The sequence below is a fragment of the Polaromonas sp. genome (assembly GCF_049790275.1).
Classification (GTDB): domain Bacteria; phylum Pseudomonadota; class Gammaproteobacteria; order Burkholderiales; family Burkholderiaceae_C; genus Polaromonas.
Genome location: NZ_JBAQYR010000117.1, coordinates 169556 through 226110, shown reverse-complemented (window position 1 = coordinate 226110; position 56555 = coordinate 169556). Strand labels below are relative to the sequence as shown.

The window sequence follows — 56555 nt, the reverse complement described above, 5'->3', positions numbered from 1 at the left end:
AGCGCGTCCGGCCAGCCCGGCGAAGGCCAGCGCAATGCCTGCCACGATGAGCTTGCTGCGCCAGACCGGCGTCTTGCTGGCCAGCAGGGGGCTGGAGGTGTAACGGACGCTCCTACTCACGGACGCCTCCTTCCGCAATTGCCGGATTTTTATAGCTCACATACTGCGTGATGGCCGGTGTGGCCGAACGCATCTGCAGCCGCTCCTTGGAGAGTTGTTCGACCCGCAGCGGCGTGGCTTGCGCGCGTTTTTCGACCTGCAGACGCTCCTTGTCGGATTCGAGCTGGCGGCTCAACGCGGCCGATTTTTCGAGCTCGACGTACAGGCGGCGCGACTCGTACTGGGTACGCACCAGGTACAACGCGCTGAACAGCACCGCCAGAAGGAGCACCAGGTTCAGGCGCGTCATGCCGCCGCTCCCGGGTAGCGTTGCGTCGACGCCTGGACGGGCACCTCTGTGCGTTCCGCCACCCGCATGACGGCGCTGCGCGAACGGGGATTAGCCGCCACTTCTTCGGCGCCGGGTTTGACACGCTCCAGTGCCTTGAGCCGCATGGCTTTGGGCGCAGCAAAGGGCGCACGGCGGTCGAACACCTCGCGCGAATGCTCGGCGATGAACTGCTTGACGATGCGGTCTTCCAGCGAATGGAAACTGATCACCACCAGACGTCCTCCAGGTTGCAGCACCTTCAATGAAGCCTCTAGCGCCTGTTGCAGCTCTTCAAGCTCGGCGTTGATGAAAATCCGAAAAGCCTGAAATGTGCGCGTTGCAGGGTCCTTGCCCGGCTCGCGGGTTTTGACCGCGCCAGCCACGACTTCGGCCAGTTCAGCGGTGGTTCCAATAGGGCCCCGCTCCTGTCGGCGACGATCAATCGCCTTTGCAATCTGCCCAGCAAACCGTTCTTCGCCATATTCACGAATGACCTCCGCGATGGTTTCCGTTTCTGCATCGGCCAGCCACTCGGCCACGCTCTGGCCGCGCGTGGTGTCCATGCGCATGTCCAGCGGTCCGTCGCCGCGGAAGGAAAAACCACGCGCCGGGTTGTCGATCTGCGGCGAGCTGATGCCCAGGTCCATCAGGATGCCCGCCGCGCTGCCGGACGACAATTCGCCGAGGTGGCTGAAGCCCTGGTGGTGGATGACAAAACGCGGATCGGCCATGCCCTGTGCTTCGGCAACGGCTTCCGGATCCTTGTCGAAGGCGGTGAGCCGGCCTGAGCCGGACAGACGGGAAAGAATCAGGCGCGAATGGCCGCCGCGCCCAAAGGTCGCGTCGATGTAATGCCCGTCCGGATTGACCTGAAGCGCTGCAACTGCTTCGTTCAACAAGACGGTGCGATGTGTCCATGTGTCTTGCACCGCCGTCTTTCAGAATGAAAAGTCTCTGAAGACATCGGGCATGTCGCCCTTCATCTGCTCCGCCTCCTGGGCCGCATAAGTCGCTGCATCCCACAGTTCGAAATAACTGCCCATGCCAAGCAGCACCGTGTCCCGGCTGATGCCTGCCGCCGCGCGCAGCTCGGGCGAAACCAGGACGCGACCGGTGGCATCCATGTCCACATCCATCGCGTTGCCCAGGAAAATCCGCTTCCACCACTGTGCCTGCATCGGCAGCGAGGCGATGCGTTCCCGGAATTTTTCCCACTCATTGCGCGGGAATATCATGAGGCAGCCGTGTGGGTGTTTGGTGATGGTGAGCTGGCTGGACGCGGTGGCGCTGAGCACGTCACGATGCCGGGTCGGCACGGAGAGCCGACCCTTGGTATCGAGAGCTAGAGAAGACGCGCCTTGGAACACCGTTAAAAACCTTTGGAAAACACTTTTCACCACTAAATTGCACTTTTTCCCACTTTATCAGGAAAGTTTTGCCATGCAAGGGCTTTGCTACAAATTTTTTCAATGAAATCAAGCACTTAGAAACGTATTTCAAAGCAGTGAACATTTAAATATCGTTCTAAATTAAGCACTTAGAACACTTAATGAAAGTGTTATCTCAAGCCGCGCCACTCAAGCACGCGTGTGCAGGCCCGTGATCACCCAAGCGGGGAAGAAAATTCTGGAATTTCTAGGAGCGAGGACAACAACGCGCCTTCATCGTGGAAAAGCGTGTCCGGACCAAGGCGTGGAAGTGCGTGCAGCGTGGCTGGAATTACCCCTGCCGGGAGAGGAAGTCAGGACAACGCTTGCTGGAAAAAACCAGCAAAGCGGACTCAGTCGATGCGTGTGAGCACCCGGGCGTGCTCGGTGATGCCGATCACGTTGAAGAAAGCGGCCACCAGGCGGTTGACATCGGTGAACTGCACGGCACGGTTTTCCGCTTCCCTGGCAGAAACCCAGTTGAGCAGGGTTCCCGCAGCGGAAAAGTCAACGCGAATCAGTTTTGAACATGAGATGACCATGATGTCTGCACCCATGAGCTTGGCTTCGAGCCTGTCAAGCACAGCGATGGCATCGCCTTCAATCTGGCCGGCCAGTTCAACCGCGTACAACTGGCTCATCTGCGAATTGCCGCCCATTTCGGTATCACCGTCCATCGTGGAACTGAGGCTGGAGGTCACCGAATCGCGGTAGACATCGCCGATGATGGCCTGCCCGGCCACAGCAGCGCCCTGCGAGCCCAGGGGCTTGTAGTCGCAGCGGGCGTTATCCCAGGCAGGCGGCGACACCTCATAGGTCACGCAAAAATCGAGGGCCGTCAGCTCAAATTCATCCGGCTGATGGGTCACCCGCAAGGCCTCCATGCGCAGTTGCCACCACCCTTGGGAGGTCTCGCGCACGCCCGAGGGTGTGGCTTCCTGCAGGACCTTCTGCAATTGGGAATCTCCTGCGAAACGCAGCTGTACCGGCTGCGTAGCCCAGCCGCTGAATACCTTGCACAGCGGCTCAACAGCGTTGTCATCAATCGTCTTCAGGTTCTTCCAGTCCAGGCGCCAGGGCATGGGCGAGCGGGCCAATGCCGCACTCAACGCAGCAACCGTCTGTATGCCCAGTGTTGACGGGCAGGTCCAGTCAACCGCTGGCCCATTGCCCGAAGCGGCCGTAGCGGCAGCGGCAGCGGCGGGAGCCGACAGCTGCCGCACCATGTCCGGCAGGGAAAACCATTGCGGCGCCGAGCGGTCAAAGCAACCGACGAACTCGATGGCCAGGTTTTCGAACTTGTCCTGCTGACCGGTGGCGCGGTACAGGTCAAACAGTGCCAGCCAGGTGTCTGCATGTTTGGCCCTGCCGCCCTGGGGACCCAGCGTTTCGCGCAGGCCGGCTTCCGCACCCGCATCGTCGCCATTGGCAAACCGGATGGACGCCTCCTCAAGTTCGGGATCATGTGCCACCTCGGAGGCATCCACTACCGAAAACTTGGACGCCGAAAAACCCGAACCTTCACCGTCCCGGGACAAGGCCGAAATGCCTCCGCTAGCTGCTGCAGCCGGCTTGGGCGGCGGGGCCGGCGGCCTGGCAGCCAGTTCTGGCTGCGGCGGAGCAGGAGCCTTCGCGGGCGCCACCGGAGCGGCTGCCCCGGTCCTGCCGGCTGCAGTCAGCGGAACAGGAGAGGTGGGCGCGTAGCCGGCAGGCAATGCATTGTCCAGCAGGGGCGCGTGGGCGCTGAGGTTGGCAGGGCCGGCTGCCATCGATGTGGAAAAAGACGAAGGATCGGCAGCGCCGGCGGTCGGGCTTCCATGCTTGGTCTTCCACCACTGCATGGACATCTGGGCTTCGATCTCGTCGATTTTCTTCAGCGTGACGGCACGGTCATCCGGCTTGGACGGCATGCTGCTCTGGAAAAATGAGGGCCGGGCACCAGGATCCTGGCCGGTCAAAGCTTCCCGCTTGCGCATTTTCCTCAGCATGTCGAACTCGCGCTTGCGCACAAAATCGTTGCGTCGCTTGCGCTCTATCATCTCCTTGAGCATCTGCTTGCTCAGGGCTTCCTCCCGGTCCGAATCCTTGCTGTCAAGATCAGACCAGTTCGTCGCAGGGTTGCGAACGAACTTCACGACTTTTGACAACAAGCCCGGGGTGGTGTCTTCTTTGGCCATCAGCGAAGGTTCAGGAGGAAGTAGGCAGGAAAAAGATCAGTCACCAAACATTTTCTGCTTGAGTTCGCGGCGCTGCTGCGCCTCCAGCGACAGGTTGGCAGTGGGCCGTGCGATCAGCCGCCCCACCCCGATCGCTTCGCCGGTTTCATCGCAGTATCCATAGTCGCCAGAGTCAATGCGGGCAATGGACTGCTCGATTTTCTTGAGCAGCTTGCGCTCCCGGTCGCGGGTCCGCAGCTCGAGGGCGTGTTCTTCCTCGATGGTCGCCCGGTCGGCGGGGTCCGGCACTACCACGGTGTCTTCCCGCAGATGTTCGGTGGTTTCACCGGCACTGTTATGGATATCCTGCTTGAGCAACGAGAGCTTGTGCCGGAAAAATGCCAGCTGCTTTTCGTTCATGTACTCCGAATCAGGCATAGCCTTGACTTCTTCGTCCGTCAACTCTTCACCCGGCTTGGTTTTCCAGTTGTTGGCGAGCTTGGGGTCTTTTTTGGCCGCCACATGCGGTGGCGGTGCGATCACGCGTTCGGCAATGGTCGAATAGCTGGCTTTGGCTGCGTCGGGGGAATGGGTCGGAATCATGGGCGCGGGCGGCGGCGCGAAAGAAGAGTTCCGCAAGGAAGCGCGGCGTCCCGGCTTCAGGGCCGGCGTCTGCAGCGGTGCAGGCGCCGCTGCAATGCTTGCTGGGCTTGGCGTGGTTTTGGCGGCCGCGCTGGCGGCCGTTTTGGTGATCGTTTTGATAACTTTTTCTTCAGGTTTGGCGGTGGCCTTGCCCTTCACTGACGGCTGGGCCGGCTTGGTGGCAGGTTTGGCGGCCTTGACCGCGGGTTTAGCAGGAGGGGATTTTTTGGCAGGCGGTGCAGGCTTGCCGGCTTTTTTGACCGGTTTGGCCGCTGGCTTGCTTTTTACGGCAGGCGCGGACTTTTTCGCTGCGGGCGGGGCTTTCTTGGCAGGCACGGGTTTGGTCTTGGCACTCACTTTGGCTTTTGTTTTTATCACAGGCTTGGCCGCCACCTTGGCTTTTGCCTTGGAAGCCGGCAGGGTCGGCTTCTTGACAGCAGTTCTGGAAGCTGCAGGCTTGCTGGGCTTGGCCACCACTTTGGACGTGGTTTTGGCTTTACCGGCTACCGCCGTTTTTCCAGCGGCCTTGACCGCCGCCTTGGGCTTTTTCGCTTGAGCTTTCACACTGGGTCTCCTCGTGGAGGCAGCTTCAGGATGGTCCTCATGCTGGCTCCGGGCCGGACTGACTTTTGTCACCCCAACCTTGTCTTTTACCTGATTGTCTGTTTTGTCTGCCGCTGCGCCTGCAGTTTGAAGGCCAGTACTTACCCTGACTTTTTCTGCCTGCCTTTTCTCCGGGGATGACCGGGTAGCGGAGTCGGCGCGCGATTGTAGCGGCTCACCGGCATGCTGTGATGCCCGCAAGCCTGAACGTTGGAGAATGGAGACAATCATGGGGCCCTCCCGCCTTCAAAAGGCAATGTGTGGACAGCCTACCTCAAACCAGACACTGCTCCAGGCCCTGGAGGAAAATATCTTTGGGTAAATCGATGCCGATGAAGACCATCTTGCTGGTTTTCTGCTCATCAGCCCCCCAGGCCGGCCCCAGGTCACTGCCCATCAGCTGGTGCACGCCCTGGAAAATGACTTTGCGCTCGGTGCCCTGCATGTTCAGCACGCCCTTGTAGCGCAGCATGCGCGGGCCGTAGATATTGACGATGGCGCCCAGGAAATCCTCCAGCCTGGCCGGATCAAAAGCGCGATCGGAGCGGAACACAAAACTCTTGACGTCGTCATCGTGATGGTGGTGATGGCCGTGCCCGTCGCCATGGGCATGGGACGGATGGTCGCAATGTTCGCCGTGCTCATGGTCATGGTCATGGTGCTCATGCTCGTCGGCCTTGAGGAAGTCCGGATCGATGTCGAGCTTGGCATTGAGGTTGAAGCCGCGCAGGTCGAACACGTCGGCAATCGCCACTTCGCCGAAATGCACCGCTTTCTGCGGTGCACGCGGATTCATGTGTTTGAGGCGATGCATCAGCGCCTGGACTTCGTCCTCGGCCACCAGGTCGGCCTTGCTGATGAAGATCTGGTCGGCAAAACCGACCTGGCGGCGCGCCTCCTGGCGATCGTTGAGCTGGGTCGCCGCATGTTTGGCATCGACCAGCGTCAGGATGGAGTCCAGCAGGTACTGCTCGGCGATTTCCTCGTCCATGAAGAAGGTCTGCGCCACCGGGCCGGGGTCGGCCAAGCCGGTGGTTTCGATCACCACCCGTTCAAAGTCGAGCAGGCCCTTGCGTTTTTTGACCGCCAGCAGCTGCAGGGTCTCGCGCAGGTCTTCGCGGATGGAGCAGCAGATGCAGCCGTTGTTCATCTGGATGATGTTTTCCTGCGTGTCATTGACGAGGATTTCGTTGTCGATGTTTTCCTCGCCGAACTCGTTTTCAATCACGGCGATCTTCTGGCCGTGCGCTTCGGTCAGGATCCGCTTCAGAAGCGTGGTTTTGCCCGAACCCAGGAAACCGGTCAGGATGGTCACGGGAATCAAACTCATGGTGTGTGCCTAAAACAATACGTGGAAAGCGGGATCGGTGGACCCGTGAAGATGGGGAGTTTAGCGTTCAAGTCAAGGCCCTGTTACCCGGTAGGGGTCCCCCGGAAGGCTTACCGGCCACTTTACAGACGCTGTCAAGCCTTTCGACTTCAACAGCCGCCTTTTGCTACATGATTAATAGCTGCTCACGCCCGACTGGTAAGGGCTGGAACCATTTTTCATTCAACATCCTATTTTTTGAGCAGCACCAGGCCCTTGAGGTATTCCCCTTCGGGAAAACTCACGGTCATCGGGTGGTCGGGCGCTCCGCCCAGGCGTTCCGTGATGAAGGCATCCACACCGGCATCTGTGCCCGCCGATGCAACGATTTTGTGAAACAGGTCGGCGCTGATGCCGCCGGAACAGGAATAGGTGAAGAGCACCCCGCCCGGAGCCAGGATGGACAGCGCAATGCGATTGATGTCCTTGTAAGCGCGCGCCGCACGTTCTGCATGGGCAACAGTGGGCGCAAACTTGGGCGGGTCCAGCACGATGGCATCGAAAGTGCGGCCTTCCTTGTGGAACTTGCGCAGCGACGCATTGACGTCGGCGTCCAGCATGGTGGTGCGGCCGGCATCAAAGCCGTTCAGCGCCACATTGGCTTTGGCTTTTTCAATCGCCGGACCGGACGAGTCGATCGAGGTGACATGGGCCGCGCCGCCAGCCAGCGCCGCCACGGTGAAACCGCCGGTGTAGCAATAACAGTTGAGCACGTTCTGGAACTGCAGGCGGCGCGCATGGTCGGCAAACTTGCGGCGGCTGTCGCGCTGGTCCAGGTAGAAGCCGGTCTTGTGGCCGGTCGCGATGTCCAGGCCCAGCTGCCAGCCGTGTTCGGTGATGACGAGGTCGGTGGCGCCGCCACCGGCCAGCCAGCCGGTCGCTTCCGGCAAACCCTCCAGCGAACGCACGCTGGCGTCCGATCGTTCGTACAGCCGGGTCAGCCCGGTCTCGGCCAGCAGGGCATCGACAATCACGCTTTTCCAGCGTTCGACACCGCAGCTGGAGAACTGTGCCACCAGGGTGTCAGCGTACCGGTCCACCACCAGGCCGGGCAAGCCGTCGGACTCGCCGTGCACCAGGCGCATCCCGTCACTTTGTATGTCAAAACGGCTTCTGGCCTTTATGGCCTGTGCGATGCGCGCTATGAAAAAGGAAGTATCGATGCGCTCGGTCTCGACAAAGCTCCAGACACGGGCACGGATCTTCGAACTCGGGCTGAACGCCGCCCAGCCAAGAAACTGGCCGTCGTGGCCTTCGACCCTAACGGTTTCTCCTGCGTCGGCACCACCGCGGGCAATCGCTCCGTCAAACACCCAGGGGTGACGCCGCAGTAGCGAACGCTCCTTGCCTTCTCTCAAGCGTATTGATTTCATGCCGCTATTGTCGCGGCTGGCAACCCCTGTCGAGCAGCCGGTGGAATTTGCGACAATAAGTTGATGACTTTTAGCTACTTTTCGGCGCGTGTTGCCAGCAACAGGGCAAGGGTTCAATCGCCCGCGCGCATGTTGCGGGCCTTCGGGCTGGCCCTGCTGCTCGGTCTTGCCGGCCTTTCAGCCGGGGCTCGCACGGTGCTGGACCTGGATGCGGAAAAACAGCCCGTCGCCTTGGCGGACTGGGGCGACTACTGGATTGATGAACAACTCAAGCTGGAAGCAGCGCAAGTTGCAAATCAGGGCGGGCTGGCATGGAACAGCACCCCGGAACGCGGCATTTATCCCCTGAAGCCCGGACAAGCCCTGTGGATCCGTTTTACCGTGCCGCCGGCACCCGACTCGGAACGCTGGCTGCTCGAAATACCTTATCCCGCCCTGGACCGGGCGTCGCTGTACAGCCTGGACAGCGCCGGGCAATGGATTGAGCAGCGTGCCGGTGACCTGGCTCCGGTTGACAAATGGCCGGTACCGCACCGCCATCCCCTGCTGGTGGTCAACTTCAACGCAGAAAACCCGACGCACTACCTGTTGCGCATCGAAAACGCCCAGGGATTCAGCGCCCCCATCCGTTTTGTCAGCTCCGGCCATGTGCTGCGCAGCGAGCAGCAGGTGTCCCTGTTCCTGGGTGTTTATTTCGGCTTGGCGCTGCTGGGCTGCGCCGTCGGCCTGGCCGGGGCTTTCTGGCTGCGGGACCGGGCATATCTTTATTACGCGGCGTGCTCCGCGTTGATCGGCCTGACACAGGCGGCCATCACCGGTGTGGGGGGCCTGCATTTATGGCCCGATTCACCGGACTGGACGGACCGCTCGCTGGTTGTGCTGGGAACCTGGATGCTGGTGTCGCTGATGCTGCTCAATGCTGCCATGGTGTCCCTGGTGCAGCGCTCCCGCATGCTCAACGCCCTGGTGTGGACCGCCGCACTGGCCGGCGCGGCACTGTCGGTGGCGCTTGGCGTGACCGACAGCGCGATCCGCATTTCCCTGATCCTGCCTTATCTGCTGCTGGCGCCGCTGCTGATGCTGCTGGTCAACCTCTGGGCCTGGCGCCGCGGCGACCGCTTTGGCGGCTGGCTGCTGCTCAGCGCAACCCCGTTTGCCCTGAGCCTGGCGCTGGCGATTGCGCGCTACCTGCAATGGGTGCCCCTGAGTTTTGCCACCGAACAGGGCGTGCTGGCCAGCATGGCTCTGCAGATGCCGGCCATGCTGGCCGTGCTCGTCCTGCGCAGCCAGCAGCGCCGGGAGAACATGCGCCGGATCCAGGGACTGGACCGGGTGGACCCGTCCACCGGCCTGATCAACGAGTCGGTGTTCGCCGAACGCCTGATGCGCATGATCGCGCGCTCGGAACGCTTCAGGCACCAGGGTGCCGTGCTGATGATCGACCTGGTCAACACCGAGCAGATACAGCGTGATTTTGGCCGGCGGGCAGCCGAGGAGCTGCCGCTGCGCCTGGCGGCGCGGCTGCTCTCCACGGCGCGCGAGATCGACAGCGCGGCACGCCTGACCGAACAGCGTTTTGGCATGCTGGTGGAAGGCCCGGTGTCCCCGGAAGAAGCCGCCACCCTGGGGCCGCGCATCGTCGCGCGTTGCCTGATGCCTTACAAAGGGCTGCCGGAGGACTGTGTCGCCCAGGTCCGTGTTGCCTATGCGCTGGTGCCGCGCCAGGGCCCCACCGCCGAGATCGTGTTGGCGCGGCTGGCCCAGCGCCTGACCGGCATACCGCCCGAAAGCAAACGCGCGGTGTTCATGATCCCTGACTACAAGTAGAGCCCCCACGCTTGTCGCTTCGCGTACTGCGCTACCCCCCGAGGGGGCGCTGCGCCTGCGGGCCGGCAGAGCCGGACCCGCGGCCCCTGCTTGAAAAGAGGTGTCTCGCGATCAGCTTAGGGCTTGGTTTTTCCTGCCGGTTTGACGCCAGCCAGGCTGGCGCGCGGATGCGCGGCGTCGTAGACCTTGGCCAGGTGCTGGAAATCAAGGCGCGTGTACACCTGCGTGGTCGTGATATTGGCGTGGCCCAGCAGTTCCTGCACTGCGCGCAGGTCCCCGCTGGATTGCAGCACGTGGCTGGCAAATGAATGCCGCAGCATGTGCGGATGCACCGGCGTGGCCAGGCCGGCCTGCAGGGAGCGCTGCTTCAGGCGCACCCGGATGTGCTGCGGCGTCAAACGCGTGCCGCGCTGGTTGATGAACAGCGCCGCGTCCTCTTTGGCCCAGGCGCTGCGCAGGGCCAGCCAGTCCCGCAGGGCCTCGAGCGCCTTGCCGCCCACCGGCACGCTGCGCCGCTTCGAACCCTTGCCGAGCACATGCGCCTCGGCGGCCTGCAGGTCGATCCAGCCGCGCGCCTGGCTGCCGGCCACAGCGTCCAGCCCGGTCAACTCGCCGATACGCAGGCCGCAGCCGTACAGTAGTTCGGTGATGCAGCGGTCTCTAGCCTCGAGCACCGGACTCGCTGCACCATCACCCGCCGTACCATCGCTGCGCCAGGCGGCCAGTTGCACCGCCTCGTCCACACTCAGGGCCTTGGGCAGGGGCTTGGCGGCTTTGGGCGCGCGCAGGTCCTGCACCGGGTTGCTGGCCACCAGGCCCTCGCGGCCCAGCCAGGTGTAAAAGCCGCGCCAGCCGGAAAGGATGAGCGCAATGCCGCGGCCGCTGCGGCCGCCGCTATGCATCTGGGCCACCCAGCGCCGCATATGGAGGTTCTGCGCCCCCGTCAATGCCACGCCGGTCTGCCGGCAGTTGGCCTGCAGCTTCTGCAAGTCCAGCGCATACAGCTCGACCGTGCGCTGCGCCAGGCGTTTTTCAACGCGCACGTGCTCGAGGTAGCGCTCGACCAGCGGATCGGCCTCGGGCACCGCTGCTGCACCATCGGTACTTGCGGGCAGCTCGGGCTTGGCCATGGCTCAGGTGGGGCTCAGCTCAGGAAGTCGAGGGCCGCAGGCGCGACAGCGCCGCGCCGGCAAGTTCGCCGATGCGTTCAAGGAAATCCGTGCCCATGCCGCTCTGGAAGCGTTCGGGGTCCGGCGAGGCCAGCACCAGCATGCCGAAAGCCTGGGGCGACTTGCCGGGGCGCAGCGGAATCAGCGCCACCGACAGCGCCTGGGCCGGGTCGGGCAGCCAGCTGACCGCTTCAAAGCCGGAATTGACGCCGCAGTACGGCGCGGTCAGCGAGGATGCAAAAGCCTGCGTGTCTTCGCTGACGCCGGTGGAAAAGTTTTCGTCCGAAAAAATGCCGTTCACATGCCAGACCTTGATGGCCGCCTGCGGAATCGAAAACTGCGTCTGGATCTCGCGCACGATGGTGTCCGGCAGGTCACGCGCATGGGCCGTCAGCAACAGGTTGAGCGTGCAGCGCTGCAGCTTGTCGGCAATACCCACGTTCTCCTGGCCGTGACGGATCATCTCGACCACCCGCGACTCCAGCGCCTTGATCTTGTCGCGCAGCATGCCGGCCTGCCGCTCCTGCAGGCTCACCGCGCGGCTGCCGTGGCCGCTGGACAGCTGGACCGTGGCCAGCAACTCCGCGTGGCGCTCGAAAAAGTCCGGCGTGTTGGCCAGGAAGTTGGCAATGTCGTCTTCGGTGATCGGGTTCTGGATGGAGTGTTCGCTTGGATTCATGTTCTTGGTTTTTCCGTTAAGTCGACAAAATCTGCAGATTCAAAGATGGTCGGGGACTTCAATCGAGGCTTCAAACACCGTGGTGGCCGGCCCGGTCATCAGCACCGGGGAAACCGTGGCGTCCAACCCGCCCTGCCACTCGATGGTCAGCGTGCCACCATGGGTCAACACGTCCACGCGTGCATCCAGCAGGCCCAAGCGTATGCCAGCGACCACCGCGGCGCAAGCCCCGCTGCCGCAGGCCAGGGTTTCGCCGGCGCCGCGCTCGTACACGCGCAGGGCGATCCGGCTGCGCGAGACCACCTGCATGAAGCCGGCATTGACACGCCGCGGGAAACGCGCGTGGTTCTCGATCAGAGGGCCGTCCTGCAGCACGGGCGCGGTCTCCACATCGTCCACCAGCTGCACCGCATGCGGGTTGCCCATGGACAAAACCGCTACAAAAACAGGAGCATCTTGCGCCCGCCCCGTAAGGGCTAGAGGCCATTTTTGCCACGAATTCACGGCCTGCGGCGTCAAGCCGGCGGCGTCGAAGGGCACACGCGCCAGATCAAAGATGGGGGCGCCCATGTCCACGGTGACGCGGCCGTCGGGCTGCATGCGCGGCTCAATCACACCGGCCAGGGTTTTGACCTTGACCACGTCCTTGGTCGTCAGGCCCTGCTCGCGCACAAAACGCACAAAGCAGCGCGCCCCATTGCCGCACTGCTCGACCTCGCCGCCATCGGCGTTGTGGATCACGTACTCGAAGTCGATGCCCGGGTCGGTGGCAGGCCGCACCGACAAAATCTGGTCCGCACCCACGCCAAAGTGGCGGTCGGCCAGAAAGCGGTACTGGCCGGGTGCGAGGTTCAGGCGTCCGCGGGTTTCATCGAGCATGACAAAATCGTTGCCCGCACCCTGCATTTTGGTAAATCGGATCAGCATCCCCGCATTATCCGCCGAGGCTGCACCCCACCCGCACTACGGAAAGACACCCATGCGCATCCCTGACTGGACGCCCACCCTCAAACCCCAACCCCAGGACCTGGTCGATGCCATCCTGAAACGCCGCGGCGGCACGCTGATCAACCTGGACAAGGCCCTGCTCTGGAGCGAGCCGCTGGCGCGCGCCTGGAACGTTTACCTTGGCGCGGTACGCACCGGCTTGCCCACCAGCCGCAAGCTGCGTGAACTCGGCATCTGCACCGTGGCGCTGCTCACCGGCGCAGCCTACGAATACAAACACCATGCGCCGGATTTTTTGACGGCCGGCGGTACCCAGGCCGAGCTCGATGCGCTCAACCTGCTGGTGAAAGCCGATGCACGCGCCTCGGCCGCACATCCGGCACTGGGCGAGGTCGAACAGCTGGTCATCCGCTACGCCGCGCAGATGACGCTGGACGTGAAAGTCAGCGACGCGGTGTTCGAGGCCCTGCGCACACATTTCGATACCACCGAACTGGTGGAGCTGACCAGCGCGATTGCCACCTACAACATGGTGGCGCGTTTTCTGGTGGCGCTGGGCGTGTCGCCGGAAGAGCATGACTAGGCATGCAAACAACATATCCCCGTTTTTCTGTTTCCGCCGTCTCCAGACTTGCACCAACACTGCTGACGATTTTTGCGCTGGCGGCAGGCGCCGCCACGCTCTCGGCGAGCGCGCAGACGCCGCCGCCAAACAGCAGCCCGGCGCCGGCCTTGTCCGGTGATGCCGAACGCGACCAGCGTTTTGCCCGCTGGATCTCCGACTTCAGCAACAGCGCACGCGCAGCCGGCATCAGCGAAGCAACGCTCCAGAGCGCCTTCGACAACATCCGCTTCATCCCGCGCGTCGTCGAGCTGGACAGCGCACAGCCCGAGTTCACCCGCGCCGTCTGGGACTACCTCGACAGCGCAGTGTCGGCGCAGCGCATCGTTCGCGGCCAGGACATGCTGTTGCAGGCACGGCCTGCGGTCGATGCCGCCGCCGCGCGCTACGGTGTTCCGGCAGAGACTCTTGCGGCGATCTGGGGCATGGAGAGCAACTACGGCAGCAACACCGGCGACATCCCGACCATCGACGCCCTGGCGACGCTGGCTTTCGAGGGCAGGCGCGAGGCCTGGGCACGCACCCAACTGCTCGCCGCCTTGAAGATCCTGCAGAACCGGGATGTTGAACGCGCGCAACTGGTGGGTTCATGGGCCGGCGCGATGGGCCAGACCCAGTTCCTGCCCACAAATTTTCTGGCCTATGCAGTCGATGCCGACGGCGACGGCCGGCGCGACATCTGGGGCAGCCTGCCCGATGTGATGGCTTCCACCGCCAACTTCCTGGCCAAAGCCGGCTGGCAGGCCGGCCAGCCCTGGGGGCTGGAGGTGCGCTTGCCGCCAGGATTCGATTACGCGCTCGCCGATGCCGAGGTGCGACGGCCTGCTTCGGCCTGGACAGACCTGGGCGTGAAATCCATGGACGGAGCGCCACTGCCCGCCCTGGCCGACAGCGCCATTTTGCTGCCGGCCGGCGCGCGAGGGCCGGCCTTCCTGGTCGGCCCCAACTTCCGCACCGTGCTGCGCTACAACAACTCGACCAGCTATGCGCTCGCCATCGGCCTCCTGGCACAAGGACTGGCCGGAGGCCCCGCAGTGCAAGCAGCCTGGCCGCGTGATCTGCAGCCCCTGTCGCGCAGCCAGTTGCTGGCGCTGCAGACGGCGCTGAATTCACGCGGCTTCGACAGCGGCACGCCCGACGGCACGATGGGACCGGCCACGCGGCGCGGCATACGTCTCTACCAGCGCAGCGTGGGTTTGCCGGCGGATGGTTACCCGACTTTGGAGTTGCTGCAGCGCATGCAATGAGGCGGTGGGTGCCCGATTCACGAGTCAAGGTTTCTCGAATGAAAGACCTGCCCCTCATTGATTGCGAGAGCAAACCCTAAAATATTTACACAGTCTGGATGGAGATGAATCATGAAAATGAAAAGACTTCGTCTGTCCCGCGGCACCGAGCTGTCGTTCATCACCACAGGGGAGGCGTCCAAGCCCGCCGTGCTGCTGCTGCACGGGACCCCGAACTCGGCGCAAATGTTCCGGGAGGTCGTGCCCGCCCTGGCGCAATCCGCTTATGTCATCGCGCCCGATCTGCCTGGCCACGGTGAGTCCGACGTGCTGCCAGTGGTGTCGTTTGCCGCCATCGGTCAGGCGATCTCCGAACTCCTGGACCGGCTCGACATCGGGCCGCGATTCATTTACCTGCATGATTGGGGAACGCCGGTAGGGCTGCATGTTGCGATGCAGGCGCCCGAGAAGGTCCTGGGCCTCATCATCCAGAACGGTAACGCCCATCGAACGGGGTGGGGACCGGGATGGGCTGCGCAGCTGGACTACTGGGCGCAACCGAACGCGAAAAACGCGGCGGCGGTCACCGCGCATCTGACCCTTGCAGGCACACGCGACACCTACATCTCCGGCGTCCCATCGGACGTGGCCGAACGGATTCCTGCCGAACACTGGCAGGAAGATTGGCGGGTGATGAATCTGCCGGGCCATATGGAGACGCAGCGGGCGCTGATCGCAGACTACAAGAACTACGCCAGCCGCTTCGACGCCATCGCCAAGTACCTCGAGCGCTGGCAGCCCCCTGCTCTGATGGTCTGGGGACGGCACGATATCTACTTCGATCTGGCCGAGGTCTTGTCCTGGATGCGCGCGCTGCCGAGGATGGAAGCCCATGTTCTCGACGCTGGCCACCTGCTGCTTGAGACGCATGCGGCCACAGCCGTAGCTCTCATGCTCGACTTTATCCGGCGTACCCAAAGGCAGGCGAAGGAAAGGGATGGTGAGTGACGCCGCTCAACCAACGCACCCGGCATTCAATCCGCCTTGATCCCATTGTCCTTCACCACCTTCGCCCAGGTGTCGATCTGCTTGTCGCGTTTGAGATCACGACAGTCGGCTGCCCGGCCCGCCTCATTCCAAAGTCATCTTCGAATCCGCCACGATCTTGCCCAGCCGCTGCTTCTCGCTGCGCAGGAACTCCTCGAACTCGGTGCGCGTGCCGCTTCCCGTCTGGTAAGAACCGTTGGCCTCGAATTCGCTGCGCAGCTTGGCATCGGCCAGGAAGCCGGCGTTCCAGGCCTCGGCAATGCGGTCCAGCACCGCTGGCGGCGTACCACGCGGCGCGAAGATGCCGCCCCAGTGCTGCATGCGGATGGTTGTAAAGCCCTGCTCGGCGGTCGTCGCCACATCGGGCAGCGAGGCCAGCCGCTTGTCGTTGGTGATCGCCAGCCCGCGCAGCCTGCCGGAGCGCAAGTAGCCCTGCACGGCTACGGGAGCTTCCGAGGCCAGGTCGATCTGGCCACCGATGATGGCGGTCACGGTTTCCGAGCCGCTTTTGTAATGCACCGCGGTGACGGGCACGCCGAGCGCTGACTTAAGCATTTCGGCCACGAAGTGGCCGGTGCTGCCGGCCCCGGCCGTGCCGAAGGTGATGCCGCCTGGGCGAGTCTTGGCGTAGACCTGCAGGTCCTTCAAGTTCTTGATCGGGCTCGACGGGTTGATGACGATGACCGACGGCGGGTTGTTGGTGCTGGCCACCGGCACCAGGTCGGTCTCGGCGTAGGGCATCTTCGGGCGCAGCAAGGCGCTGGCGATGAAGCCGTTGCCCGCGATCAGCAGCGTGTAGCCATCGGCCGGGCTCTTGGCGACAAAGTCGGAACCGATGATACCGCCCGCGCCGGGCTTGTTGTCAACGATCACGGGCTGCTTGAGCTGCAGCGACATCGCCTGCGCGATCTGGCGCGCGGTGATGTCGCCGGCGCCGCCCGCAGAAAAGGGCAGGACGAGGCGGATCGGCTTGCCGCTGAGCCAAGTGTCTTGCGCGCGGGCAGGCAGGGCGCAGGTGGCCGCAAAGCCCAGAAGGCCGAAGGTGGCGGCACGGCGCCGCGGATCGAATTTGGTCGTCATGTTGTGGTCTCCTGTTTATTGAATTGTGAAGAGCGGTCCTGCCTTAAAGGCTTCGCCGTTGCAGCCAGCGCGCGATCACGGCGCCCACCTCGGTGCTGTTTCGCTCGAGCATCACCATGTGGCCGTTGCCGTGCACGCCTTCCTGCGCCAGGCGGATGTGATCGACGTGCACGCCGGCCTGCTCGAGAAAGCGTGCCGTGCAATGGTCCGATGCCGTTCGGAACGAAGCCTCGGCCGTGAACAGGCCGATGGGCACAAGGGCCAATTGCGGCAGGGTGCGCGGCGTGCCCGCTTGCAGCCAGCAGCGCACCAGCTCCGGCGCGTCAGGCTGCGCCTGCAGCTGGGCCTGCGGTGGTTCTTCTCGCGCGGGAGAGAAGGTCAGGGCGAGCCGCGTGATTCCCCATGGGCGCGACAGCGTCTCGACGTATCTGTACCAAGGCGCTCCCTGTGGCGGTGGCGAAGCGCGGTACGGATAGACAAGATCGCGGAAGCTCGGCCCATTGGGCTCGATCGCGACCAGGGCCTTGACCTGCGCCGGCCGCATATCGGCCAGCTTCCAGCCGAGCGCACCCGACTGCGAGTGCGTGAGCACGATGGCCGGACCAATGCGCTCGAGCAGCGCCAGATTGGCCGCGAGATTCAACTCCTCGTTCTTCGTCGCATCGCGGATGTTGGGCACCTGTTGTGCGGCAAACTGGTCGAAAATGGGCTGGCCTGGTTGGGCTGAGTCGGGCCATTGCGTGTTGAGGCGTGCCGTCGGAAAGGCCGTGTCCGGCGAGCGCGCCAGGAACTGGACCAGGTCAAGCGGCAGTTCCACGTACTCGCCGTACAGCGCCGTCGATGCACCCGAGCGCGCTCTGCCAACCTGGTCAACAACATAGACCGCATACCCGCGCGCGGCAAACTCCTGCGCCCATCCCGTGCGGCCGTCGGGCGTGCCGGTGAAGTTGTTGCCAGTCTGAGCGGTGCCATGGATCATCACGATCGGATAGGGGTGCCGCCTGTGTGCCGGCTCGAAGGATTGCACGTACATCTGGCCCTGGAGCCGTCTTTGCGCGCCTTCTCCAGCGTAGTGGCCGCCCACAAAAAAGTAGCCTGTGGCGACGGCTGGCGCGCCGACTGACGCGCAGCCGCCGACTGCCGCCGCAAGTGCGAGCACCGCGGCAAGGGCGCGCAAGCGACCGGCGATGGGATGGGTGATCATGGAATCTCCTTGGAAAGTTATTCGAAAGCCGCGCCGGCTGGCGGCGCCAGCAGTACCAGCAGTTCACGAACGTCTTCAACCTCTTCAAGCGAACGCACCATCTGCTCGATGGCTTGTTGACGCGGCGCATCGATCAGGCCATCGGTCAGGGTTCGGTACTTGGCGGCGACTTCGTCGCTGCTTTGCGGCGATTCGATGGCGCGCGAAGACTCGCGCTCGACCACGATGCGCTGGCCGTCGGTAAAGGTCACCGCCACCCGTGTCTGGCCCCGTTTCACCGGCCCGCCCAAGTCGAAAGCCGGGTCGTGCCGCACCTCGACCTTTGCCAGCAACGCCCAGATATCGTCGGCGTCGATGCGTGCCGGGGAAAACTGCGCCACCATCGCCGCACCGTCGATGGCCGCCACCGCCAGCGCATAACCGATGTTCATCTGCGCGCCGATTGGCGTCAGCGGCCGCTCGGGCACCCACCAGCCGTGGTGGAAAACCGCGTGCGACACGTCGCATTCGATGCGCGCGATGTCATCGGCGTTCAGCGCGCGCTGGCGGCCAATGTCGAACAGCGCATCGAGCGGCGAATGGATACCACCCATCGCCGCGTAGGGCTTGATGACGATACGCTCGACCTCCCAGCGCTGGCCCAGGCCACTGGTGATCTGCGACGCATCGGGATCGTGGCCTTCGCCGAAAGTCGACAGAAAGCCGCCGTACTCGCGCTCGAACACGCGCTTGATACCGGTGTAGCCGCCCTCGGCCAACACCGCCGCATAGAGGCCGTTGCGCGCCGAAAAGCCGTGGTGCATGCGCTTGCACATCGCTTCGTATTGCGCAGCCATGAGCCCGGCCGACTGCGTTCCCGCCAGGCCGAGCGCATCCTCGAAGCGAGCCGTGTCGAGCCTCATCAGCTTGCCGACCGCTGCAGCAGCGGCATGCGTGCCGAACACCGCGCCCGAATGCCAGCCACGCGACAGCATCTGCGCGCCATGCAGCGCCATGCCGACGCGCGGGCCGACCTCGTAGCCGACCAGCGCGGCTTGCAGGAACTCGCGGCCGCTGACTCTCGCATCGCCTTCGGATGCAGCCCACAGCGCGGGCAGTACAACAGATGCGCTGTGCAGCGGCCCGAGCGGGTGGTAATCGTCGAGCTCGAAGCCCTGGATGAAGGTGCCGTTGAGCAGCGCAGCGCCCGGCGCACTGGTTTTCGCGCCCCAGCCCACGATGGTGCAGTCGCCGCGCCCCTCGAACTTCTGCACGATCTTCGCCGCCGTGCGCGACCACGGAAGCTGGGCGCCGACGATGGCGCAGGCAATGCCGTCGAGCGTCAACACCTTGGCGCGCTCGCTCGCCGAGGCGGGCGCGTCGCCGAGGTCGAAGCCGGCGAGCCAGTCGCAGAGCTGACCGGTCGGGCCAGTTGGGTCGGTCGACTGGCCTGCTTTCAGTGTCGTTGTTTTCATGTCACTCCAGTTGGAGGTTGGCGGATATTGCTGAATCGGGTCTTGGTGAAAAAAACCCGCCGCGCCGTTGCGGTTCAGTCGATCTGGGCACCGCTATCGGCCACCGCCTTGCCCCATTTCTTCACCTCGGTCTGCAAAAAATAGCCGAAATACCCGGGTGACTGCTGCACCAGCTCCGAGCCCGAGGCCCGCATGGATGCCTGGAGCGCAGGATTGGCGGAGGCGCGCCCGATGGCAGCGTTGAGTGCGGCAACGACGTTCGGCGGGGTGCCGGCCGGTGCCAGAAAGCCGACCCAGGAAAGCACGTTGAAACCCTTGACGCCCTGTTCGTCCAGCGTGGCGACGGAAGGCGCCTCCGGATTGCGTTTGAGGCTGGTCACGCCAAGCGCCTTCAGCTTGCCCGACTTGACATGCGGCAGCGCCGACGCTCCGGCGTCGAACATGATGGGCACCTGTCCGGCCATCACATCGTTGAGCGCCACCGGTGAGCCTTTATACGGGATGTGGTTGAGCTTGACGCCGGCCTGCGACTGGAACAATTCCATCGCCAAGTGTGCGGTGATGCCGTTGCCGCCCGAAGCGTAATTGACCGGATGGGGCTGCGACTTCACATAGGCCAGCAGCTCGGTGACATTGTTGGGCGGAAACGCCGGATTGGCCACCAGATACAAGGCTCCGACGCTGACCAGCGACACCGGCACAAAGTCCTTCAGGGTGTTGTAGGGCAATTTTTTGTAGAGTGCCGGGTTGACGGCCATCTGGCCCAGCGTTCCGAGCAGCAGCGTGGTGCCGTCCGGCGCTCCCTTCTTTGCCTCCTGCGCGCCCAGGATGCCGTTCGCGCCGGCGCGGTTATCGACATAGACCGGCTGACCGAGTTCCTTGGTCAGTGCCGCGGCGTAGCTGCGAGCGATGATATCCACCGTCTGACCGGCCGGATAGCCGACCACGATGCGCACCGGTTTGGTGAACAGGCTGCTGGCCGTTTGAGCGGCAGCACCGACAGCAGTGAGGGCGATGGCAATTGCGCATGCGCCAAGCACAATGCGACGTTTCAATGGATAAGTCATTTCTATGTCTCCTGGTTTAAAAAGGGGTGGGAATATCAGACGTCATCGTTCGGCACATAAACGACGCCGGCCATCAGTCGCCGTGCGGTCCTCGTCAGGCCTAGCACCGAGAAGGTCGTTTGCGCCGGGTCAGAGGCCGTCTGCGCGACGACCTTGACTTCCATCACGCCGAGCGGGTGGCCGATACGCAATGTTCCGGTCGCGGCGCGGGCGCCCACCGCCCGGTTTACCAGCGTGCCCGGCACGCGCGATGCGGCGGCGGTACACATCGAACCGGTGCCGGCCATGCTTTCGTGGCACTGGCCGATAAAGACGAGGCGAGCGCACAAGTCCATGCCTGCGGCGTTTTGCGTCGTGCCGTTCATATCGATGAAATCCGCCGGCGGCGCCACCAGCACGGCCAGCGGCAGGCCGGGCAAGTGCACGTCTCGCCAGTCCTTGTACAGGCCGACCTGCTGACCGACTTTGGACTGGATTTCGCTGATCGTCTCGATCAGCCCGGCGTCGGCCGCGATGGTTTGCGGCAGTTCACTGCCTGAAAGATCCAGCGACGCAGCGGCGATGAAGACGCACGGGTTGGCGGTGTCGCAGACCGTCACCTCTATGCGGCGACCGTCTTCGAGCGTGACGGTATCGACCACATTGCCCGTCGACAGCAGCTTGCCGGTCTTGGCGCCGACGGTGCCGGAATAGTCCATCAGAATTTCGGCGCCGGTACCGGGGACACCGGCAATTGCGCAGTCGCCCAGGACACGCGCTTTGCCACCCTGTACCTGAACCCTCGACACCAGAAGCTTGTCGGTGTTGGTGTTGTAGATGCGCACCGTGGTGACCGGCTCGAGCGCGTCCACCAGACCCTCATCGATGGAAAACGGCGCGACCGCTGACGAAATATTTCCGCAGTTACCGTCGTAGCTGACCCGGTCGTGGTCGATATCGACCTGCGCGAAGGTGTAGTCAACATCAGCATCCTGGCGCGCCGAGCGCTGGATGATCGCGACCTTGGAAGTGACCGCTCGCGAGCCGCCCATGCCGTCGATCTGCATCACGTCGGGCGTGCCCATGGCGCGCTTTAGCATACGATCACGCGCCGGCCCAGCCGGAGGCACGTCGGCTTCGTGGAAGAAGAGAGCCTTGCTGGTGCCGCCGCGCATCAGCACGCAGCGCACTGCGATTTGTTCGGGCTGGGATTGGACGGTCATGTGCGTTCCGATTTCAATGCGTTCAGGGCGCGTGATGCGTGTGGCGATGACGCTTGTGATTCATTCAAGCGGATACAGCTTGACCAGCGCGCCCAGACGCTCGCTTTCGGCGCGCACCTGAGCAGCGAACTCGGCCGGTGAATTGACCACTGGCTCCGCGCCGGCGGCGGCAATCGTCTTTTGCACGTTGGCGTCTTTCACCGCGTCGCGCAGCGCAGCGACAATGCCCTGTGTCACAGCGACGGGCGTTCCTTTGGGCGCGAACAGGCCGAACCATGTGACTGACTGGAACTGTGGAAAACCCGCTTCCGCCGTGGTCGGCACGTCGGGCAGCGCGGCAGCGCGCGTCTTGCCCTGAGTGGCCAAAATCTTCAGTGTGCCGGCCCGGTAGTGCGGCAACGCGGCGGTGATGCCGGTAAACGACAGGTTGACGTTGTTGGCTATCAGGTCGGTCACGATGGGGCCAGTGCCGCGGTAGTTGACGACGATGAGGTTGGGAATGCCGGTTTCTGCCGCCAGCTGCCGGCCCAGGATGCGCGCCAGGCTCTCGCCAGTGGCCAGCGAACACGGTTGCACCGACGTCTTGCAGTAGGCAACAAACTCCGCCAGCGTTTTGACCGGCAGTTTGGCGCTGGCGACGATGGCGGCAGGCGATTGCGACACGGCGGTTACCGGCTCCAGCCGCGCCAGTGGGTCGATGCCCTTGAGCCCTGGCGTGTATTTGGTCAAGACAATTCCCGGCACCTGCAGCAGCAAGGTATAGCCGTCGGGTTTGGCGTCCATCACACGCCGCGTGCCGATCAGGCCGTCGGCGCCAGGCAGGTTCTCGACCACCACAGGCTGATCCCACAGCACGCCCAACTGCCTGGACACAGCGCGCGCCGTGGCGTCGGTGCCGCCGCCGGCCGCGTACGGCACCACCAGCGTGACGGCGCGGTCGGGCTTCCAGGGAGCGGATTGCGCCTGCGCTGAAGACGCTATAAAAATAATAGCCATTACCGCATGCAGGACACGCGCGAAAGGCATATTTGATTCATATTTTCGGGTCATTTTGTCTCCAGTGAGCGTGGCGAGATGGCGTTCAGACGACAGTGGGTGTGCCGACCGGCCAGGCCCAAGGCCGGCATTGACGGTCGGCCTGCTGCCAGGCGTTGATAAGCGCATCGTCCTTCAGCGTCAGGTCGATGTCGTCCAGGCCATGGAGCAGGCCCTCGCGGCGCAACGGATCGACGCTGAAAACGGTCTCGGCACCGGCGGCGGTGCGAATCGCCTGGCGCTCCAGGTCAACGCTCAGCGGCTCGCCGTGGGCGCAAGCCGCCGCCAGCGCATCGACCTCGGGCGCGGACAAGCGGATTGGAAGAACGCCGTTCTGAAAGCAATTGCTGAAGAAAATATCACCAAAACTCGGCGCGATCACGCAGCGCAGGCCCAGGCTTTGCAGCGCGGTAACGGCACCTTCGCGCGACGAGCCGCAGCCGAAGTTGTCGCCGGCCAGCAGGATTGGAGCGTTCCGGAAAAGGGGCTGGTTGAACACGCAATCAGGATCCTCGCTGCCGTCGGACCGGAAGCGCAGAGCCTCGAAGGCGTAGGCGCCGAACTGATCTTTCGTCAGGGTGGTGAGGCGCTCGATACGGATAATGATGTCGGTGTCAATGTTTGCGCGCAGCAACGGTGCTGCCGCCCCGCGCAAAGTCGTGAAAGCTTGCATGGTGTCAGACCGCCCTTAAGTGAGTTTGGTTGAATGTGCGGACGTCGGTGATCACACCCGTCAGTGCGGCAACTGCCGCCATCGCCGGGCTGGCCAGGTGAGTGCGCGCGCCAGGACCCTGACGGCCGACGAAGTTGCGGTTCGAGGTGGATATGCAGCGTGCTCCGGGTGGCACCTGCTCGCCGTTGGCAGCCACGCACATGCTGCAGCCGGGCTCACGCCATTCAAAGCCGGCCGCCTCGAACAGGGTTCTCAGCCCCTCGGCTTCAGCGGTGCGTTTGACGATTTCCGAGCCGGGAACCACCCAGGCGGTGACGCCAGGTTTGACCTTGCCGCCTTTGACAATGGCCGCTGCGGCACGCAAGTCGGACAAGCGCGAGTTGGCGCACGACCCGATAAACACCCAGTCAATCGGCGTACCGGCGATCGGTGTGGCGGCGGCCAGGCCCATATAGGCCAGCGCGGCGATTTGCGCCTCACGCTCTCCCGCGTCGGCGGTGGTGGCCGGATCTGGAATCATCGCGTCGATGCGGATGACTTGTTCGGGGCTGGTGCCCCAGGTGATGGTGGGCACAACATCGGCGACATCAAAGATTTCTTCATGTTCGAACGTGGCTGCGGAATCCGTCACCAGCATGCGCCACTGGGAAAGTGCCGCGTCGAAATCTTTACCTTGAGGTGCATGAGGCCGATTCCGCACGTAGTCAAACGTGCGTTGATCGGGCGCAACCAGGCCATAACGCGCGCCTAGTTCCACTGAGAGGTTGCACAACGTGAGGCGGCCTTCAACCTCCATGTTGCTGATTGCGTTGCCCGCGAATTCAATGGCGTAGCCCACGCCCGCAGCGCTGCCCAGTTGCCCGATGATGTGCAGCGCCAAATCTTTTGCTGTCACGCCCGTGCCCAACTCACCCTCGCAGCGGATGCGCATGCGCTTTGGCTTTTGCTGGCGCAGAGTCTGAGTGGCCAGGGCATGGGTGCTCTCCGAGGAGCCAACGCCAAAAGCCAATGCGCCCAATCCCCCGTTGGTGCAGGTGTGGCTGTCGCCGCAGATGACGGTCAGGCCTGGCAGCACGATGCCGAGTTCCGGCCCCATTACATGCACAATGCCCTGGCCCGGCTGGCCGAGGTCGAACATCCGCACACCCATTTTGGCGCTGAGGCTCTTGAGCGCCCCGTGCAGCTTGCCGCCGAGCGCAAAAGTCGTTGCGATGCGCCCAGGCCGGCTCGATACAGCATGATCGGGCGTGGCGAACACCAATTCGGGGTTGTGAAGCGGCAGGCCGCGCGCTACGACCTCGGCCAATGCGGGCGGGCCGGACAGGTCGTGCAGCAGATGCCGGTCAATGTACAGCAGTGCCCAGCCGTCTCCCAGGTCGCGCACGACGTGCGCATCCCACAGCTTGTCGAAAAGAGTTCTGGCAGCCATGGCGCTTACTTGGCTCCCATGGTGGCACCGGCATTGAAACGGGTGCGCAGCGCATCCCATTCGTCCGCGCCGAAGCGGCGGAAGGTTTCGGCCACGCTGCGGTTTGCGACGGGTGCAATTGAGGTGGCCTTAAGTTCGGCCAGCGCGGCATCGCCGGCCTCGATCGCGGCCTTGAGCATCAGGCCGGGCAGTATCGCCAGCTTGTAGCCCATCGCTTCGGCTTCGCGCATATCGAAGACCGGCGTCCGACCGCCTGGCACCACGTTCAGGAGGCAAGGCCCATGCACACGTTTCGGTACTGCCGCGGCCTCCTCGCGCGTTTGGGGGGCTTCGACGAAAGCCATGTCGGCACCGGCCTCCAGGGCGGCGTTGGCGCGCCAGATAGCTTCGTCCAGGCTCATCATGCCGCGCGCGTCGGTGCGCGCAATGATCACGAACTCTTTGGTGCGGCGCCCTTCCACCGCGGCGCGAATCTTGGAGACGAACTCCTCGCGCGAGACCACCAACTTGCCGTCGAGGTGACCGCAGCGTTTGGGCGCGACCTGGTCTTCAATGTGGATAGCCGCAACACCACGTGCTTCGAATTCGCGCACGGTCCGCGTCACGTTGAGCTCATTGCCATAGCCGGTATCCGCGTCGGCGATCAGCGGAATGCCGACCGAGCGCGCCATGACGGCTGCGTTCTCCACCATCTCGCTCATCGTGAGCAGGCCGAAATCCGGAAAGCCGCGCGCTGCCGAGGTGCCGGCACCGGTCATGTAGGCGGCGCTGAAACCGGCCTGCTCGATCAGTCGCGCGCCTATGCCGTCATAGGCGCCGGGGGCGATGACCATGCCCGGGGCGGAGAGCTGCTGTCGCAGCGAGGGGAAAGTGTTCATCGTCTCTTGGTCCAGTGTCTTGAGTTGTACTAATACTATCACAACATAACAACAAGTCAACGAGGTATGCTTGTACCCATGAAAAACACCGCCATGCCGCCCGCGCACACGCCCTTCCAACCCGCCAAGGGCACCTCGTTGCACCGTCAGTTGTTCCTCGTGCTGCGCGATCAGATCACGCAGGGGCTGTTTTCGGGTGGGGCACTGCCCAAGGAAGAAGCGCTGTGCGAGCGCTTCGGCGTCTCGCGCATCACGGTGCGGCGTGCGCTCGCGGACTTGGCGGCGCAGGGAATGGTGGAACGGCGCCACGGCCGCGGCACATTCGTATCGGCCAACCTGCCGCTACCACGCCGGGTGCCCACCTTGACCGTGCTCGATAGCCTGCGCAAGACAGCACAGGAAACCGAGGTGACCGTGCTCGAAGTCGCGCAGTCCGAGCCGCCATCCGAGGTCGCATTCCTGCTGCAGATGGCGCAGGGCGCCAAGGCTGTACACGCACTGCGCCTGCGCAGCCACATCGGCGGGACGCCGGCCATGCTGACGGACGCCTGGGTGCCACTGGACATCGGCAAACGCGTGACCACAGCGGCACTCAAGAAAAAGGCGCTCTACGAGATTTTGATGACCCAGGGCATCCTGTTCGGTCGCGTGGTGCAGGAAATCAGTGCCATCGTGGCCGATCCCGTGCGTGCCGGTCTGCTACGCACCGAGGTCGGCGGTCCGATGTTGCGACTCGTACGGCTGATGCATGACCTGAAAGAGCGTCCGGTCCTGCACCTCACAGCCTACATGCCGGCAGAGCGCAGCCGCATTCTTATGGAAATTCCAGGCGCTACGGTCAATACGCTGAGCGCGGGGCAAATCGTGCACGATCAATAGCCGTTTGCAGCAGGCGTTTCGGTGCGGCGGCGAGCTGTGCCGGTATGTGAGTCCGTGCCTTCTTTTTATTTATTTGCCCCCGGCCTTCAATCCGCCTTGATGCCGTTGTCCTTCACCACCTTGGCCCAGGTGTCGATCTGCTTGTCGATGAAGACGCGGGCCGACTCGGGCGTACCACCAAGGATGTCGATCCCCTGAGCACTCAGCTTCGTGGCGATCTCGGGGTTCTTCAACGCCTTGTTGATCTCCTCGTTCATGCGCTTGATGACCTCGGGCGGCGTTTTGGCCGGCGCGAGAATGGCCCACCATGCCGGAGCGTCGAAGCCGGAAAAGCCGCTTTCAGCCACCGTCGGCACATTGGGCAATTCGGGCGCGCGTTTGCTGGTGGTCACGGCCAGCGGTCGCAGGCGGCCGCTGTCGATGTGGGGCTTGGTCACAAACACCGAGCCGATGGACAGGGGCACGTGGCCTGCCACGGCATCGGTCATCAGCGGGCCGCCGCCCTTGTAGGGCACGTGTTGCCAGTCGATGCCACCACTTTTGGAGAGCAGCGACATCGCCAGGTGGCCCAGGCTGCCGGAGCCTATGCTGCCGTAATTGACATTCTTCTTCGCTTTGGCCGCAGCCACCACGTCGCCAAAAGTCTTGTACTCGGACGCGGAGAAAGTCGCGAGCACCATGGCCGACGTGCCGATCAGCGTGACCGGCGCCAGGTCCTTGCGGGTGTCGAACGACAAGCCGGGAATCAGGCTGGGGTTGACGCCGTGGGTGTCGAACACCACCGCAAACGTGTAGCCGTCGGCCGGCGCCGCAGCGACGGCGGCGGTGCCGATGGAACCCGATGCGCCACCCTTGTTTTCGACAATGATGTTCTGGCCCAGTTGCTGCGACAGGGGTACCGCCAGAATGCGCGCCACCTGGTCCACCGAACCGCCGGGCGGGAAGACAGCGACAAACTTGATCGGCTGCTTCGCCGGCCAGGCCTGTCCTGAGCCCGTCGAAGTGGCCTGTGCCATCGCATTCAAAGACGTGGCGCACAGCGCTGCGGCCGTCATGACCAGAGCGGTTCTGGAAATCCAGTGTTTCATGGTGGAAAGTCCTGCAAATGAAGTGAGCGCCAGTATCGACATGGCGCATGGGAAAACCCATTGCGGTTAACACTTAGCATGCAACCCACGATCGCACTGCCAGCAGCCAGCATCTGTTTCGCGCAAAATCAGCCCCATGGTCCGACCTTCCCAACTCCTGTACCCGCAGCGCCAACCCGCGCCCACCCGTCCCGCCGCCACCGTGCTCCTGCTGCGCGACAGCGCCCAGGGCATCGAAGTGCTGATGACGCGGCGCTCGATGACAGCCAGCTTCGCACCGGGCGCCTACGTGTTCCCCGGTGGCGGCATCGACGCGGCCGATGCGGCGGCGCATGGCCAGTCCACGCGCCGGGCGACGCAAACCGACCTGCACCTGACACAGGCGATCGCCGCCATTCGCGAAAGTTTTGAAGAACTGGGCGTGCTACTGGCCCGTCATGCCGACGGCAGCCACGCCAGCAGCGACTACATTGCCGCGCTGGACCGCAAGGCGCCGTTCGCCGCGCAGTGCCGCGAACGCGGCCTGACGCTGGCTGGCGACCAGGTGTTCGTGCTGGCCCACTGGGTCACCGACCGCGACCTGCCGCGCCGCTTTGACGTGCCCTTCCTGGTGGCACGCATGCCGGGCGGCCAGGAGCCAGTGGCCGACGAAGCCGAGCAGTTCGAACCCGTCTGGGTGCGGCCGGCCGATGCGCTGGCACGGCATGAGGCCGGCGATTTTTTCATCATCTTCCCGACCATACGTACGCTGCAGCGCCTGCAACAGTTCCATACCGTGGATGCTGTGCTGCAGGCCTGCGCTGCCTCCGAACAGCCACTGTGGACCTCCTGCCCGCGCGCCGGTTTGCTGGCTGGCGCCGAAGCGCGCTACATGGAACACGAAGCCCCCTATGGCGAGCTGGCGCTGACCAGCCCCGACGGGCAGATGGTGCATGCGCTGGACTGGCAAAGCGCGCAGCCGGTGGCCCTGCTCAAAAACCTGATGCGCCTGACCGCACCCAACCCCGGCGTGATGACCGGCCCCGGCACCAACAGCTACCTGGTTGGCGACCCGGCCACCGGCTACATCGCGATTGACCCCGGCCCGGCCGACACCGATCACCTGCAACGCTTGTGGCGCGCGGCAGGCGGCAACATCCGCATGATTGTGTGCACCCACTCACACGCAGACCATTCGCCCGGTGCCAAGCCGCTGCAGGCGATGTGCAGCAACTCGCCGCCCATCCTGGGCCTGTCGTCAGCGCCGACAGCGCGGGCGGCCAGCACCTTCATCCCTGACCGGTCGCTACAAAATCAGGAGCTGCTCACGCTTACAGGTAAAGGGCCGGAAGGCGAAATGACCCATACACTGAAGGTCATTCACACACCGGGCCATGCGGCCAACCACCTGTGCCTGGTGCTGGTGGAAGACGGCATTCTGTTCAGCGGCGACCACATCCTCAACGGCAGCACCGCCGTGGTGGACCCGCCCGATGGCAACATGAACGCCTACCTCGATTCACTGGACCGGCTCAGCGCCGCCTGCGACGAACACGGCATTGACTTCATTGCCCCGGCCCACGGCTACGTGCTGGGAGAGGCCAAAACCGTCATCGCCCAGCTCAAGGCCCACCGCCTCAAACGCGAAGCCAAGATCATCGGCGTGATGCAGGCCCAGCCGCAGGGCTCGATCGATGAGTGGGTGGCATCGGCCTATGATGATGTGGATCCGCGCATCTGGCCGGTGGCCAAGCGTTCACTGCTGGCGCATGTGGAGCGGATTCAGGCGCAGGGATTATTTAATTTGTAGGGCACGGCCCGACTCCCTTCAAACCCAGGCATCACGCTGATGACACCCCCGACCGCATCGACCATCGCGACGCTGGCCCTCGTGCCGCTGCTGACCTGGCGGATCTGGATCCGATTCCGGCGTGCCCGGGGCCGGCAACGGCTGAGCCGCTACCGCGGGCCTGTGACCCTGACGCTGTATGGCTTGTTGCTGGGCGCCATCGCGTTGGCAAATTGGCGCTATCCAGCCCACTTGCTGGCCTTTGCGTTGGCCCTGGCCCTGGGCGCGGGCCTGGCGGTGTTCGCCCTGCGTCGCACGCGGTTCGAGCCCACACCCGCAGGGCTGTACTACACGCCGCACGGTCCCATTGGTATCGCGCTCGCAGTGCTTTTCGTGGCCCGCCTCGCCTACCGCGCCGTCGAGGTGTACATCATCGACAGTGCGGCGCAGCGCAGCTTTGCCGAGTTTGCCCATCACCCGGCGACACTGGGCGCATTCGGCCTGATGGCGGGCTATTACGTCTGCTACACGGTGAGCCTGGTTCGCTGGCGCCACCGGGTATTGCGCGCCAAGCGGCAGCGCGAGGCCAACAGTCCGGTCAAGCCGGAGCCCCCTCCCACATAAGCCCGCGTCAGCGACCCATCGGCCAGCAACGATTGCGCCCTGCCTTCGGCCACCACACGCCCTGAGGCCCGCGCCGCATCTGGTCCACCACCTGAGGTTAAATGATCTGTTCTTGTTGAGAACCATCCGGCATTCCTGTTGTAGACAATTCCGAGGCCATCCGGGCACCAAAATTGCTCAAGCAACATCGACTCATACCCGTCCCATGCCCTTCCATTCCATGCACCCCAACCGAACATCCAGGCGCAAAACCAGTGGTGGTGCGCCAGGCCCGGACCTTGCCACCAGGAGCCCTTGCCATGAGCCGTGATCACGGCACGGCGGGGCGCCCCATCCCGGGCCATGGTCTGTTTGCCTACCAGGCCATCCACCAGCGGCCGGACTACAGCTGGCCGGGCGGCGCGCGGCTGGCGGTCTACGTCGGTTTCAACCTCGAACATTTCGCTTTCGGTGAAGGTTTGGGCGCCAACCTGGGCCCGGCCTCGCCGCAGCCCGACGTGTTGAATTACGCCTGGCGCGAGTACGGCAACCGTGTGGGAGCCTGGCGCTGCCTGGAACTGTTCGATGCGCTGAAGCTGCCCACCGGCGCACTGGTCAACACGGCGCTGTACGACCATTGCCCGGAGCTGGTGGCAGCCTTTGCAGCGCGCGGTGACGAGCTGATAGCCCACGGCCACACCAATGCCGAACGCCAGGCCGGCATGGACGAGGCGCAGGAGCGCGCGATGCTGGCCGATTGCCGCGCCCGCATGGCCAGCGAAAGCGGCAGCGTGCCGTCCGGCTGGCTGTCGCCCTGGATTTCCGAAAGCCTGGCCACGCCGCACCTGCTGGCCGAAACCGGCTACCGCTACACACTGAACTGGTGCCATGACGACCAGCCGGTGCGCATGCAGACGCGCCACGGCAGTCTGTGGTCCATTCCCTACCCGCAGGAGCTCAACGACATCCCGATGATGGTGGCGCGCCAGATGGACGGCAAGGATTTTGCGCAGATGATCATCGACAATTTCGACGAGATGCTGGAGCAGTCAGTGCGCCAGCCGCTGGTCATGGGCATCGCGCTGCACCCCTACCTAGTGGGCCAGCCTTACCGGCTGCGCCATTTGCGCCGGGCATTGCAGCATATCGCTGCCCAGCGTGACGAAGGCCGCCTCTGGCTGACCACGCCGGGCGCCATCTGCGCCCACATGGACCAGATTTTTCCCGAAACGGGCGCATGAGCGCCGCATCTGCCTGGACCGACCGCAAGCCGGAAAAAAAAGCCCGGCTCAGGTACCGGGCTGAACACGGAGCCACCTCATGGACATCGATTTCTCAGCCATCACCGAATACCAGCGCTACAAGCTGATGGCCAGCCTGATCGTGCCGCGGCCGATAGCGCTGATCACCACGCTCAGCGAAGATGGTGTGGTCAACGCGGCACCCTTCAGCATGTTCAACATGCTGGGCGAAGAGCCGCCCATCGTGATGGTCAGCATCAACCGCCTGCAGGACGGCCAGCTCAAACACACGGCCGCCAACATCGTGCGCAGCGGCGAATTCGTCGTGCACCTGACGGACGAAGCCATGGCCATGCAGATGCACCGCTGCGGCGAGCGTTTCCCGGCAGATGTCAGCGAGCTGGCGGCTGTCGGGCTGACCACGGCGCCATCGAAACGCGTCAAGCCGCCACGCATCGCCGAGGCACCGGCCGCTTTTGAATGCACGCTGTACGAGTTGCTGGAGACCCCGAGCCGGCAGATTTTTATTGGCCAGGTGCACTGGCTGCATGCCCGCGAGGGCCTGATTGACACCGAACTCTGGCGCGTGCGCCTGCAGGACTACTTTCCGGTAGCGCGGTTCGGCGCGAGTTTTTACACCAACACGCGGGAACGCTTTTCGCTGGAAGCCGCCACGGGTACGCAGGACGGCCCCGCGCTGTCCACCGCGATCGACGAGATCTGAGTGCGGTCACGCGCGGCGGTCATGCGCCGCTCGCCTGAATAAAGTGTGAAGCCCGCCGATAGGCCGGATTTTGTGCGGAGCGGTTTCCTTGCGGTCGCCGCCCCGTGACTGCCATTAATCTGGGCCGTCTGTCGCCAGACGGCTCGGTGCTACCTACCCGCACACTCCGGGGGCCCCGTCAACGTGTGCCTACTTGGTATTGCTGCGCGTAGAGATTGCTCGTTTCACCCGGACTGAACCGGCTCGTCTCTGTAGCTCTGATCCTCACCTCACGGTGGACAGCTGTTAGCTGCTACGTTGCCCTTTGCAGTCCGGACCTTCCTCCAGTGCGGTGTTTCCACCCTTGCACCAGCGGCAGTCTGGCGTGCTTCACGGGTCCTATTATCCCGGCAATTCATTCGCTATTGATTTGATAGCTGCCTGCGCCCGCTGCATTTGGGCCATGGGCTTAAAATGCTTCATAGATCCGAAATACAGATCCACGAGGTAACCCCCCATGATCCGCCTGACCGAGCTCAAGCTGCCGCTTGACCACCCCGAAGACGCCCTGCCCGCGCTGATTGTCAAAACGCTGGGCATCACGCCGGCTGAACTACTGCGCCACAGCATCTACAAGCGCAGCTACGACGCACGCAAGCAGAAGCTGCTGCTGGTCTACATCGCCGACGTCGAGCTCGCCAGCCCCGAACTGGAGCAAACACTGCTCCGGCAGTTTGAAGCCACCCCCCACATCCGACCGGCGCCCGACCAGAGCTACCACCTGGTGGCACGCGTGGACAGCGCACCGGCCGTGCGCCCCGTCGTGGTCGGCTTCGGCCCCTGCGGCATTTTTGCGGCGCTGCTGCTGGCGCAGATGGGCTTCAAACCCATCGTGCTGGAGCGCGGCAAGAAAGTGCGCGAACGCACCAAAGACACCTGGGGCCTGTGGCGCAAGGGGGTGCTGGATCCGGAATCGAATGTGCAGTTCGGCGAGGGCGGCGCCGGAACGTTTTCCGACGGCAAGCTCTGGAGCCAGATCAAGGACCCGCGTTTCCTCGGCCGCAAGGTCATGACCGAATTCGTCAAGGCCGGTGCACCTGAGGAAATCCTGCTGGTCAGCAAGCCGCACATCGGCACCTTCAAGCTGGTCAAAGTGGTGGAACACATGCGCGAGCAGATCACGGCGCTGGGCGGCGAGATCCGCTTCCAGCAGCGCGTCAGCGATGTGCTGATCGATGACGGCCCCGACGGCAAACATATCCGCGGCCTGACCGTGCAGAACCTGCAGGACGGCAGCAGCTACGAGCTGCGCGCCGACCATGTGGTGCTGGCGCTGGGCCACAGCGCACGCGACACCTTTGCCATGCTGCATGAACGCGGCGTCTTCATGGAAGCCAAGCCGTTCTCGGTGGGTTTCCGCATCGAACACCCGCAGGGCCTGATCGACCGCGCGCGGCTGGGGCAGCACGCCGGCCACCCGCTACTGGGTGCGGCCGACTACAAGCTGGTGCACCACGCGGCCAACGGGCGCTCGGTCTACAGCTTCTGCATGTGCCCGGGCGGCACCGTGGTCGCGGCCACCTCCGAAGTGGGCCGCGTCGTGACCAACGGCATGAGCCAGTACTCGCGCAACGAGCGCAACGCCAACGCCGGCATCGTGGTCGGCATCACCCCGGCCGACTACCCGGGCGGGCCGCTGGCCGGCATTGCCTTTCAGCGTCAGCTTGAGTCTCACGCCTTCACGCTGGGTGGCGGCACTTACGCAGCGCCGGGGCAGCTGGTTGGCGATTTCGTCGCCGGCAAAGCATCCACCCAGCTTGGCGGCGTGGAGCCTTCCTACAAGCCTGGCGTGCTGATGACGGACCTGGCCAGCGCCCTGCCTGACTACGCCATCACGGCCATGCGCGAGGCGCTGCCGGCCTTCGGCAAGAAGATCAAGGGCTTCGACATGTTTGACGCCGTGCTGACCGGCGTCGAAACCCGAACCTCGTCACCGCTGCGCATCACGCGTGGCGACGATTTCCAGAGCCTGAACGTCCGGGGCCTGTACCCCGCCGGCGAAGGCGCCAGCTACGCGGGTGGCATCTTGTCGGCCGGCGTGGACGGCATTGAAGTCGCCGAGGCGGTGGCCAAAGAGATGGTCAAAATGCACACAGAAATGCTTGGGAGAAAAGCTACTTCTTGATACATTAGCCCCACAACAACTTGGGGGGAATTTTGAAAGATCTACTGAAACTCTTTGGCCTGCTGGCCTTGGTTGGCACTTTGACGACGGGCTGCGCGATCAATCGTGCGACAGCCACCGTCGATCCGACGGCAAAGCTCGATACCATCAAATCCATACAAATCACCAAATTTGACAAGGACGAGCGTGACGTCAACATTTTGATCGCTGACAACTTGCGCAAGCGCGGATACCAGGTAACGACAGACAAAAATCCAGGCTCTCCTGTGGACGCCGTGATCACCTATGTTGACAAGTGGTGGTGGGATATCACGATGTACATGCTGGAGCTGACCATAGTTGTTCGCGACCCGAAGACCGAATACCCATTGGCTACTGGTAATTCGCTTCACACATCCCTGACACGCAAGTCCGCTCCCGAGATGGTTGATGAAGTCTTAGGCAATATTCTCAAGCAAGGAACAGCAAAATGAAAAGCATAAATCGCGGCTCTGCCGGTGTCCTGATTCTCCTGACCGCTGTTCTTCTCCTTGGTGGGTGCGCGGTTAGCGCTCACAAGGAAAACATGGCCGTTACGCCAACTGTTGTATTGAAGAAATTCCCTTATTCAGTGCGTGTTGAAACCCGAGGCGGCAGTGAAACCGGCGCCATGGACAGCAGCAACATATCGAATGCTGACCTTAAAGCGGCCATTGAAACTTCGATTGCAACATCGGGGTTATTCAAAAGCCTGACTCAGGCAAACGGTGAATATGTGTTGACCGTATCGCTTACGCAGCTCAGCAAGCCTGTGTTTGGCGGAGCTTTTACAGTCGACATGGAAACCGCTTGGGCACTGGTAAGAAGCTCTGACAAAAGCGTCGTCTTACGCAAGGTCATCAAATCCTCGCACACAGCCACTTTCAGCGATTCGCTAATTGGCGCCACGCGTTTGAGGCTGGCGGTTGAAGGGGCAGCCAGGAAAAATATCGAAGAAGGACTGAAAGCCGTCTCGGAGCAGTCCCTCTGAACTTGTCGGCGGGCGTGGACGGCATCGAGGTCGCCGAAGCGGTGGCGCAGAGTATTACTGTTCAAGCTGCGAAGGCATAAAAAAAGCCGCTGCGGATGCAGCGGCTTTTTAAAACTGGAAAAAGGCTCCGGCGCCTCAGAGTCTGTGAAGATCTCGTAGCGAGCGGGTCGAGGTGGCCTCGAGGAGCGGAGCCGTACAAACGTACGGTGAGCACCACAAAGGCCAGATCGGCCCGCGCAGTAGAAAGATTCGCAGGCTCTCAGACTTGGCCGGGCTGGGCCGACTGCAGCGCGGCAATGCGCTCTTCGATCGGCGGGTGCGTGGCAAACAGCTGGCCGATGCTGCCGGTGATGCCCATGGCTTCCACCGCCTTGGGCAACTGGCCAGGCACCATGCCGCCCAGGCGGGCCAGCGCGTTGATCATGGGCTGCTTGCGGCCCATCAGTTGCGCGGCGCCGGCGTCGGCGCGGAACTCGCGGTGGCGCGAGAACCAGGCCACCACGATGGCGGCGGCAAAACCGAGAACGATGTCGAGCACGATGGTGGTGATCCAGTAACCGATGCCAGGGCCGGAATTGCTGTCGCTGCCCCTGCGCAGGAAGCTGTCCACCGTATAACCGATCACGCGGCTCAGGAACACCACAAAAGTGTTCATCACACCCTGGATCAGAGTCATGGTCACCATGTCGCCGTTGGCCACGTGGGCGATTTCATGGCCGAGCACGGCTTCGATTTCTTCACGCGTCATGCCCTGCAGCAGGCCGGTGGAGACGGCGACCAGCGCCGAGTTCCTGAAAGCACCGGTGGCAAAGGCGTTGGGCGCGCCTTCGAAAATGCCCACCTCGGGCATGCCGATGCCGGCCGCGGTCGCCAGCTTGCGCACGGTCTCGACGATCCAAGCTTCGTCAGCGTTTTGCGGCTCGTTGATCACGCGCACGCCCGAGCTCCACTTGGCCACGGGCTTGCTGATCAGCAGCGAAATGATCGCGCCGCCAAAACCGATCACGGCAGCGAAACCGAGCAGCATGCCCAGGTTCAGGCCTTGCGGTGTGAGGTAGCGGTTGACGCCGAGCAGGCTGGCGACAATGCCCAGCACCACCACAACGGCGAGGTTGGTCAGGACAAATAAAACAATACGCTTCATGGATGCTCCGTAGAGGTCGGTAAAAACAAGTGCTGCAACGCAAGAGCTTGCTGCAGGCAAATGGGGAGGGTTCTGCCCAAATCAAGCGCCGGATTTTTTACTGGGTGTTGTTTACCGGCGCGGGCGGAATACGAAAGAGTCATCATAAAAGGAAAAGTTCTCGTTCTCCGGCCACCAGCCCGGCACACCGAGCACCGGCAGCGGCAGGAAGGGCTTGGTGGCGAGCTTGTCCGCACTCAGGTCGGCCGCCACCCAGGCGTCCAGATCCGCTATGGAATTCATAGCTGGTTGCGCCCGGTAGATGTGGGCTGTGACCGGTTTTCGTGGGTAAACCAGCTTCTCCAGCAAGGCATGGCCGAACAGCACCAGCCGCGCCTGCTGCCAGAGCGGGCGCAAACCGACAAACAGCTGCTGCCAGTCGCGTTCGACCAGGGCCTCCCACAGGGGCTGCGGCGCCGACAGAAAGGCCGCGTTTTCGTCGAACACGGTCAGCGCATCACGTACCGGGCCACGCAAAGGCGTGACGCCTGTAGCGGCGATTTGCGCCGCCTGCAAGCGGTTGAGCTTTTGCTTGGTGAGCGGAAAACGCAACCAGCACAGGCCATTGAAAAAATCGTGCAGGTTGTCACGCGTCGGAACGGTACCTGTTTCAAAAATGAACTGTTCGTAGGCTTCGTCCGGCGGCAGGCAGTCTTGCGGCACAAAACACACCGGCACGGCCGCTTCGCGGTTCAGTGCCTCATGGCATGGTGCGCCGCCCGAGACGGCCTGCGCAATACGCTGGCCGGGTTCACGCCAGGGTTCCAGCCACGGCCTGTCCCAATCGACGGGCAACGCAGAACCAGGCGCGCCAGCGCTCATCCGTTCCTGGCTGCGGCCGGCCGGGACTGCCTCTTGTCGCGCACCATCACGGTGGACTTGCCTTCGTCCGCAATCTCGAAGAGCTGGGTCGCCACCAACAGCTTGGTCAGCGTGGCGTAACCGTAATTGCGATGGTCAAACGAAGCCTGGTTGGCGATCTGCGTGCCGACCGCGCCCACGCGCGCCCAGCCCTCGTCGTCGGCCGCAGCCTGCACGGCGTTGCGCAGCAGCATGACCAGCTTGGCGTCCTGCTTGAGCTGCGCCGGCGTGGCACGCAGGGGCGCTGCAGCCACGGCGTCGGCTTCTTCCTTGCCGCCCGCAGGCGTGTCCACGGCGACCATGGGCCGCAGCTTGTCGAGGTACAGAAACCGGGAACAGGCGTTGACAAAAGGCTCGGGCGTTTTCTGCGCGCCAAAGCCATAGACGGCGGCGCCCTTGGCGCGCAGGTGCATCACCAGGGGCGTGAAATCCGCATCGGACGAGACAATGCCGAAAGCATCGGGCCTGTCGGTGTAAAGCAGCTCCAGCGCGTCAATCACCATCGCCATGTCGCTGGCGTTTTTGCCTTTGCTGTAGTCGAACTGCTGCATGGGCCTGATGGCGTGTTCGTGCAGCGCTTCTTCCCAGCCCTTGAGCTCGCTTTTTTTCCAGTTTCCGTAGGCGCGGCGGATGTTCGTCTCGCCGAAGGTGGAGAGCTCGTTGAGGATCAGGTCGATCTTGGAGGCCGGCGAATTGTCGGCATCAATCAGCAGTGCGACGCGCGGTTTGCGTTCCATCAGGGGCTCCCGTTGCCAACCAGTTTCCAGGCCAGTGCTTCGCCCGAACGCAGCGGTTTGAGTTCGGCCTCGCCGAAAGCAAAACTTTCGGGCGGCGTCCAGCTTTCCTTCTTCAGGGTGATGGTGCCGGTGTTGCGCGGCAGGCCGTAAAAGTCGGCACCGTTGAAGCTGGCAAAGGCCTCCAGTCTGTCCATGGCGCCCACGGCGTCAAAGGCCTCGGCATACAGCTCCATGGCCGCGTGGGCGGTGTAACAACCGGCGCAGCCCGTGGCGTGCTCCTTGAGGTGTGCCGGGTGCGGTGCGCTGTCGGTGCCCAGGAAAAAACGGGTGTTGCCGCCGGCAGCAGCTTCCACGAGGGCGACGCGATGGGTTTCGCGCTTGAGCACCGGCAGGCAGTAGTAATGCGGGCGGATGCCGCCGGTGAAAATGGCATTGCGGTTGTAGAGCAGGTGATGCGCCGTGAGGGTGGCCCCCAGGAAACGGTCGGCCCCGTGCACATACTGCGCGGCCTCTTTCGTGGTGATGTGCTCGAACACGATCTTGAGTTCGGGAAAGTCGCGGCGCAGCGGAATCAGCTGCGTGTCGATGAACACCGCCTCGCGGTCGAACAGGTCAATCTCCGGGCTGGTAACCTCGCCATGCACCAGCAGCAACAGACCTTCGCGCTGCATGGCTTCCAGTGTCTTCCAGGTCTTGCGCAGGTCAGTCACGCCGGCGTCGCTGTTGGTGGTGGCGCCTGCGGGGTAAAGCTTGAGTGCAACCACACCTGCGTCCTTCGCCCGCTTGATCTCGTCAGGCGGCAGGTTGTCGGTCAGGTACAGCGTCATCAGCGGCTCGAAGCGCATGCCCGCAGGTACGGCCGCCCGGATGCGTTCCCGGTAAGCGACAGCCTGTGCCGCGGTGGTCACCGGCGGCCGGAGATTGGGCATGATGATCGCGCGGCCAAACTGCGCCGCCGTGTGCGGCACCACGGTGCGCAAAGCCTCGCCGTCGCGCACATGCAGATGCCAGTCGTCCGGCCGGGTAAGGGTGATCGTCTTAACTTCAGTCATGCATCGAATTGTCGCACCACACGGATGCGAAGCTCATGAAAAAAGCCCCGCAACGGGGCTTTGCCGAGACCGGGAAGGCGACTTCAGTGCGCCAGGATTTTGTTCAAAAAGTCCTTGGTGCGCGCCTGCCGGTTTTCCGGGTGCATGAAGAATTCATCCTTGGAGCAATCCTCCAGGATTTTTCCGCCCACGTCCATGAAAATGACCCGGCTGCCCACTTTTTTCGCAAACCCCATTTCATGCGTGACCACCATCATGGTCATGCCTTCAACGGCCAGGCCCATCATGCAATCGAGCACCTCGCCGACCATCTCCGGGTCCAGTGCCGAGGTGGGTTCGTCGAACAGCATCGCAATCGGGTCCATGCTGAGCGCGCGGGCAATCGCCACCCGCTGCTGCTGGCCGCCCGAGAGCTGGCCTGGAAATTTGTCCTTGTGCGCCATCAGGCCCACTCGGTCCAGGTATTTCAGGCCATGGGTCTTGGCTTCGTCCTGGTTGCGGCCCAGCACCTTGATCTGGGCCAGGGTCAGGTTTTCCGTCACGCTGAGGTGGGGAAACAGCTCGAAGTTCTGGAACACCATGCCCACCCGGGAGCGCAGCTTGGGCAGATCGGTCTTGGGATCATGCACCGCCTGGCCATCGACGTAAATCTCGCCCTTCTGGAAAGGTTCGAGTGCATTGATGGTCTTGATCAGCGTTGATTTGCCCGAGCCTGAAGGGCCGCAGACCACCACCACCTCGCCTTTCTTGATGCTGGTGCTGCAGTTGTTGAGCACCTGCACGGGGCCATACCATTTGGAAACTTCTTTGAGTTCGATCATCTTGTTTCTCCGGGAGCTTGGGTGCTTGTTAGCGAATGATGGCAATCTTGTTTTGCAGCTTCTTGACGACGTACGACAAGCCAAAACAGATCACGAAATAAACCACGGCGGCCAGCAGGTAGGCCTCTTCGGGCCGGCCGTAAATCTTGCCGGCGGTCGTCAGGCCCTTGAGCAAGTCGTAGGCGCCGATGGCATAGACCAGCGACGTGTCCTGAAACAGGATGATGGTCTGCGTCAGCAGGATGGGCACCATGTTGCGGAAGGCCTGCGGCAGGATGATCAGGCGCATGTTCTGCGCGTAGGTCATGCCCAATGCCCTGCCCGCATTGACCTGGCCGCGCGAAATGGACTGGATGCCGGCACGCATGATCTCGCTGAAATAGGCCGCCTCGAACGCAATGAAGGTGATGATGGCGGAGATTTCCGAGCGGTTGTTGGCCCCGCCGGGGATCATGTCGAAAAATGCGCTGGGCATCAGCAGGTAGAACCACAGGATCACCATGACCAGCGGCACGGAGCGCATGCCGTTGACATAGAAGGTGGCAGGCAGCATCAGCGCCTTGAGGCCGGACAGGCGCATTAGCGCCAGCAGTGTCCCCAGGATGATGCCGCCTATGGTGGCGATGACCGTCAGCTCCACGCTGAAGATGAAACCCTTGATGACGAACTTGGAAATGATGTCCCAGTTCAGGAAGCTCATGTCGAGACCAAACATGTCAGTGCCCCCCGCCGGTGCTGCCGGCCACGATGTAGCCCGGAATCTGGACTTTTTTCTCGACGAAGGCCATGACCCGGTTCACCGCAAAAGCCGAAGCGGCGTACATCAGCGTGACCGCCAGGTAGATTTCCACGCCGCGCGAGGTTTCTTCCTGGGCCTGCATGGCGAACATCGTCAGTTCGGCAATCGACACGGCGAACGCGACTGACGAATTCTTCAGCAGGTTCATGGACTCGCTGGTCAGCGGTGGAATGATGATGCGAAACGCCATGGGCAGGATCACGTAGCGGTAGGTCTGTGCCGTGGTGAACCCCATGGCCATACCCGCATAACGCTGGCCACGCGGCAGGGCCTGCACACCGGCACGGACCTGCTCGGCGATACGTGCCGAGGTAAAAAAGCCCAGGGCGAACACGACCAGCAAAAAGCTGGGGACCTGCTGCATGGCAGGAAACATTTTGGGTACAACAAAATACCAGATGAAGATCTGCACGAGCAATGGCACGTTGCGAAAGATCTCGACCCAGACATTGGCCAGGCGCACCAGCCAGGGGCTGTTGGGCAAGGTACGCAGGGTGCCCATGAGGCTTCCCGCCACCATGGCCACCACCCAGGAACTGCCCGCTACGGCCAGGGTCCAGCCCCAGGCGTCGAACATCCACGAAAGATACGTGCGGCCGCTGCCGTCGTCATTCAGGAAAACCTGCCAATCCCAATTCATGTCTTCTCCTGCCAGGAATTTTCAATCTACCAACCGGCAACCGCCCTTCCCGCTCGCACGGACAGCTGCCAGTAAACAACAAACCCCGCCAGCACAATACAGACGGGGTTTGCGGTTCAGCTTATGCCAGGATTACTTCTTGGCGTAATCTTCCATCGGCTTGTCGTTCGGGTTCGCCCAGGCTGCTTTGGTGCTTTCGCTCACCGGCAGGCCGACGCGGCTGTTTTTCGGGGGGATAGGTTGCATGAACCATTTGTCCCAGGCTTTGGCCATGTCGCCGGACTTGATCATGCCGGTGATGGTGGTGGTACCGATCTTCTTGAGGCCGGCGTCGTCCTTGCGAATCATGATGGCGATGGGTTCCACGCTCAGCACTTCACCAACGATCTTGAAATCGGCCGGGTTCTTGGAGGTGGCAATGTTGCCGGCCAGGATGGCGCCGTCCATGACAAAGGCATCGGCACGGCCGGACTCGAGCAGCAGGAAGCTGTCGGAGTGGTCCTTGCCGAAGACTTCCTTGAAGTCGATGCCGCTGGCGCGCTCGTTCTTGCGCAGGGTCTGCACAGAAGTCGTGCCGGTGGTGGTGGCGACGTTTTTGCCATTGAGCTGGGCAATCGAGGTGATGCCGGAGTTGGCTTTCACGGCGATGCGCACTTCTTCAACAAAAGTGGTTGGCAGGAAAGACACGTCTTTCAGGCGGGTGGCATTGTTGGTGGTCGAGCCGCACTCGATGTCCACGGTGCCGTTTTGCACCAATGGGATGCGGTTTTGCGAAGTCACGGGCAGGTATTTGATTTCCAGCTTGCGGCCCACGGCCTTTTCAACGTCGGCAATGACGCGCTGGCAGATCTCGACGTGGAAGCCGGCGTACTTGCCGTCACCCAGGGTGTAGGACAGGGCGCCCGAGGAATCGCGCACACCCATGGTGATCACGCCGGAAGCCTTGACTTTGGCAAGGGTGTCGGTGGCCTGGGCAAAAGCGCCGCTGCTGGCAAGCAAGGCAATGGATAGAGCGGCCAGTTTGAGTTTCATTGATATTCCTTCGGGTTGAGTGAAACAGTTGATAAATGAACGCCATTCTAAGGAGGGGTACCGGGGCGAAGCCCCAAGGTTTACCCCAGCCTCCAGAATGGAGTGGGGACGGCTGGATACTTCCAGTTTTTCTGGAAGGCGCACTGCAAATCAGCACCCGGCACATACGACAGAACCGGAAAAATGGATGCACTCCTGAGCCATCGGCCAACGGAGCTTGTTGGCAGCAGCGAATTAAACAAGGAAACAGCCCCCACTACAGTTAGTCTTCATTGCCAAGCAGTCTTCGTGCCAACCAGCCTTTTGCAGGCCCCTTCTGAATGCATTCGCCTGCGTTTGCAGAACGTGACGGACTGTAGATTTAGGGCTCATGAAAAGCCAATGCTGTTTGCGTGCGGCATTATGCATTTTTTTAATAACCACTAAGGGTTGCTACCAAGACGCGGTTTGCCGGAGGCCCTGGGCTGGACCTGGCTTTCCAGGTAGTGCCATAGCGCCTGCGCCGGGCTTTTCGCCACATCCTTGCCTACCGGCCGCTCGCGATAAACACGCACGTCCATGGTCATTTCCAGCCCCGGGCCGGCGCTGACCAGTTTTTTGGCCCGAAGCTCTTTCTTGACGGCGCTGAAGGGCAAAAACGCAATGCCGTGGCCTTCCAGCGCCATCGCCTTGAGGCCTTCGGCCATGTCGGTTTCGTAGACCCGGTCCAGATGGATGGCAGTACTCGACTGCTTGAGGATCAGGTCCACGACCCGACCCAGGTAGGCACCCGGGGCATAACCCAGATAAGGCAGGGGCTGGCCGGCCCGGCCCGGCAGCTTGAACAGCGGCGCCCCGTCGGCGTCGGCCTTGACGAAAGGCGCCAGCACCTCCTGCCCCAGGCTGACCATCTCGTAGCGGTCGGCGTCCAGCTGGAAAGGCTGGGAGTCGTGGTGGTAGGCAATCAGCAAGTCGCAACTGCCTTCGACCAGGCGCAGCACGGCGTCGTGGACATTGAGCGCAATCAAGCGGCTTTTCATGGGGCCGAACTTCTCGCGCAGGCTGCTGACCCAGGCTGGAAAGAAGGTGAAGGCCAGGGTGTGCGGCACGGCAAACTCAATGACGTCATGGCCGGCCGAATTGTGGCCGCGCAGCATGGCGCGGGTCGATTGCAGGCTCTGCAGCATCTCCAGCGATTGGCTGTACAGCGTTTCTCCGGCTGGCGTCAGGCGGGTCGGGTACGAGCTGCGGTCCACCAAGTCGGTGCCGGCCCAGGCTTCGAGTGCCTGGATGCGCCGCGAAAATGCCGGCTGCGTGACGTGGCGCAGCGTCGCCGAGCGGCTGAAACTGCGGGTTTCAGCGAGACTGACAAAATCTTCCAGCCATTTGGTTTCCATAGATTGAATTATGCGAGTTGAAAGCAGGCTGATGCCTACGGGGAATCCCACGGGAACGGCAATCTGGAACTGGCTCATCGACGGCAAGCTGAGCGCATTGCAGCGGCCTTGGTGAGACTTCTGTTTTTGCTATCTAAACAATAGCTGCTTGCGCCCACAGCCATTGGGCTGCAGGCCAAAATCACTCAAGGATTACTCAGAACTCTGCTGTAGCGCCCACATCGACGCATACCGCCCCCCCAGCGCCAGCAAGGCGGCATGGGTGCCGCGTTCGATGATCTGGCCGGCCTCCATCACCAGGATTTCATGGGCGTCGACCACGGTGGAAAGCCGGTGCGCCACCACCAGCGTGGTCTTGTTTTCGGCAATGCTGCGCAGCTCGGCCTGGATCGCCCGTTCATTGGCCGAATCCAGCGCCGAGGTGGCCTCGTCAAAAATCATGAGGGGCGGGTTTTTCAGCAGCGTGCGGGCAATCGCCACGCGCTGCTTCTCTCCGCCGGAGAGTTTCAGGCCACGTTCGCCGACCATGGTGGCGTAACCGGCCGGCGTGGACGTGATGAAGTCGTGGATGCGCGCGGCGCGCGCGGCCTCTTCCACCTGGGCGCGGCTGGCGCCGGGCTGGCCGTAGGCGATGTTGTATTCCACCGTGTCATTGAACAGCACCGTGTCCTGCGGGACGATGCCAATGGCCTGCCGCACGCTGGCCTGGGTTACCTGCTTGATATCCTGGCCGGCCACGGTGATTCGGCCCTGCTGGACGTCATAAAAGCGAAACAGCAGCCGCGCCAGCGTGGACTTGCCGGCGCCCGACGAACCCACCACGGCCACCGTCTTGCCCGGTGGTATCACGAAGCTGATGTTGTGCAGGATGGGCCGGGACGGTTCGTAGGCAAAACTGACGTTTTCAAAACGCACTTCCGGCGAAGCCTGCAGGCTGAGCGCCGGCGCGCCAGGCTGGTCAGCGATCTCGCGCTCGCGCTCCATCAGGTTGAACATCTTGGACAGGTCGGTCAGGCTCTGCTTGATCTCGCGGTACAGCACGCCCAGAAAGCCCAGCGGAATGTAGAGCTGGATCATGAAGGCGTTGACCATGACCAGATCGCCCAGGGTCATGCGGCCGTCCACCACGCCCTGCGTAGCGCGCCAGAGCATGGCCACCAGGCCGGTAGCAATGATCAGCTGCTGGCCGGTGTTGAGCAGGCTCAGCGTGGTCTGGCTCTTGACGGCGGCAGCGCGGTAACGCTTGAGATTTTCGTCGTAGCGGTGTGCCTCGAACTCCTCGTTGTTGAAGTACTTGACGGTTTCGTAGTTGAGCAGCGAGTCGATCGCGCGGCTGTGCGCCGAGGAGTCGAGCTCGTTCATCTCTTTGCGGAACTTGGTGCGCCATTCGGTCACCGTCACGGTGAAGCTGATGTAGAACACCAGTGCAATGATGGTGATGCCGGCAAACCAGACGTCGAACTTGACGGCCAGCAGGGTCAGCACCAGCGCCACCTCGATCAATGTGGGGATGATGCTGTAGAGAGAATAGGAGATCAACGAATGCACACCGCGCGTGCCGCGCTCGATGTCGCGCGTCATGCCGCCGGTCTGGCGCTCCAGGTGAAAGCGCAGGCTCAGCGCGTGCAGGTGGCGAAACACCTCCAGCGAGATACGCCGTGCCGCGCCTTCGGTGGCCTTGGCGAAGACCAGTTCGCGCAGCTCGGTAAAAAGCGAGGTGGACAGCCGCAGCAGGCCGTAACCGACCAGCAGCGCGGCCGGCACCACGAGTACCGCCTGTACATCGCCCGGCTTGAAGCTCATCGCATCGACCAGGGTTTTCAGCAGCAGCGGCACGCCGACGTTGGCCACCTTGGCGCCCACCATGAAGGCCAGCGCGGCCAGCACGCGCCATTTGTAGTCCCAGAGGTAGGGGAACAGGCGCTGCAGCGTGGCCCAGTCGGAACGGTTCAGCGCGGGTTTGGGGGGTGCGCCCGGGACGGGGGGCGGTTCAGCAGCGGGGGCATAGGAGCGCATCGGAGACAATTGTCCTGTTGTTTTAATTTTCCAATACTGATTGTGCCTATGTCTGACAGATCCAGCCTTCCCCCTGACCCGCTGAGTGTCAAGTTGCCTCTCGACAAGGAACTGGTGCTCAAGGTGATTCCCATGCCGGCGGACTGCAACGCCAACGGCGACATCTTCGGCGGCTGGGTCATGGCCCAGGTTGACCTGGCCGGCTCGGTGATTCCCGCGCGTTATGCCGAGGGCCGCATGGCCACGGTGGCAGTCAACGAGTTCATCTTCAAGCAGCCGGTGCGGGTCGGCGACATCCTGTCCTTCTACTCGGAATTGACGCGTGTGGGCCGCACGTCCATGACAGTCAAGGTCGAGGTGTACGCCGAGCGCTTCCGCTCGCAGGGGCGCTACATCAAGGTCACCGAGGCCAGCGTGACCTATGTGGCCATCGACGACAACGGCCAGCCGCGGCCGGTGCCGCCTTCTTCCTTGCCGCGTCCGCTATAGTTGTGATAGCTGCTTTCGCTCGCCAGATAAGGGCCAGAGGCCAATTTCATCATCAAAACTTGCCGTGTCGCCCCTGGCCGCCGGCAAAACGGGCGGCGCCCTGCATGCCCTCACCAATGCAGTCGCGGCCGCCGTCCCACTCCTGCTTGAGCGCCCTCGGCAAGGGCAGGTCCCACTGCGCATAGGCGCTCTGGCGGTCAGCCAGCATGGTCTTCTGGGGGAATTTCGCGAGCTGATGCGCCAGCACCAGCGCTGCCTCACGCGCCGTGCCGGCAGGCACCACCCGGTTGCACAAACCCATCTGTAGCGCTTCCATCGCCTCAACCTTGCGCCCGGTCAGGATCAGATCCATCGCGTGGCCCATACCCACCAGGCGCGGCAGGCGCACCGTGCCGCCGTCGATCAGCGGCACGCCAAAGCGGCGGCAGTAGACGCCGAAATAGGCGTCTTCCTCCATCACCCGCATGTCGCACCACAATGCCAGCTCCATGCCACCGGCCACCGCCGCGCCGCTGACCGCGGCAATCACCGGTTTGGACAGCAGCAGGCGCGACGGCCCCATCGGGCCCAGCGGCTGGCTGTCTTCAGCCTGGAAATCCAGCGCGGCAAATACATCCGGCCCGCCGCCCTGCGATTCGTTGAGCATCTTCGCGCCAAACTGCAAATCCCAGCCTGCGCAAAAATGGCCGTGGGCGCCATGGAACACCGCCACCTTCGCGCCGTTGTCTGCATCGAAGGCCAGAAAAGCTTGATGCAAGGCGCGCGCATGCTCGCTGTCCACCGCGTTGCGCACGTCCGGCCGGTCCAGCGTGACGATGGTCACCTCGCCATCCTTCTCTATATGTACGCTCACGGCTTGTCTCCCCACCAGCCGACGCGCGGCGCGGCAAGACACGCAGCCAGCTCGTCGGCAGCGACATTGATTTCCATGCGCAACAAGGCAGCCGCCATGGACTTGCCCAGGTTGTCCAGGCGCAGGTTGCGCGCGCCGCCACCCTGCAAGGCGTCATGCAGCACCAGCTTGATCGCCAGGATGTTCGGCAGATACCAGCACTCGACCTCACCCGGCAACCAGGGTGCGAAGTGGGCCTGCACGCGCTGCGCGGTGACTTCACGGGCCAGCACAGCGTAACCTGCCGCATTCCAGGCAAACAGGCCGAAGTCCACCCAGTCGGCCTTGTCGCCGCTGCGCGCATGGGCCAGCTGGACCAGCTGTACTTTTTGAGCGGGTGTTTTCATGTCCGCAGCAGCTCCACGCGTATGTTCGGCTCGACAAGGCTACGGTCCATCAGCGCCGGCCAGATACCCAGCAGCTCGCTGGTGTTGTGCAGGCCGTGGAAGCCGCAGGTGTATGCCGGACCGCTCAGCCCCATCCAGGGAAACAGGCGGCCGAAACCATCGGCTGCCTTCTTGTCGCGTGTGCGCAGCACCATGCGCACCCAGACTTCGTTAAGGTCTGCCAGTGCAGCCGCATCGGGCATGGGCGCCAGCGCACCATGCGCTGAATTGAGGCCCGGGAATTCGACAAACAAGGCGTCATGCGGCACCGCCTTGTCGGCCAGTTGGCTCTTGACCATCTCCACCGCCGCCAGCGCCTTGTCATAGGCATCGGGCCAACTGAAGCCCCAGGTCACCTCGGCCTTGAAACCGTCGCGGTAACCGCCCACCACCTTGAGCTGGCCGGTGCGTGGATGACCGGTAGCTCCCGTCATGCGTACCCGGTCCTGGCCCAGGTCTTCGAGCTGGACGGTCGACAGGTCCAGCACCACGTCGGGCGACACGTAGCGGTTCGGGTTGTGCACTTCATACAGCAGTTGCTGGCGCACGGTGTCGAAGTTGATGCGCCCGCCGGTGCCGGGCGCTTTCATGATCACCGCGTCGCCGTCTTCGCTGACCTCGGCAATCGGGTAACCGATGTGGGCCAGGTCGGGAATCGCCTTCCAGGCCTCAAGGCTGCCGAAGTTGCCGCCGCTGCCCTGGCCGGAACATTCCAGCAGGTGCCCGACCGCCAGACCTTGCGCCAGGCGGTTCAGGTCGGCGGGCGTCATCGCGGCCGTGCTGTCGCCGAGGTTCCAGTTGAATTCGTGCACCAGCGGCGCGAGGAAAAGCGCGGCATCGGCCACACGGCCGGTGATGACGATGTCGGCGCCCTGCTGCAGCGCGGAGACGATGGGACGCGCACCCAGATAGGCATTGGCAAACACCATGCGCTCACGCACGGTGTCAAACGGAACATCGTTGAACATGTGCGCTGGAGCCAGCTCACCAACCTGCTGCAACACCTCATCGCCTGTCACAACCGCGACGCGTGCGACCCATCCTTTTGCCGCAAAAGCGTCCCGAACAGCGGCTGCCGCACCGGCCGGATTCAGTCCGCCGGCGTTGCAGACAAAACGGATTTTCCGCTGCGCCATCGCGGGCCACAAACGCGTGAGCATGGGCACCACGTCCCTCGCGTAGCCGAGGGAAACGTCGCGTTGCAAATCCTTTTGAAGGATGGCCAAAGTGAGCTCTGCGAGATGGTCGCTGGCGATGTACTGGACCCCGCCACGCTCGATGCTTGCGAGCACCGGTTCCCACGCATCTCCGTAGAAACCCAACCCGGCACCAATCCGGATTGATTTTTTCATTGAATGCAGCTCATGATCATTCCCGTCAGATTCGAGTCAGAAAAAAGCGGCTTGCCCGTCTTCCGATTGTTGGGTTATTTTTACAAAGCACATGCTTTGTAAAAATTAATTGTGGAGTAAAAGTGCAGTTATTGCAATTGATCATCAGCGGCATCGCGCAAGGCTGCATTTACGGGCTCATCGCCCTCGGTTTCGTTCTCATCTACAAGGCCACCGAGACGGTGAGCTTCGCCCAGGGTGAGCTCATGATGCTGGGCGCCTTTGGCGGCCTGGCCTGCATGACCATGCTGGGTTTTCCGTTCTGGCTGGCCATCCTCAGTGCCATTGCCGGCATGGCCCTGTTCGGTGTGTTGCTCGAGCGGATCGTGATACGGCCCATCCTGGGCCAGCCGGCTTTTTCCATCGTGATGCTGACCATCGGCGTCGGCTACGTGGCGCGCGGGCTGATCACCATGATTCCGGGCATAGGCACTGAAACCCACACCCTGCCCGTGCCCTATAAGGACATGACCTGGCAGATCGGCGGCGACGCCAATGCACAGGGAGCCCTGATCCTCAACGTCGAGCAGATGGTCGTCATTGCCAGCACGGCGGTGATGTGCCTGGTCCTGTTTGCACTCTTCAAGTACAGCAAGCTGGGCATCGCCATGCAGGCCTCGTCGCAAAACCAGCTGGCGGCCTACTACATGGGCATTCCGGTCAAGCGGCTCAATGGCCTGGTCTGGGGCCTGGCCGCAGCGGTGGCGGCCGTGGCCGGCCTGCTGCTCGCGCCCATCACCTTTGTGCACGCCAACATGGGCTTCATCGGCCTGAAGGCATTTCCGGCGGCGGTGGTCGGCGGCTTCGGCAGCCTGCCCGGTGCCATTGTGGGCGGCTTGATCATCGGCATCGTTGAATCGCTGGCCGGCTTTTACGCCCCTGACGGCATCAAGGATGTTGCCGCCTATGTGGTGGTGCTGGTCATGCTGATGGTCAAACCCAACGGCCTGTTTGGCGAAAAATTAAGAAAAAAAGTATAGATATGGCCCCCACGCTTTTCACTTCGTGTAATGCGCTGCCCCCCGAGGGGGCCGCTGCGCCTGCGGCCCGGCTAAGCCGGTTCCGCGGCCCCTGCTTGGATTTGGGAACCTTACGCCCGCTGTCGTTGCAATCAAAAAAAATAAAATCATGAGGTTCATATTTAAAACCGACTACGGGCAGGACATCAATCTTGCCAAGCATGGCGGCCATATCTTCTGGTACAGCGCGCTGGTACTGCTGCTGGTGGCCGCACCTTGGCTCTTCGCCGAATACTGGCTGGCACAACTGACCTTCATCCTGATTTATTCGATCGCCGGTCTCGGGCTGATGCTGCTGGCCGGTTTCACAGGCCTGTTTTCGCTGGGGCACGCGGCCTTTCTCGGCGTCGGCGCCTACACACAGGCCGTGATGACCAATGCCGGCGTGCCCTTTCCCATTGCGCTGGCCTGTGCGACGGGGCTGTCCGCAGCCGTGGGTCTGGTCGTCGGGCTGCCGGCCCTGCGCGTCAAGGGCATCTACCTCGGCATTGCCACCCTGTCCTTCGGCTTCATCGTCGAAGAGGTGTTTGCACGCTGGGAAAAAGTCACTGGCGGCAACTCGGGCATCCACGTCAAGGTGCCCGACCTGTTCGGCTGGAAGCTGAGCAGCGGGGAGGAGTTTTATTTCCTTTGCCTGGTGATTGCCATTGGCGCCACACTGGCCATTCTCAACCTGCTGCGTTCGCCCACGGGCCGCGCATTTGTCGCGATTCGCGATTCGGAAATATCCGCGCAAAGCATGGGCATTCATCTGGCCCGCTACAAAACCCTGTCGTTTGCCTTGTCGGCCGCGCTGGCCGGCATTGCCGGGGCACTCTACGCCCACAAGCTGCAGTTCATCTCACCGGACCAGTTCAACATCCTGCAGTCCATCGACCTTCTGCTGATGATTGTGGTCGGTGGCCTGGGGTCGGTGCATGGCGCTTTCCTCGGCGCGATTTTCCTCATCTCGATGCCGCAGGCGATTGCGCTGATCAAGGACTACCTGCCGGCCTTCATTGGCCAGGCGCCCGGCCTGCAGGGCCTGGTGTACGGCCTGGTGCTGATTGGTTTTGTCCTGTTTGAACCTCTGGGGCTGTATGGGCGCTGGCTGAAGATACGCACCTACCTGCAGACCTTTCCCTTCTACCGCAAGGGCATGTTCAAGCGCCAGAAATCCTTCCAGAAATCGGACCGCCTGAAATGAGCCAGATACAACAACCCGCCGGCCAGCCATTGCTGTCGGCCCGCAACCTCAGTGTCCGTTTCGGCGGTGTGCTGGCGGTCAACAAGGTCAGCTTTGATGTCAAGCAAGGCGAGGTATTCACGCTGATCGGCCCCAACGGCGCCGGTAAAACGACGGTGTTCAACCTGATCAGCCGCATCTACACACCGACCTCCGGCGAGATCGACTACCTGGGCAAAAAACTGACCGACCAGCCGCCGCACAAGATTGCTGCGCTGGGCATCGCGCGTACCTTCCAGAACATCGAGCTGTTCGAGCATGCCACCGTGCTGCACAACCTGCTGATCGGCCGGCACACACACAGGCAAACGGGCTTGTGGAGCGAAATCTTCTTCACGAAAAAAACGCGTGAGGCCGAACTGCAGGCACGCGAGAAGGCCGAGCAGATCATCGACCTGCTGGACCTGCAGCATCACCGCGATTCCTTTGTCGCCGGCCTGCCCTACGGCGTGCGCAAGGTGGTGGAGCTGGCGCGCGCGCTGTGCACCGAGCCCAAACTGCTGCTTCTGGACGAGCCTTCATCGGGGCTCAATGTGGAGGAAACCGACGACATGGCCTTCTGGATCCAGGACATCAAGAACGAGCTGGGCATCACCGTGCTGATGGTGGAGCATGACATGACCCTGGTCTCCAAGGTGTCCGACCGCGTGCTGGCCATGAACCAGGGCGAAGTGCTGGCCATGGGTACGCCGCGCGAAGTACAGACCGATCCGGGGGTGATTGAAGCCTACCTCGGCTCGATTGATGACGTGTCGTCGCTGCGCCGGCAACACCAGCCGGTCAATCTGCACAGAGGGGAGATCCGCTCATGAGCGCCGTACCTCCACCGGTCAGCGACCAGCCCGTGCTCAAGCTGCTCAACGTCGAAAGCTCTTACGGGCCGATCAAGGCCATACGCGGCGTCAGCCTCCAGGTACGCCGCGGCGAAATTGCGACCGTGCTGGGATCCAACGGTGCGGGCAAAACCACCATCCTGAAAACCATCTCCGGCATCATCGACCCGCGCAAGGGCTCGATCGAGTTCAAGGGCGGCAACATCACCGCGCAGGACCCGGCCTATATCGTGCAGCAGGGCCTGAGCCATGTGCCGGAAGGCCGCGAAGTCTTCCCTCTGCTCAGCGTGCGCGACAACCTGCTGATGGGCGCCTACACCCGCAAGGACCGCGACGGCGTGAGCCGGGATATCGAGGCGGTATTCGGTTACTTCCCCATCCTGCGCGAACGTGCACTGCAAGACGCCGGCCTGCTGTCAGGCGGCCAGCAGCAGATGCTGTCCATCTCACGCGCGCTGATGGCCTCACCCGACCTGATCCTGCTGGACGAACCCAGCCTGGGCCTGAGCCCCAAGCTGACCAAGGAGATCTTCGAGATCGTGGTGCGTATCAACCGCGAACGCGGCACCACCATCTTGCTGGTCGAGCAAAACGCCAACATGGCCCTGAACGCCTCCGACTACGGCTACGTGCTGGAAAATGGCCGCATCGTGATGGAAGACACCTGTGCCCGCCTGCGGGAAAAGGAAGACATCAAGGAGTTCTACCTCGGCATGAAGGAAGACGGCGTGCGCAGCGAGCGCCGCTGGAAGAAAAAGAAAACCTGGAGATGAAAATGACGGAAGAATTCGCCAAGCCGGGGCCGCGGATCTGGCTTTGCCAGTCCGCAGGCGCAGCGCCCCCCCGGGGGGCAGCGCAGCACACGCAGTGGCAAGCGTGGGGGCACTATGTCTAACCTATGGGATCTTTCCCACATCCAGCCTGCAACCCGCGTGGTGCTTGAGGGTGAAACCATTCCGGCCATGTTCTGGAACGGCGTGGCGCAGCGCCAGGACAAGGTCTGGATGCGCCAGAAAAAACTCGGCATCTGGCGCAGCTGGTCCTGGAACCAGACCGGTGAAGCAGTGCGCGAAATTGCCGGAGGACTCATGAGCCTGGGTTTTGCGCCCGGCGAATGTGTGTCCATCCTGTCGAACACCGTCATCGAATGGGTGTTGGCCGACCTCGCCGTGCTCAGCTGCGGCGGTGTCTCCAACGGCATTTACCCGACCGATGCCGCCTCCCAGGTGCATTACCTTTGCGAAGACTCGCGCACAGTCATCCTGTTTGTCGAAGACGACGAGCAACTGGACAAGGCCCTGGAAGTGCGAACACAACTTCCCGGCCTGCGCAAGATTGTGGTGTTCGACATGGAAGGCCTGCATGACCTCGACGAGGCTGATGTCATCAGTCTTGCCAGCCTGCGCGAGCTGGGCCGCAGTTATCTTGCGCAGCATGCCGATGCGGTCGAGGCGCGTGTCAAGGCCTGCCGGCCAGAAGACCTCGCCATCCTGGTCTACACCTCAGGCACCACCGGCAAACCGAAGGGGGCCATGCACAGCCACCGCGGGCTGGTGTTCACGGCACGCGGCTACAACACGCTGGTGGCACAGGACGAAAACGACGAACGCATGTGTTTCCTGCCGCTGTGCCATATCGCCGAACGCATGGGTGGCGAATATTTCGCCATGTATACGGGGGCCAAACTCAATTTTGTCGAGAACCCTGAAACCATTCCCGAAAACGTGCGCGAAATTGCGCCCACGGTGTTTACCGCCGTGCCGCGTGTCTGGGAGAAGTTCTACTCGGGCGTGATGATCGCCCTCAAGGAAGCAAGCCGCCTGCAGCAGGCCGCTTACGCCTGGGGAATTGGCGTGGGCAGCAACATCGCAGAACTGGTCATGGCCGGCCAGCCGGTGAGCAACTGGCTCAAGCTGAAATTCACCATCGCCCGCTGGATCGCACTGGACAACGCACGCAAGCTGATAGGCATCCACCGTGCCCGCTTCTGCGTGACCGGCGCCGCCCCCATCTCACCGGAGCTGGTCAAGTGGTACATGGCGCTCGGCGTGCCCATGCTGGAGGTCTGGGGCATGACCGAAACCTGCGGCGCAGCGACCGGTGTGCCGGCCAGCCGCATCAAGCCCGGCTCCATCGGCCCGGCCGCGGGTTACAACGAGGTGAAGCTGGACCCGGCGACCGGTGAAATCCTGGTGCGCGGCGCAAATGTCTTCATGGGTTACCTGAACCTGCCGGAGAAGACCGCCGAGACGATCGATGCCGATGGCTGGCTGCACACCGGCGACGTCGGCGTGGTGGACGAGGAAGGTTTTTTCCGCATCACCGACCGCATGAAAGACATCATCATCACGGCCGGCGGCAAGAACGTGACGCCCAGCGAGCTGGAAAACGAGCTGAAGTTTTCGCCCTACATCACCGATGCCGTGGTGATCGGCGACAAACGCCCCTACCTGACCGCCATCATCATGATCGACCAGGAAAACGTCGAAAAATATGCACAGGACCATGACGTTCCCTTCAGCAACTACCAGAGCCTGACGCGTTCGACGGAAGTCCAGGAGCTGATCCAGGCCGAGCTGGACCGGGTCAACAAAAAGTTCGCACGCGTCGAGCAGATCAAGAAGTTCTTCCTGCTTGAAACGCAGCTGACTGCGGAAGACGAAGAACTGACACCGACCATGAAGCTCAAACGCAAGCTGGTCGAGAAAAAGTATGCCGCCCCCATAGAAGCGATGTATCGCTAGTGTTCCGTCCCGCAAATAAGGTGATGAAATGAAATTGTCCAGTCAGCTGTCAGGCAAGGCGCGAGGAGGCGACATAGCTGTAGCTATGGCAACGACGAGCAACGCCGCATGGCGGCTGACTGGGCGATTTCATATCGCCTTTATTTGTGGGACAGGACACTAGCCATGAGAACCTTAAGTAGTTTCCCTTGCGTACTTACGACAGCTTGACTTTCGGGTTCCGGCGTCAAGAATGCATTTGTGTTTCGAGCCTGTCACATGCAGGCACTGCTTTTTATTACAGGAGACTTTCATGACAATCAAAACCACACTGGCCATGGCAGCGCTGGCACTGGTCGCGGGCCAAGCCATAGCCCAGCAGGGCGTAAGCAAGACCGAGATCACCCTGGGTTCGATCCAGGATTTGTCCGGGCCGATCGCGGGCTTTGGCAAGCAAGCGCGCCTGGGCATGCTGCTTCGTGTTGACGAAATCAATGAGCAGGGCGGCATCAACGGCCGCAAACTGAAAATCATCGTTGAAGACTCGGCCTACGACCCGAAGAAAGCCGTGCTGGCCGCGCAGAAGCTGGTCAACCAGGACAAGATCTTCATGATGGTCGGCCACATCGGCACCGCGCAGAACCTGGCCGCGATGCCGGTGCAGTTCGACAAGAACGTCATCAACTTCTTCCCGATCACAGCAGCACGCGAGATGTACGAGCCCTTCCACAAGCTCAAGTATTCTTTCGCCGCCACTTACTTCGACCAGATGCGCAACGCAGCACCCAAACTGGCCAAGGAAAAAGGCGCCAAGAAAGTCTGCACCATGTACCAGGACGACGAGTTCGGCCTGGAAGTGATGCGCGGTGGCGAAGCGGGCCTCAAAACCATCGGCACGGAATTCGCCGAAAAAACGTCTTACAAGCGCGGTGCGACCGATTTCTCGTCGCAGGTTGCAAAAATGAAGGCGTCCGGCTGCGACATGGTGGTGCTCGGCACCATCATCCGAGAAACCATTGGCGCCATCGGTGAGTCGCGCAAGACCGGTTTCAACCCGGTATTTCTCGGTTCCAGTGCGGCCTACACCGACCTGATCCACAAACTGGGGGGCCCCGCCATGAACGGCCTGTACGCCACCATGACGGTACAAAACCCCTACCTCGACGAGGCATCGCAACCCATCCGCTTCTGGGCCAACAAATACAAGACCAAGTTCAACGAAGACCCGACCGTCTTCTCGGTTTACGGCTACAGCATCATCGACACCTTTGCCAAGGCCGCCCAAAAGGCCGGCCCCAACCTGACAACCGACAGCTTCATCAAGGTCATGGACAGCCTGTCCAGCGGACCGGACATGTTCGGCAGCGCGCCGGCCAGCTTCTCGCCGACCAAGCGCCTGGGCAGCGACGCATCGCGCCTCTCGCAAATTACCGACGGCAAATGGAAAGTGGTTTCCGAGTACATCCAGTAGCCGGCCATCCATTCCCGGTCAAAGCCGCCTTCGGGCGGCTTTTTTCATGACACGATGTAGGCGCCGGCGCCGGTGGACAGCAGCTTGCCGTCAGCACCCAAAAACTCCATGCGGGTGGACGCCACGCGGGAGCCCAGGCGCATCACTTCGGCCCGCAATTCAAAATACTCGCCGATGCCGGGGCGCAGGTAGTCCACGCGCAGGTCGATGGTGCCAAGTTTGCTGAAACGCTGAAGGCGCTGCGGCGGCGACTCGTCCATGTGGCGGGCGCCTATGGCGGCCATCACGGCCAGCCCGCCCATGGCGTCCAGGCCCGCACTGATCACACCGCCATGGATGCGGTTGTGCGCATAGTGGCCGATCAGGTGTTCACCCATGGTAATGCGCGCAGTGACGCGGTCGGGCTTGAGCGAGGTGATCTTCAGCCCCAGCACGCGGTTGAAGGAAATCTTCTCTTCGAAAAGCGTTTTCAGGCCGGCAACAAAATCGGGCTCGAATTCAATGGCGGCACTGGAGGGCGGCGTGTTAGGTGTCATAAGCCCAATTGTCGTGCAGCGAGGTCTTTCATGATTTCCTCGGCGCCACCGCCAATC

General features: G+C 62.6%; 55 protein-coding genes and 1 other RNA gene (2 of these 56 running past the window's edge). 19 read left to right on the top strand and 37 right to left on the bottom strand.

Translation table 11 applies throughout. The features are described from left to right. The 8 genes from WA904_RS16410 to WA904_RS16375 all read right to left on the bottom strand — a co-directional run. A protein-coding gene (locus WA904_RS16410; RefSeq protein ID WP_425198193.1) for a peptidoglycan D,D-transpeptidase FtsI family protein crosses the window boundary here: on the bottom strand, window positions 1-120 show its beginning. It extends 1614 nt beyond the left edge of the window; 120 of the gene's 1734 nt are visible here — the first part of the coding sequence; the start codon lies at window positions 118-120; its stop codon lies off the left edge, out of view. Further along, window positions 113-409: a cell division protein FtsL gene (gene ftsL / locus WA904_RS16405; protein WP_425198192.1), complete on the bottom strand. Its 297-nt coding sequence runs from the start codon at window positions 407-409 to the stop codon at window positions 113-115. The genes WA904_RS16410 and ftsL overlap by 8 nt, the downstream gene beginning before the upstream one ends. Then, window positions 406-1359: a 16S rRNA (cytosine(1402)-N(4))-methyltransferase RsmH gene (rsmH, locus tag WA904_RS16400; protein ID WP_425198191.1), complete on the bottom strand. Its 954-nt coding sequence runs from the start codon at window positions 1357-1359 to the stop codon at window positions 406-408. The genes ftsL and rsmH overlap by 4 nt, the downstream gene beginning before the upstream one ends. Before the next feature lie 9 nt (window positions 1360-1368). After that, entirely contained in the window at window positions 1369-1797 is a 429-nt protein-coding gene (mraZ, locus tag WA904_RS16395; protein WP_425198217.1) for a division/cell wall cluster transcriptional repressor MraZ, read from the bottom strand. A gap of 413 nt (window positions 1798-2210) precedes the next feature. Then, window positions 2211-4034, bottom strand: a complete 1824-nt coding sequence (locus tag WA904_RS16390) for an STAS domain-containing protein (RefSeq protein WP_425198190.1) — start codon at window positions 4032-4034, stop codon at window positions 2211-2213. A 36-nt stretch (window positions 4035-4070) separates the two neighbouring features. Beyond that, window positions 4071-4814: an RNA polymerase-binding protein DksA gene (gene dksA, locus WA904_RS16385; protein WP_425198216.1), complete on the bottom strand. Its 744-nt coding sequence runs from the start codon at window positions 4812-4814 to the stop codon at window positions 4071-4073. A 718-nt stretch (window positions 4815-5532) separates the two neighbouring features. Continuing rightward, window positions 5533-6588, bottom strand: a complete 1056-nt coding sequence (locus tag WA904_RS16380) for a CobW family GTP-binding protein (RefSeq protein ID WP_425198189.1) — start codon at window positions 6586-6588, stop codon at window positions 5533-5535. Between the two features lie 230 nt (window positions 6589-6818). Beyond that, window positions 6819-8000, bottom strand: a complete 1182-nt coding sequence (locus WA904_RS16375; protein WP_425198188.1) for a class I SAM-dependent rRNA methyltransferase — start codon at window positions 7998-8000, stop codon at window positions 6819-6821. Window positions 8001-8063: 63 nt separating this feature from the next. On the opposite strand from WA904_RS16375, the gene WA904_RS16370 reads away from it, so the two are divergent. Then, window positions 8064-9827: a sensor domain-containing diguanylate cyclase gene (locus WA904_RS16370; protein WP_425198187.1), complete on the top strand. Its 1764-nt coding sequence runs from the start codon at window positions 8064-8066 to the stop codon at window positions 9825-9827. Between the two features lie 116 nt (window positions 9828-9943). On the opposite strand, the gene WA904_RS16365 is transcribed toward WA904_RS16370, so the two are convergent. The 3 genes from WA904_RS16365 to dapF are packed head-to-tail and all read right to left on the bottom strand — an operon-like array spanning window position 9944 to window position 12602. Continuing rightward, window positions 9944-10957, bottom strand: coding sequence for a tyrosine recombinase XerC (locus WA904_RS16365; protein WP_425198186.1), 1014 nt, complete (start codon window positions 10955-10957; stop codon window positions 9944-9946). A 19-nt stretch (window positions 10958-10976) separates the two neighbouring features. Beyond that, the gene (locus WA904_RS16360; protein ID WP_425198185.1) at window positions 10977-11675 is read right to left on the bottom strand and encodes a DUF484 family protein; all 699 of its coding nucleotides are present in this window, start codon (window positions 11673-11675) and stop codon (window positions 10977-10979) included. Between the two features lie 39 nt (window positions 11676-11714). Beyond that, entirely contained in the window at window positions 11715-12602 is an 888-nt protein-coding gene (dapF, locus tag WA904_RS16355; RefSeq protein WP_425198184.1) for a diaminopimelate epimerase, read from the bottom strand. Between the two features lie 52 nt (window positions 12603-12654). Here dapF and WA904_RS16350 point away from each other — a divergent pair, with 52 nt between their 5' ends. From WA904_RS16350 to WA904_RS16340, 3 genes are all read left to right on the top strand, one after another. Then, window positions 12655-13206 carry a carboxymuconolactone decarboxylase family protein gene (locus WA904_RS16350; protein ID WP_425198183.1) on the top strand — a complete coding sequence of 184 codons (552 nt, stop codon included), beginning with the start codon at window positions 12655-12657 and terminating at the stop codon, window positions 13204-13206. A 2-nt stretch (window positions 13207-13208) separates the two neighbouring features. Beyond that, complete coding sequence (locus WA904_RS16345) at window positions 13209-14492, top strand: lytic murein transglycosylase (RefSeq protein WP_425198182.1); 1284 nt, start codon at window positions 13209-13211, stop codon at window positions 14490-14492. A gap of 111 nt (window positions 14493-14603) precedes the next feature. After that, complete coding sequence (locus WA904_RS16340) at window positions 14604-15479, top strand: alpha/beta fold hydrolase (RefSeq protein WP_425198181.1); 876 nt, start codon at window positions 14604-14606, stop codon at window positions 15477-15479. A 123-nt stretch (window positions 15480-15602) separates the two neighbouring features. Here WA904_RS16340 and WA904_RS16335 read toward each other — a convergent pair whose 3' ends face one another. From WA904_RS16335 to WA904_RS16295, 9 genes are all read right to left on the bottom strand, one after another. After that, window positions 15603-16598, bottom strand: coding sequence for a Bug family tripartite tricarboxylate transporter substrate binding protein (locus WA904_RS16335; RefSeq protein ID WP_425198180.1), 996 nt, complete (start codon window positions 16596-16598; stop codon window positions 15603-15605). Between the two features lie 43 nt (window positions 16599-16641). Further along, the gene (locus tag WA904_RS16330) at window positions 16642-17802 is read right to left on the bottom strand and encodes an alpha/beta fold hydrolase (RefSeq protein WP_425198179.1); all 1161 of its coding nucleotides are present in this window, start codon (window positions 17800-17802) and stop codon (window positions 16642-16644) included. Between the two features lie 17 nt (window positions 17803-17819). After that, the gene (locus WA904_RS16325) at window positions 17820-19256 is read right to left on the bottom strand and encodes an MmgE/PrpD family protein (protein WP_425198178.1); all 1437 of its coding nucleotides are present in this window, start codon (window positions 19254-19256) and stop codon (window positions 17820-17822) included. Window positions 19257-19330: 74 nt separating this feature from the next. Then, window positions 19331-20323 (bottom strand): Bug family tripartite tricarboxylate transporter substrate binding protein, encoded by a 993-nt coding sequence (locus WA904_RS16320; RefSeq protein WP_425198177.1) that lies wholly within the window; start codon window positions 20321-20323, stop codon window positions 19331-19333. 35 nt (window positions 20324-20358) lie between these two features. Beyond that, window positions 20359-21525, bottom strand: coding sequence for a 2-methylaconitate cis-trans isomerase PrpF family protein (locus WA904_RS16315; RefSeq protein WP_425198176.1), 1167 nt, complete (start codon window positions 21523-21525; stop codon window positions 20359-20361). 60 nt (window positions 21526-21585) lie between these two features. Then, window positions 21586-22575, bottom strand: a complete 990-nt coding sequence (locus tag WA904_RS16310; RefSeq protein ID WP_425198175.1) for a Bug family tripartite tricarboxylate transporter substrate binding protein — start codon at window positions 22573-22575, stop codon at window positions 21586-21588. A 31-nt stretch (window positions 22576-22606) separates the two neighbouring features. Then, on the bottom strand, window positions 22607-23233 hold the full coding sequence (leuD, locus tag WA904_RS16305; protein WP_425198174.1) for a 3-isopropylmalate dehydratase small subunit: 627 nt from the start codon (window positions 23231-23233) through the stop codon (window positions 22607-22609). 4 nt (window positions 23234-23237) lie between these two features. After that, window positions 23238-24662 carry a 3-isopropylmalate dehydratase large subunit gene (gene leuC, locus WA904_RS16300; protein WP_425198173.1) on the bottom strand — a complete coding sequence of 475 codons (1425 nt, stop codon included), beginning with the start codon at window positions 24660-24662 and terminating at the stop codon, window positions 23238-23240. Between the two features lie 5 nt (window positions 24663-24667). Beyond that, window positions 24668-25540 (bottom strand): isocitrate lyase/PEP mutase family protein, encoded by an 873-nt coding sequence (locus WA904_RS16295; protein WP_425198172.1) that lies wholly within the window; start codon window positions 25538-25540, stop codon window positions 24668-24670. Between the two features lie 78 nt (window positions 25541-25618). On the opposite strand from WA904_RS16295, the gene WA904_RS16290 reads away from it, so the two are divergent. Continuing rightward, entirely contained in the window at window positions 25619-26419 is an 801-nt protein-coding gene (locus tag WA904_RS16290) for a GntR family transcriptional regulator (RefSeq protein ID WP_425198171.1), read from the top strand. Between the two features lie 86 nt (window positions 26420-26505). On the opposite strand, the gene WA904_RS16285 is transcribed toward WA904_RS16290, so the two are convergent. Beyond that, the gene (locus tag WA904_RS16285) at window positions 26506-27507 is read right to left on the bottom strand and encodes a tripartite tricarboxylate transporter substrate binding protein (RefSeq protein WP_425198170.1); all 1002 of its coding nucleotides are present in this window, start codon (window positions 27505-27507) and stop codon (window positions 26506-26508) included. 136 nt (window positions 27508-27643) lie between these two features. On the opposite strand from WA904_RS16285, the gene WA904_RS16280 reads away from it, so the two are divergent. The 4 genes from WA904_RS16280 (at window position 27644) to WA904_RS16265 (ending at window position 31843) form a co-directional block, all read left to right on the top strand. After that, a complete protein-coding gene (locus WA904_RS16280) occupies window positions 27644-29296 on the top strand; it encodes an MBL fold metallo-hydrolase (RefSeq protein WP_425198169.1) in 1653 nt (550 codons plus the stop codon). A gap of 39 nt (window positions 29297-29335) precedes the next feature. Next, complete coding sequence (locus WA904_RS16275; RefSeq protein ID WP_425198168.1) at window positions 29336-29899, top strand: hypothetical protein; 564 nt, start codon at window positions 29336-29338, stop codon at window positions 29897-29899. Window positions 29900-30198: 299 nt separating this feature from the next. After that, window positions 30199-31119, top strand: a complete 921-nt coding sequence (locus WA904_RS16270; protein WP_425198167.1) for a polysaccharide deacetylase family protein — start codon at window positions 30199-30201, stop codon at window positions 31117-31119. Between the two features lie 79 nt (window positions 31120-31198). Continuing rightward, entirely contained in the window at window positions 31199-31843 is a 645-nt protein-coding gene (locus tag WA904_RS16265) for a flavin reductase family protein (RefSeq protein WP_425198166.1), read from the top strand. 43 nt (window positions 31844-31886) lie between these two features. Here the strand turns inward: WA904_RS16265 and rnpB are convergent. Beyond that, window positions 31887-32214: RNase P RNA component class A (gene rnpB / locus WA904_RS16260), an RNA gene on the bottom strand. Window positions 32215-32339: 125 nt separating this feature from the next. Between rnpB and WA904_RS16255 the strand changes: the two genes are divergently transcribed. The 3 genes from WA904_RS16255 to WA904_RS16245 are packed head-to-tail and all read left to right on the top strand — an operon-like array spanning window position 32340 to window position 35016. Beyond that, window positions 32340-34007 (top strand): NAD(P)/FAD-dependent oxidoreductase, encoded by a 1668-nt coding sequence (locus tag WA904_RS16255; RefSeq protein WP_425198165.1) that lies wholly within the window; start codon window positions 32340-32342, stop codon window positions 34005-34007. Between the two features lie 32 nt (window positions 34008-34039). Beyond that, complete coding sequence (locus WA904_RS16250) at window positions 34040-34480, top strand: hypothetical protein (protein WP_425198164.1); 441 nt, start codon at window positions 34040-34042, stop codon at window positions 34478-34480. Then, complete coding sequence (locus WA904_RS16245) at window positions 34477-35016, top strand: hypothetical protein (protein ID WP_425198163.1); 540 nt, start codon at window positions 34477-34479, stop codon at window positions 35014-35016. The genes WA904_RS16250 and WA904_RS16245 overlap by 4 nt, the downstream gene beginning before the upstream one ends. 259 nt (window positions 35017-35275) lie before the next feature. Here the strand turns inward: WA904_RS16245 and htpX are convergent, their stop codons facing one another. From htpX to WA904_RS16195, 10 genes are all read right to left on the bottom strand, one after another. Continuing rightward, window positions 35276-36160, bottom strand: coding sequence for a protease HtpX (htpX, locus tag WA904_RS16240; protein ID WP_425198162.1), 885 nt, complete (start codon window positions 36158-36160; stop codon window positions 35276-35278). Between the two features lie 111 nt (window positions 36161-36271). After that, window positions 36272-37021 carry a DUF3025 domain-containing protein gene (locus WA904_RS16235; protein ID WP_425198161.1) on the bottom strand — a complete coding sequence of 250 codons (750 nt, stop codon included), beginning with the start codon at window positions 37019-37021 and terminating at the stop codon, window positions 36272-36274. After that, on the bottom strand, window positions 37018-37797 hold the full coding sequence (locus WA904_RS16230) for an NYN domain-containing protein (RefSeq protein WP_425198160.1): 780 nt from the start codon (window positions 37795-37797) through the stop codon (window positions 37018-37020). The genes WA904_RS16235 and WA904_RS16230 overlap by 4 nt, the downstream gene beginning before the upstream one ends. Continuing rightward, window positions 37797-38849 carry a dihydroorotase gene (pyrC, locus tag WA904_RS16225; protein WP_425198159.1) on the bottom strand — a complete coding sequence of 351 codons (1053 nt, stop codon included), beginning with the start codon at window positions 38847-38849 and terminating at the stop codon, window positions 37797-37799. Before pyrC ends, WA904_RS16230 begins: the two co-directional genes overlap by 1 nt. A gap of 83 nt (window positions 38850-38932) precedes the next feature. Further along, window positions 38933-39670, bottom strand: coding sequence for an amino acid ABC transporter ATP-binding protein (locus tag WA904_RS16220; RefSeq protein ID WP_425198158.1), 738 nt, complete (start codon window positions 39668-39670; stop codon window positions 38933-38935). A 28-nt stretch (window positions 39671-39698) separates the two neighbouring features. After that, the gene (locus WA904_RS16215) at window positions 39699-40385 is read right to left on the bottom strand and encodes an amino acid ABC transporter permease (RefSeq protein ID WP_425198157.1); all 687 of its coding nucleotides are present in this window, start codon (window positions 40383-40385) and stop codon (window positions 39699-39701) included. 1 nt (window position 40386) lies between these two features. After that, the gene (locus tag WA904_RS16210; protein WP_425198156.1) at window positions 40387-41109 is read right to left on the bottom strand and encodes an amino acid ABC transporter permease; all 723 of its coding nucleotides are present in this window, start codon (window positions 41107-41109) and stop codon (window positions 40387-40389) included. A gap of 132 nt (window positions 41110-41241) precedes the next feature. Further along, on the bottom strand, window positions 41242-42141 hold the full coding sequence (locus WA904_RS16205; protein ID WP_425198155.1) for an amino acid ABC transporter substrate-binding protein: 900 nt from the start codon (window positions 42139-42141) through the stop codon (window positions 41242-41244). A gap of 422 nt (window positions 42142-42563) precedes the next feature. Then, the gene (locus WA904_RS16200; RefSeq protein WP_425198154.1) at window positions 42564-43517 is read right to left on the bottom strand and encodes a LysR family transcriptional regulator; all 954 of its coding nucleotides are present in this window, start codon (window positions 43515-43517) and stop codon (window positions 42564-42566) included. Between the two features lie 192 nt (window positions 43518-43709). Further along, window positions 43710-45533 (bottom strand): ABCB family ABC transporter ATP-binding protein/permease, encoded by a 1824-nt coding sequence (locus WA904_RS16195; protein WP_425198153.1) that lies wholly within the window; start codon window positions 45531-45533, stop codon window positions 43710-43712. Between the two features lie 48 nt (window positions 45534-45581). Here WA904_RS16195 and WA904_RS16190 point away from each other — a divergent pair, with 48 nt between their 5' ends. Next, window positions 45582-46022 carry an acyl-CoA thioesterase gene (locus WA904_RS16190; protein WP_425198152.1) on the top strand — a complete coding sequence of 147 codons (441 nt, stop codon included), beginning with the start codon at window positions 45582-45584 and terminating at the stop codon, window positions 46020-46022. 52 nt (window positions 46023-46074) lie between these two features. Here WA904_RS16190 and WA904_RS16185 read toward each other — a convergent pair whose 3' ends face one another. The 3 genes from WA904_RS16185 to WA904_RS16175 are packed head-to-tail and all read right to left on the bottom strand — an operon-like array spanning window position 46075 to window position 48652. Beyond that, window positions 46075-46875, bottom strand: coding sequence for a crotonase/enoyl-CoA hydratase family protein (locus WA904_RS16185; protein ID WP_425198151.1), 801 nt, complete (start codon window positions 46873-46875; stop codon window positions 46075-46077). Then, window positions 46872-47261, bottom strand: coding sequence for an AtuA-related protein (locus tag WA904_RS16180; RefSeq protein WP_425198150.1), 390 nt, complete (start codon window positions 47259-47261; stop codon window positions 46872-46874). Before WA904_RS16180 ends, WA904_RS16185 begins: the two co-directional genes overlap by 4 nt. Further along, window positions 47258-48652, bottom strand: coding sequence for an acyclic terpene utilization AtuA family protein (locus WA904_RS16175; protein WP_425198149.1), 1395 nt, complete (start codon window positions 48650-48652; stop codon window positions 47258-47260). Before WA904_RS16175 ends, WA904_RS16180 begins: the two co-directional genes overlap by 4 nt. 122 nt (window positions 48653-48774) lie before the next feature. On the opposite strand from WA904_RS16175, the gene WA904_RS16170 reads away from it, so the two are divergent. From WA904_RS16170 to WA904_RS16145, 6 genes are all read left to right on the top strand, one after another. Next, window positions 48775-49671: a branched-chain amino acid ABC transporter permease gene (locus WA904_RS16170; RefSeq protein ID WP_425198148.1), complete on the top strand. Its 897-nt coding sequence runs from the start codon at window positions 48775-48777 to the stop codon at window positions 49669-49671. A 148-nt stretch (window positions 49672-49819) separates the two neighbouring features. Beyond that, on the top strand, window positions 49820-50896 hold the full coding sequence (locus WA904_RS16165; protein WP_425198147.1) for a branched-chain amino acid ABC transporter permease: 1077 nt from the start codon (window positions 49820-49822) through the stop codon (window positions 50894-50896). After that, on the top strand, window positions 50893-51747 hold the full coding sequence (locus WA904_RS16160) for an ABC transporter ATP-binding protein (protein WP_425198146.1): 855 nt from the start codon (window positions 50893-50895) through the stop codon (window positions 51745-51747). Before WA904_RS16165 ends, WA904_RS16160 begins: the two co-directional genes overlap by 4 nt. Next, complete coding sequence (locus WA904_RS16155; protein ID WP_425198145.1) at window positions 51744-52541, top strand: ABC transporter ATP-binding protein; 798 nt, start codon at window positions 51744-51746, stop codon at window positions 52539-52541. The genes WA904_RS16160 and WA904_RS16155 overlap by 4 nt, the downstream gene beginning before the upstream one ends. A 114-nt stretch (window positions 52542-52655) precedes the next feature. Continuing rightward, window positions 52656-54512: an AMP-dependent synthetase/ligase gene (locus WA904_RS16150; RefSeq protein WP_425198144.1), complete on the top strand. Its 1857-nt coding sequence runs from the start codon at window positions 52656-52658 to the stop codon at window positions 54510-54512. A 292-nt stretch (window positions 54513-54804) separates the two neighbouring features. Next, the gene (locus WA904_RS16145) at window positions 54805-55962 is read left to right on the top strand and encodes an ABC transporter substrate-binding protein (protein WP_425198143.1); all 1158 of its coding nucleotides are present in this window, start codon (window positions 54805-54807) and stop codon (window positions 55960-55962) included. A 44-nt stretch (window positions 55963-56006) separates the two neighbouring features. Here WA904_RS16145 and WA904_RS16140 read toward each other — a convergent pair whose 3' ends face one another. Both WA904_RS16140 and WA904_RS16135 read right to left on the bottom strand, forming a co-directional pair. Next, window positions 56007-56498, bottom strand: a complete 492-nt coding sequence (locus WA904_RS16140) for a thioesterase family protein (protein WP_425198142.1) — start codon at window positions 56496-56498, stop codon at window positions 56007-56009. Further along, a protein-coding gene (locus tag WA904_RS16135; RefSeq protein ID WP_425198141.1) for an acyl-CoA dehydrogenase family protein crosses the window boundary here: on the bottom strand, window positions 56495-56555 show its 3' end. It continues 1094 nt past the right edge of the window; only the last 61 of its 1155 coding nucleotides appear in the window; its start codon lies off the right edge, out of view — the gene reads right to left on this strand; the stop codon is at window positions 56495-56497. The genes WA904_RS16140 and WA904_RS16135 overlap by 4 nt, the downstream gene beginning before the upstream one ends.

Bases quoted from the DNA above. Each gene is read 5' to 3' on its own strand.
- WA904_RS16280 (WP_425198169.1), top strand. From the start codon at position 27,644: ATGGTCCGACCTTCCCAACTCCTGTACCCGCAGCGCCAACCCGCGCCC.
- WA904_RS16310 (WP_425198175.1), bottom strand. From the start codon at position 22,575: ATGACCCGAAAATATGAATCAAATATGCCTTTCGCGCGTGTCCTGCAT.
- WA904_RS16140 (WP_425198142.1), bottom strand. From the start codon at position 56,498: ATGACACCTAACACGCCGCCCTCCAGTGCCGCCATTGAATTCGAGCCC.
- WA904_RS16200 (WP_425198154.1), bottom strand. From the start codon at position 43,517: ATGGAAACCAAATGGCTGGAAGATTTTGTCAGTCTCGCTGAAACCCGC.
- WA904_RS16325 (WP_425198178.1), bottom strand. From the start codon at position 19,256: ATGAAAACAACGACACTGAAAGCAGGCCAGTCGACCGACCCAACTGGC.
- WA904_RS16365 (WP_425198186.1), bottom strand. From the start codon at position 10,957: ATGGCCAAGCCCGAGCTGCCCGCAAGTACCGATGGTGCAGCAGCGGTG.
- WA904_RS16230 (WP_425198160.1), bottom strand. From the start codon at position 37,797: ATGGAACGCAAACCGCGCGTCGCACTGCTGATTGATGCCGACAATTCG.
- htpX (WP_425198162.1), bottom strand. From the start codon at position 36,160: ATGAAGCGTATTGTTTTATTTGTCCTGACCAACCTCGCCGTTGTGGTG.
- ftsL (WP_425198192.1), bottom strand. From the start codon at position 409: ATGACGCGCCTGAACCTGGTGCTCCTTCTGGCGGTGCTGTTCAGCGCG.
- WA904_RS16255 (WP_425198165.1), top strand. From the start codon at position 32,340: ATGATCCGCCTGACCGAGCTCAAGCTGCCGCTTGACCACCCCGAAGAC.
- WA904_RS16320 (WP_425198177.1), bottom strand. From the start codon at position 20,323: ATGACTTATCCATTGAAACGTCGCATTGTGCTTGGCGCATGCGCAATT.
- WA904_RS16165 (WP_425198147.1), top strand. From the start codon at position 49,820: ATGAGGTTCATATTTAAAACCGACTACGGGCAGGACATCAATCTTGCC.
- WA904_RS16210 (WP_425198156.1), bottom strand. From the start codon at position 41,109: ATGAATTGGGATTGGCAGGTTTTCCTGAATGACGACGGCAGCGGCCGC.
- WA904_RS16160 (WP_425198146.1), top strand. From the start codon at position 50,893: ATGAGCCAGATACAACAACCCGCCGGCCAGCCATTGCTGTCGGCCCGC.
- leuC (WP_425198173.1), bottom strand. From the start codon at position 24,662: ATGGCTGCCAGAACTCTTTTCGACAAGCTGTGGGATGCGCACGTCGTG.
- WA904_RS16380 (WP_425198189.1), bottom strand. From the start codon at position 6,588: ATGAGTTTGATTCCCGTGACCATCCTGACCGGTTTCCTGGGTTCGGGC.
- WA904_RS16360 (WP_425198185.1), bottom strand. From the start codon at position 11,675: ATGAATCCAAGCGAACACTCCATCCAGAACCCGATCACCGAAGACGAC.
- WA904_RS16335 (WP_425198180.1), bottom strand. From the start codon at position 16,598: ATGACGACCAAATTCGATCCGCGGCGCCGTGCCGCCACCTTCGGCCTT.
- WA904_RS16295 (WP_425198172.1), bottom strand. From the start codon at position 25,540: ATGAACACTTTCCCCTCGCTGCGACAGCAGCTCTCCGCCCCGGGCATG.
- WA904_RS16155 (WP_425198145.1), top strand. From the start codon at position 51,744: ATGAGCGCCGTACCTCCACCGGTCAGCGACCAGCCCGTGCTCAAGCTG.
- WA904_RS16285 (WP_425198170.1), bottom strand. From the start codon at position 27,507: ATGAAACACTGGATTTCCAGAACCGCTCTGGTCATGACGGCCGCAGCG.
- WA904_RS16275 (WP_425198168.1), top strand. From the start codon at position 29,336: ATGACACCCCCGACCGCATCGACCATCGCGACGCTGGCCCTCGTGCCG.
- dapF (WP_425198184.1), bottom strand. From the start codon at position 12,602: ATGCTGATCCGATTTACCAAAATGCAGGGTGCGGGCAACGATTTTGTC.
- WA904_RS16220 (WP_425198158.1), bottom strand. From the start codon at position 39,670: ATGATCGAACTCAAAGAAGTTTCCAAATGGTATGGCCCCGTGCAGGTG.
- leuD (WP_425198174.1), bottom strand. From the start codon at position 23,233: ATGCAAGCTTTCACGACTTTGCGCGGGGCGGCAGCACCGTTGCTGCGC.
- WA904_RS16190 (WP_425198152.1), top strand. From the start codon at position 45,582: ATGTCTGACAGATCCAGCCTTCCCCCTGACCCGCTGAGTGTCAAGTTG.
- WA904_RS16350 (WP_425198183.1), top strand. From the start codon at position 12,655: ATGCGCATCCCTGACTGGACGCCCACCCTCAAACCCCAACCCCAGGAC.
- WA904_RS16180 (WP_425198150.1), bottom strand. From the start codon at position 47,261: ATGAAAACACCCGCTCAAAAAGTACAGCTGGTCCAGCTGGCCCATGCG.
- WA904_RS16175 (WP_425198149.1), bottom strand. From the start codon at position 48,652: ATGAAAAAATCAATCCGGATTGGTGCCGGGTTGGGTTTCTACGGAGAT.
- WA904_RS16345 (WP_425198182.1), top strand. From the start codon at position 13,209: ATGCAAACAACATATCCCCGTTTTTCTGTTTCCGCCGTCTCCAGACTT.
- WA904_RS16315 (WP_425198176.1), bottom strand. From the start codon at position 21,525: ATGACCGTCCAATCCCAGCCCGAACAAATCGCAGTGCGCTGCGTGCTG.
- WA904_RS16270 (WP_425198167.1), top strand. From the start codon at position 30,199: ATGAGCCGTGATCACGGCACGGCGGGGCGCCCCATCCCGGGCCATGGT.
- WA904_RS16195 (WP_425198153.1), bottom strand. From the start codon at position 45,533: ATGCGCTCCTATGCCCCCGCTGCTGAACCGCCCCCCGTCCCGGGCGCA.
- WA904_RS16245 (WP_425198163.1), top strand. From the start codon at position 34,477: ATGAAAAGCATAAATCGCGGCTCTGCCGGTGTCCTGATTCTCCTGACC.
- WA904_RS16150 (WP_425198144.1), top strand. From the start codon at position 52,656: ATGTCTAACCTATGGGATCTTTCCCACATCCAGCCTGCAACCCGCGTG.
- WA904_RS16215 (WP_425198157.1), bottom strand. From the start codon at position 40,385: ATGTTTGGTCTCGACATGAGCTTCCTGAACTGGGACATCATTTCCAAG.
- WA904_RS16145 (WP_425198143.1), top strand. From the start codon at position 54,805: ATGACAATCAAAACCACACTGGCCATGGCAGCGCTGGCACTGGTCGCG.
- WA904_RS16265 (WP_425198166.1), top strand. From the start codon at position 31,199: ATGGACATCGATTTCTCAGCCATCACCGAATACCAGCGCTACAAGCTG.
- WA904_RS16330 (WP_425198179.1), bottom strand. From the start codon at position 17,802: ATGATCACCCATCCCATCGCCGGTCGCTTGCGCGCCCTTGCCGCGGTG.
- WA904_RS16390 (WP_425198190.1), bottom strand. From the start codon at position 4,034: ATGGCCAAAGAAGACACCACCCCGGGCTTGTTGTCAAAAGTCGTGAAG.
- WA904_RS16205 (WP_425198155.1), bottom strand. From the start codon at position 42,141: ATGAAACTCAAACTGGCCGCTCTATCCATTGCCTTGCTTGCCAGCAGC.
- WA904_RS16375 (WP_425198188.1), bottom strand. From the start codon at position 8,000: ATGAAATCAATACGCTTGAGAGAAGGCAAGGAGCGTTCGCTACTGCGG.
- WA904_RS16370 (WP_425198187.1), top strand. From the start codon at position 8,064: ATGACTTTTAGCTACTTTTCGGCGCGTGTTGCCAGCAACAGGGCAAGG.
- WA904_RS16340 (WP_425198181.1), top strand. From the start codon at position 14,604: ATGAAAATGAAAAGACTTCGTCTGTCCCGCGGCACCGAGCTGTCGTTC.
- pyrC (WP_425198159.1), bottom strand. From the start codon at position 38,849: ATGACTGAAGTTAAGACGATCACCCTTACCCGGCCGGACGACTGGCAT.
- WA904_RS16290 (WP_425198171.1), top strand. From the start codon at position 25,619: ATGAAAAACACCGCCATGCCGCCCGCGCACACGCCCTTCCAACCCGCC.
- WA904_RS16235 (WP_425198161.1), bottom strand. From the start codon at position 37,021: ATGAGCGCTGGCGCGCCTGGTTCTGCGTTGCCCGTCGATTGGGACAGG.